55 protein-coding genes and 1 tRNA gene (1 of these 56 running past the window's edge) are annotated in these 57671 nt (G+C 39.0%); 22 read left to right on the top strand and 34 right to left on the bottom strand.

Translation table 11 applies throughout. The annotated features are described in order from the left end of the window. Both ACSQ6I_RS10855 and ACSQ6I_RS10850 read left to right on the top strand, forming a co-directional pair. Positions 1-1190, top strand: the 3' portion of a protein-coding gene (locus ACSQ6I_RS10855; protein WP_438890356.1) for a ComEC/Rec2 family competence protein. 1171 nt of this gene lie to the left of the window's left edge; 1190 of the gene's 2361 nt are visible here — the last part of the coding sequence; its start codon lies beyond the left edge, outside the window; its stop codon occupies positions 1188-1190. Between the two features lie 107 nt (positions 1191-1297). After that, positions 1298-1382: transfer RNA gene (locus ACSQ6I_RS10850), tRNA-Ser, on the top strand. A gap of 9 nt (positions 1383-1391) precedes the next feature. Here the strand turns inward: ACSQ6I_RS10850 and ACSQ6I_RS10845 are convergent. After that, entirely contained in the window at positions 1392-1835 is a 444-nt protein-coding gene (locus ACSQ6I_RS10845; protein WP_438890355.1) for a DUF2267 domain-containing protein, read from the bottom strand. A gap of 350 nt (positions 1836-2185) precedes the next feature. On the opposite strand from ACSQ6I_RS10845, the gene ACSQ6I_RS10840 reads away from it, so the two are divergent. Then, positions 2186-3340, top strand: a complete 1155-nt coding sequence (locus ACSQ6I_RS10840; protein WP_438890354.1) for a CapA family protein — start codon at positions 2186-2188, stop codon at positions 3338-3340. Position 3341: 1 nt separating this feature from the next. Here ACSQ6I_RS10840 and ACSQ6I_RS10835 read toward each other — a convergent pair whose 3' ends face one another. Both ACSQ6I_RS10835 and ACSQ6I_RS10830 read right to left on the bottom strand, forming a co-directional pair. Next, the gene (locus ACSQ6I_RS10835) at positions 3342-5024 is read right to left on the bottom strand and encodes a protein kinase domain-containing protein (RefSeq protein ID WP_438890353.1); all 1683 of its coding nucleotides are present in this window, start codon (positions 5022-5024) and stop codon (positions 3342-3344) included. Between the two features lie 144 nt (positions 5025-5168). Next, complete coding sequence (locus ACSQ6I_RS10830) at positions 5169-6431, bottom strand: FGGY-family carbohydrate kinase (protein ID WP_438890352.1); 1263 nt, start codon at positions 6429-6431, stop codon at positions 5169-5171. 206 nt (positions 6432-6637) lie between these two features. Between ACSQ6I_RS10830 and psaM the strand changes: the two genes are divergently transcribed. Further along, positions 6638-6733, top strand: coding sequence for a photosystem I reaction center subunit XII (gene psaM, locus ACSQ6I_RS10825; RefSeq protein WP_015141228.1), 96 nt, complete (start codon positions 6638-6640; stop codon positions 6731-6733). A 251-nt stretch (positions 6734-6984) separates the two neighbouring features. Continuing rightward, positions 6985-7395 (top strand): hypothetical protein, encoded by a 411-nt coding sequence (locus ACSQ6I_RS10820; protein WP_438890350.1) that lies wholly within the window; start codon positions 6985-6987, stop codon positions 7393-7395. Between the two features lie 348 nt (positions 7396-7743). On the opposite strand, the gene ACSQ6I_RS10815 is transcribed toward ACSQ6I_RS10820, so the two are convergent. Then, positions 7744-8466, bottom strand: a complete 723-nt coding sequence (locus ACSQ6I_RS10815) for a tetratricopeptide repeat protein (RefSeq protein ID WP_438890349.1) — start codon at positions 8464-8466, stop codon at positions 7744-7746. Positions 8467-8818: 352 nt separating this feature from the next. Between ACSQ6I_RS10815 and ACSQ6I_RS10810 the strand changes: the two genes are divergently transcribed. Together ACSQ6I_RS10810 and ACSQ6I_RS10805 are read left to right on the top strand one after the other, a co-directional pair. Beyond that, positions 8819-9283 carry a hypothetical protein gene (locus ACSQ6I_RS10810; protein WP_438890348.1) on the top strand — a complete coding sequence of 155 codons (465 nt, stop codon included), beginning with the start codon at positions 8819-8821 and terminating at the stop codon, positions 9281-9283. A gap of 12 nt (positions 9284-9295) precedes the next feature. Then, complete coding sequence (locus tag ACSQ6I_RS10805) at positions 9296-9856, top strand: glutathione S-transferase family protein (protein ID WP_438890347.1); 561 nt, start codon at positions 9296-9298, stop codon at positions 9854-9856. 90 nt (positions 9857-9946) lie between these two features. Here ACSQ6I_RS10805 and ACSQ6I_RS10800 read toward each other — a convergent pair whose 3' ends face one another. From ACSQ6I_RS10800 to ebsA, 5 genes are all read right to left on the bottom strand, one after another. Next, a complete protein-coding gene (locus ACSQ6I_RS10800; protein WP_438890346.1) occupies positions 9947-10438 on the bottom strand; it encodes a YajQ family cyclic di-GMP-binding protein in 492 nt (163 codons plus the stop codon). A 121-nt stretch (positions 10439-10559) separates the two neighbouring features. Continuing rightward, entirely contained in the window at positions 10560-10979 is a 420-nt protein-coding gene (locus tag ACSQ6I_RS10795; RefSeq protein WP_438890345.1) for an MAPEG family protein, read from the bottom strand. 136 nt (positions 10980-11115) lie between these two features. After that, the gene (locus tag ACSQ6I_RS10790) at positions 11116-11619 is read right to left on the bottom strand and encodes a hypothetical protein (RefSeq protein ID WP_015215562.1); all 504 of its coding nucleotides are present in this window, start codon (positions 11617-11619) and stop codon (positions 11116-11118) included. Positions 11620-11980: 361 nt separating this feature from the next. After that, on the bottom strand, positions 11981-13075 hold the full coding sequence (locus ACSQ6I_RS10785) for a phosphotransacetylase family protein (RefSeq protein WP_438890344.1): 1095 nt from the start codon (positions 13073-13075) through the stop codon (positions 11981-11983). 175 nt (positions 13076-13250) lie between these two features. Further along, entirely contained in the window at positions 13251-13625 is a 375-nt protein-coding gene (gene ebsA / locus ACSQ6I_RS10780) for a type IV pilus biogenesis protein EbsA (RefSeq protein ID WP_438890343.1), read from the bottom strand. A 748-nt stretch (positions 13626-14373) separates the two neighbouring features. Here ebsA and ACSQ6I_RS10775 point away from each other — a divergent pair. Next, positions 14374-15795, top strand: coding sequence for a glycosyltransferase (locus tag ACSQ6I_RS10775; RefSeq protein ID WP_438890342.1), 1422 nt, complete (start codon positions 14374-14376; stop codon positions 15793-15795). Between the two features lie 219 nt (positions 15796-16014). After that, the gene (locus ACSQ6I_RS10770) at positions 16015-16899 is read left to right on the top strand and encodes a hypothetical protein (RefSeq protein WP_438890341.1); all 885 of its coding nucleotides are present in this window, start codon (positions 16015-16017) and stop codon (positions 16897-16899) included. 75 nt (positions 16900-16974) lie between these two features. On the opposite strand, the gene ACSQ6I_RS10765 is transcribed toward ACSQ6I_RS10770, so the two are convergent. Together ACSQ6I_RS10765 and ACSQ6I_RS10760 are read right to left on the bottom strand one after the other, a co-directional pair. After that, positions 16975-17880 (bottom strand): Rpn family recombination-promoting nuclease/putative transposase, encoded by a 906-nt coding sequence (locus ACSQ6I_RS10765; RefSeq protein WP_438890340.1) that lies wholly within the window; start codon positions 17878-17880, stop codon positions 16975-16977. A 91-nt stretch (positions 17881-17971) separates the two neighbouring features. Continuing rightward, entirely contained in the window at positions 17972-18193 is a 222-nt protein-coding gene (locus tag ACSQ6I_RS10760) for a hypothetical protein (protein WP_438890339.1), read from the bottom strand. A 164-nt stretch (positions 18194-18357) separates the two neighbouring features. Between ACSQ6I_RS10760 and ACSQ6I_RS10755 the strand changes: the two genes are divergently transcribed. Both ACSQ6I_RS10755 and ACSQ6I_RS10750 read left to right on the top strand, forming a co-directional pair. Then, the gene (locus tag ACSQ6I_RS10755) at positions 18358-18819 is read left to right on the top strand and encodes a hypothetical protein (RefSeq protein ID WP_438890338.1); all 462 of its coding nucleotides are present in this window, start codon (positions 18358-18360) and stop codon (positions 18817-18819) included. A 38-nt stretch (positions 18820-18857) separates the two neighbouring features. Further along, entirely contained in the window at positions 18858-19097 is a 240-nt protein-coding gene (locus ACSQ6I_RS10750) for a hypothetical protein (protein WP_438890337.1), read from the top strand. Positions 19098-19185: 88 nt separating this feature from the next. Here the strand turns inward: ACSQ6I_RS10750 and ACSQ6I_RS10745 are convergent, their stop codons facing one another. From ACSQ6I_RS10745 to ACSQ6I_RS10735, 3 genes are read right to left on the bottom strand one after another with little or no spacing between them, the layout of a single operon-like run. Then, the gene (locus ACSQ6I_RS10745) at positions 19186-19443 is read right to left on the bottom strand and encodes a hypothetical protein (protein ID WP_438890336.1); all 258 of its coding nucleotides are present in this window, start codon (positions 19441-19443) and stop codon (positions 19186-19188) included. Positions 19444-19452: 9 nt separating this feature from the next. Next, complete coding sequence (locus ACSQ6I_RS10740) at positions 19453-22704, bottom strand: tetratricopeptide repeat protein (RefSeq protein ID WP_438890335.1); 3252 nt, start codon at positions 22702-22704, stop codon at positions 19453-19455. 1 nt (position 22705) lies between these two features. After that, positions 22706-23032 carry a hypothetical protein gene (locus tag ACSQ6I_RS10735; RefSeq protein ID WP_438890334.1) on the bottom strand — a complete coding sequence of 109 codons (327 nt, stop codon included), beginning with the start codon at positions 23030-23032 and terminating at the stop codon, positions 22706-22708. A gap of 34 nt (positions 23033-23066) precedes the next feature. On the opposite strand from ACSQ6I_RS10735, the gene ACSQ6I_RS10730 reads away from it, so the two are divergent. The 3 genes from ACSQ6I_RS10730 (at position 23067) to ACSQ6I_RS10720 (ending at position 25633) form a co-directional block, all read left to right on the top strand. Beyond that, positions 23067-23621: a nucleotidyltransferase family protein gene (locus tag ACSQ6I_RS10730; RefSeq protein ID WP_438890333.1), complete on the top strand. Its 555-nt coding sequence runs from the start codon at positions 23067-23069 to the stop codon at positions 23619-23621. Between the two features lie 158 nt (positions 23622-23779). After that, entirely contained in the window at positions 23780-24139 is a 360-nt protein-coding gene (locus ACSQ6I_RS10725) for a VOC family protein (protein WP_438890332.1), read from the top strand. Positions 24140-24322: 183 nt separating this feature from the next. After that, positions 24323-25633, top strand: coding sequence for a recombinase family protein (locus tag ACSQ6I_RS10720; RefSeq protein WP_438890331.1), 1311 nt, complete (start codon positions 24323-24325; stop codon positions 25631-25633). An 86-nt stretch (positions 25634-25719) separates the two neighbouring features. Here ACSQ6I_RS10720 and ACSQ6I_RS10715 read toward each other — a convergent pair whose 3' ends face one another. Further along, the gene (locus ACSQ6I_RS10715; RefSeq protein ID WP_438890330.1) at positions 25720-27228 is read right to left on the bottom strand and encodes a hypothetical protein; all 1509 of its coding nucleotides are present in this window, start codon (positions 27226-27228) and stop codon (positions 25720-25722) included. Positions 27229-27486: 258 nt separating this feature from the next. Here ACSQ6I_RS10715 and ACSQ6I_RS10710 point away from each other — a divergent pair, with 258 nt between their 5' ends. Next, positions 27487-29103 carry an ArnT family glycosyltransferase gene (locus ACSQ6I_RS10710; protein WP_438890329.1) on the top strand — a complete coding sequence of 539 codons (1617 nt, stop codon included), beginning with the start codon at positions 27487-27489 and terminating at the stop codon, positions 29101-29103. A 105-nt stretch (positions 29104-29208) separates the two neighbouring features. Here the strand turns inward: ACSQ6I_RS10710 and ACSQ6I_RS10705 are convergent, their stop codons facing one another. Beyond that, the gene (locus tag ACSQ6I_RS10705) at positions 29209-29580 is read right to left on the bottom strand and encodes a hypothetical protein (protein ID WP_438890328.1); all 372 of its coding nucleotides are present in this window, start codon (positions 29578-29580) and stop codon (positions 29209-29211) included. A gap of 272 nt (positions 29581-29852) precedes the next feature. Here ACSQ6I_RS10705 and ACSQ6I_RS10700 point away from each other — a divergent pair, with 272 nt between their 5' ends. Next, positions 29853-31757 carry a chloride channel protein gene (locus ACSQ6I_RS10700; protein WP_438890327.1) on the top strand — a complete coding sequence of 635 codons (1905 nt, stop codon included), beginning with the start codon at positions 29853-29855 and terminating at the stop codon, positions 31755-31757. A gap of 68 nt (positions 31758-31825) precedes the next feature. Here the strand turns inward: ACSQ6I_RS10700 and ACSQ6I_RS10695 are convergent, their stop codons facing one another. Continuing rightward, on the bottom strand, positions 31826-32239 hold the full coding sequence (locus ACSQ6I_RS10695) for an AbrB family transcriptional regulator (RefSeq protein ID WP_438890326.1): 414 nt from the start codon (positions 32237-32239) through the stop codon (positions 31826-31828). A 573-nt stretch (positions 32240-32812) separates the two neighbouring features. Between ACSQ6I_RS10695 and ACSQ6I_RS10690 the strand changes: the two genes are divergently transcribed. The 3 genes from ACSQ6I_RS10690 (at position 32813) to pyrR (ending at position 34975) form a co-directional block, all read left to right on the top strand. Continuing rightward, positions 32813-33256: an Rrf2 family transcriptional regulator gene (locus ACSQ6I_RS10690; protein ID WP_438890325.1), complete on the top strand. Its 444-nt coding sequence runs from the start codon at positions 32813-32815 to the stop codon at positions 33254-33256. 87 nt (positions 33257-33343) lie between these two features. Continuing rightward, positions 33344-34306, top strand: a complete 963-nt coding sequence (cbiB, locus tag ACSQ6I_RS10685; protein WP_438890324.1) for an adenosylcobinamide-phosphate synthase CbiB — start codon at positions 33344-33346, stop codon at positions 34304-34306. 129 nt (positions 34307-34435) lie between these two features. Next, a complete protein-coding gene (gene pyrR, locus ACSQ6I_RS10680; protein ID WP_438890323.1) occupies positions 34436-34975 on the top strand; it encodes a bifunctional pyr operon transcriptional regulator/uracil phosphoribosyltransferase PyrR in 540 nt (179 codons plus the stop codon). Positions 34976-35178: 203 nt separating this feature from the next. On the opposite strand, the gene ACSQ6I_RS10675 is transcribed toward pyrR, so the two are convergent. The 4 genes from ACSQ6I_RS10675 to ACSQ6I_RS10660 form a co-directional block, all read right to left on the bottom strand. Beyond that, entirely contained in the window at positions 35179-37071 is a 1893-nt protein-coding gene (locus ACSQ6I_RS10675) for a response regulator (RefSeq protein ID WP_438890322.1), read from the bottom strand. Beyond that, positions 37064-37534 (bottom strand): response regulator, encoded by a 471-nt coding sequence (locus ACSQ6I_RS10670; RefSeq protein WP_438890321.1) that lies wholly within the window; start codon positions 37532-37534, stop codon positions 37064-37066. Before ACSQ6I_RS10670 ends, ACSQ6I_RS10675 begins: the two co-directional genes overlap by 8 nt. A 130-nt stretch (positions 37535-37664) precedes the next feature. Next, positions 37665-39722 carry a PAS domain-containing sensor histidine kinase gene (locus ACSQ6I_RS10665; protein ID WP_438890320.1) on the bottom strand — a complete coding sequence of 686 codons (2058 nt, stop codon included), beginning with the start codon at positions 39720-39722 and terminating at the stop codon, positions 37665-37667. An 18-nt stretch (positions 39723-39740) separates the two neighbouring features. After that, positions 39741-42578, bottom strand: a complete 2838-nt coding sequence (locus tag ACSQ6I_RS10660) for a hybrid sensor histidine kinase/response regulator (protein WP_438890319.1) — start codon at positions 42576-42578, stop codon at positions 39741-39743. Between the two features lie 687 nt (positions 42579-43265). Between ACSQ6I_RS10660 and ACSQ6I_RS10655 the strand changes: the two genes are divergently transcribed. Then, a complete protein-coding gene (locus ACSQ6I_RS10655) occupies positions 43266-43736 on the top strand; it encodes a molybdenum cofactor biosynthesis protein MoaE (RefSeq protein WP_438890318.1) in 471 nt (156 codons plus the stop codon). Positions 43737-43950: 214 nt separating this feature from the next. Next, a complete protein-coding gene (locus tag ACSQ6I_RS10650) occupies positions 43951-44280 on the top strand; it encodes a hypothetical protein (protein ID WP_438890317.1) in 330 nt (109 codons plus the stop codon). Between the two features lie 53 nt (positions 44281-44333). Here the strand turns inward: ACSQ6I_RS10650 and ACSQ6I_RS10645 are convergent, their stop codons facing one another. Beyond that, positions 44334-44630 carry a DUF2103 domain-containing protein gene (locus ACSQ6I_RS10645; protein ID WP_015215584.1) on the bottom strand — a complete coding sequence of 99 codons (297 nt, stop codon included), beginning with the start codon at positions 44628-44630 and terminating at the stop codon, positions 44334-44336. A 5-nt stretch (positions 44631-44635) separates the two neighbouring features. Beyond that, on the bottom strand, positions 44636-44959 hold the full coding sequence (gene clpS, locus ACSQ6I_RS10640) for an ATP-dependent Clp protease adapter ClpS (protein ID WP_015215585.1): 324 nt from the start codon (positions 44957-44959) through the stop codon (positions 44636-44638). Positions 44960-45103: 144 nt separating this feature from the next. On the opposite strand from clpS, the gene ACSQ6I_RS10635 reads away from it, so the two are divergent. Further along, a complete protein-coding gene (locus tag ACSQ6I_RS10635) occupies positions 45104-45253 on the top strand; it encodes a hypothetical protein (RefSeq protein ID WP_438890316.1) in 150 nt (49 codons plus the stop codon). A 290-nt stretch (positions 45254-45543) separates the two neighbouring features. Here the strand turns inward: ACSQ6I_RS10635 and ACSQ6I_RS10630 are convergent, their stop codons facing one another. The 11 genes from ACSQ6I_RS10630 to ACSQ6I_RS10580 all read right to left on the bottom strand — a co-directional run. Next, positions 45544-46311: a sucrase ferredoxin gene (locus tag ACSQ6I_RS10630; protein ID WP_438890474.1), complete on the bottom strand. Its 768-nt coding sequence runs from the start codon at positions 46309-46311 to the stop codon at positions 45544-45546. A 27-nt stretch (positions 46312-46338) separates the two neighbouring features. Then, complete coding sequence (locus ACSQ6I_RS10625) at positions 46339-46539, bottom strand: hypothetical protein (RefSeq protein WP_438890315.1); 201 nt, start codon at positions 46537-46539, stop codon at positions 46339-46341. 107 nt (positions 46540-46646) lie between these two features. Further along, positions 46647-48476 carry an ATP-binding cassette domain-containing protein gene (locus ACSQ6I_RS10620; RefSeq protein WP_438890314.1) on the bottom strand — a complete coding sequence of 610 codons (1830 nt, stop codon included), beginning with the start codon at positions 48474-48476 and terminating at the stop codon, positions 46647-46649. Between the two features lie 185 nt (positions 48477-48661). Beyond that, the gene (locus ACSQ6I_RS10615) at positions 48662-50416 is read right to left on the bottom strand and encodes an ABC transporter ATP-binding protein (protein WP_438890313.1); all 1755 of its coding nucleotides are present in this window, start codon (positions 50414-50416) and stop codon (positions 48662-48664) included. Then, positions 50413-50814, bottom strand: a complete 402-nt coding sequence (locus tag ACSQ6I_RS10610; RefSeq protein ID WP_438890312.1) for a DUF1636 family protein — start codon at positions 50812-50814, stop codon at positions 50413-50415. The genes ACSQ6I_RS10615 and ACSQ6I_RS10610 overlap by 4 nt, the downstream gene beginning before the upstream one ends. Before the next feature lie 11 nt (positions 50815-50825). Beyond that, positions 50826-50987 (bottom strand): hypothetical protein, encoded by a 162-nt coding sequence (locus ACSQ6I_RS10605; protein WP_438890311.1) that lies wholly within the window; start codon positions 50985-50987, stop codon positions 50826-50828. Between the two features lie 7 nt (positions 50988-50994). Next, complete coding sequence (locus ACSQ6I_RS10600; RefSeq protein ID WP_438890310.1) at positions 50995-51996, bottom strand: iron-siderophore ABC transporter substrate-binding protein; 1002 nt, start codon at positions 51994-51996, stop codon at positions 50995-50997. 38 nt (positions 51997-52034) lie between these two features. Continuing rightward, positions 52035-54620, bottom strand: coding sequence for a TonB-dependent siderophore receptor (locus ACSQ6I_RS10595; RefSeq protein ID WP_438890309.1), 2586 nt, complete (start codon positions 54618-54620; stop codon positions 52035-52037). Between the two features lie 148 nt (positions 54621-54768). Further along, the gene (locus tag ACSQ6I_RS10590) at positions 54769-55749 is read right to left on the bottom strand and encodes a helix-turn-helix transcriptional regulator (protein ID WP_438890308.1); all 981 of its coding nucleotides are present in this window, start codon (positions 55747-55749) and stop codon (positions 54769-54771) included. A 91-nt stretch (positions 55750-55840) separates the two neighbouring features. Further along, on the bottom strand, positions 55841-56638 hold the full coding sequence (locus tag ACSQ6I_RS10585) for an ABC transporter ATP-binding protein (RefSeq protein WP_438890307.1): 798 nt from the start codon (positions 56636-56638) through the stop codon (positions 55841-55843). Positions 56639-56743: 105 nt separating this feature from the next. Beyond that, positions 56744-57671: FecCD family ABC transporter permease (locus ACSQ6I_RS10580; protein WP_438890306.1), on the bottom strand; the 928-nt coding region annotated here is incomplete at its 5' end.

Here is a 57671-nt window from a genome sequence, read left to right as displayed (position 1 = left end):
CTGCAACACCGATAACTAAACGTTTGGATTGGCTCCCACCTGCGATCGCATCTTTAATTTCTGTTCCCCTAGCTGCCACGATTTGGACTTTACCATTACTATTGCAAGTTTTTAGTGTTGTAGCGGTTTACAGTGTGCCATTAAATATCATCACTACACCATTAATCTCTGTTATTAGTATTGGGGGAATGGTTAGTAGTTTGACAAGCTTAATTTTGCCAGATGTGGGCAGTACTTTAGCAAGTTTTTTGTACTATCCAACTCATTGGTTAATTCAATTAGCAGAATTTTTCGTGAACCTGCCAGGAAGCTCAGTTGCAGTTGGGAGTATATCAACTTGGCAAATGCTGGTAATTTATGGATTAATTATATCTACTTGGTTGCTGCGTTGGTGGCAGCGGCGTTGGTGGTTTGCTGGATTAATTACTATTATTTTAATAATAATTCCTGTTTGGCATTCTACTAGTAATTTATTGCGAATTACTTTATTAGCAACTGATACGGAACCAGTTTTAGTGATTCAAGATAGAGGAAAAGTCACTCTGATTAATAGTGGAGATGAAGGTACAGGACGCTTCACAATTTTACCATTTCTACAACAGCAGGGTGTTAATAAAATTGATTCGGCAATTGCCAGTAATTTTTTAGGTAATCAAAATGATGCTTGGTTAGAAGTTCTACAAAGTTTACCTATTAAGAATTTTTATGCTTATGCTTCCCAGCCAAATAATAATAATATTGAAACTCAAGCAATTCAACAGAAGCTACAAAAGTATGAGGGAATTTATCAGCCTTTAGGATTAGGGCAAATAGTGAATACTAGTTCTAGTATTTCCCAATTTATGAATGAGAAATTACCAATTTTAAGATTGCAAGTTTTTGGTCAAAATTGGTTATTAGTAGGTAGTGTCAAATCTCAACAAATAGAACAGTTGATGAAAACTGGTGATTTGTCTCGTCCGCAAGTGCTTTGGTGTCCATCGGAATCTTTGCAAGATTTGGTTGTCGCACTGAAACCACAAGTAGCTATCGCTACGGCTAATAATCTTGATAGCAAAACTTTATCTGCTTTAAGTCTAGAAAAAACCAAACTATTCTTCACTGGTAGTGATGGGGCTATTCAATGGACACCCAAAGATGAATTTGAAGCTTTCATTCAAGTCACAGAAAATAAAGCTTCCAGTTTGTAACAAGTTGAGGTATCGGGATAGCTGCCACGGGTAAAGCCATCATTCGATGATATAATGTGATATAATAGTTTCTCTATAGTTCACTAAACTCTGTGAATAAAAAATTTGGAGAGGTGTCCGAGTGGTTGATGGTGACGCACTCGAAATGCGTTTTGGGGTAACTCAACGGGGGTTCGAATCCCCCCCTCTCCGTTTATTTTCTCAACTACGAACTGTTTCTGGCCAAAGTTCTCTCAACGCAGGTGGCATCATATTGATAACATCTTCAATTTCTCCTGGGGAAACTCGTTCAGCAATGATTTTGAAGACAGCACGCACCAAAGACTCAGCATCAATATCAGCCTTAATGTTACGGAAATAATGACGGATATGGTTCAGAAATTCTTCCTTTGTGCGATCCTTGATCATTTTCGCACCTGGTCGCCAATTTTCGTAGTAAAATCCACCTAATAAAATGGGTAACTGCGCTCCTAAATGAGCAGCTTCTTCCACCGTCAAGCGATCGCGCAATGCGTGTAATGTAGCTCGCAACCCCTGAAAAACTTGATGTTTATTTTCCCAACCCAATTCTTTTCCTAACTCATTAATCCAAGGGATTGTCTTCTGCACGGTAGCGTCAAAGGTATCTAATCCTGTCATTGTCATAGTTATTTCTCCTGGTTCTGGTAAGAAGATATACACCAATAAACTCGATTACTACCAAAAATCATGGGTTTAAATCGGCTGTTATCTCTTCAGTACAGCAACGTAAGTTCTGTTTTGAATCTAAAAATCTCGTATCAGATCAGATTATAGAAAGCTCAATATTTATAAACTTCTAGCTAATGGAGCATGATTTTGTATCTCCTGCTCTATCTGGTAGGGGATTAAAAATATCTATCAGTCCAAATACAAAAATTCTACTACTGAGTTTTTTCAGTATTTATATTATTCAAGTATACCTTTACATCACTGTATTTTGGGTTAAACTAATGCCAGTGTTTGAGGAGTGACAAATGGCAAGTCGTAGCCAGACGCAATTATTTGCTTGGAGTTTTCTGAGTGTTTGCTTTTGTCTCGGTATTAGTTTAGGAGTGACAATCAGGTTTGGAAAAATACAACAATCAGATGCTGCTGCGACAGAGATTCCTGTATTCACTCCCGATTCGATTCCTAGCTTAGGTGATGAAGAGCAAACAATCACCATTAAAGCAGTTGGGGATATCATACCTGGTACGAATTTTCCTAATTATAGATTGCCACGCGATCGCAATCAGCTACTACCAATGTCTGTCAGATCCTATTTACAAGGAGCAGATATTTTATTTGGTAACTTTGAAAGCAACTTAACTAACCATCCCTACAGTTCCAAAGATATCAGTCGCGGACAAACTTTTGCTTTTCGTTCACCACCCGCTTATGCCCAATTATTTGCCGAAGTTGGTTTTAATGTATTCAATATTGCTAACAACCACACAATGGACTTTGGTGTAATTGGACAACGAGATACAATTCAAAATTTAGAAGCTCAAGGTATAAAAACATTAGGTCATAAAAATCAAATCCTCTATTTAAAAGTTAATCAAATACCAATTGCAATGATTGGCTTTACAACTTATGACTTATATAATTCTGTTCACAACTTAAAAGCAGCTAAAGCTCTGGTAAAAGAAGCCAAAAACAACGCTAAAATTGTCATTGTGTCCATGCAAGTAGGAGCAGAAGGAACTGGTGCTTTACACGTAAAGGATAAAACAGAATTCTTCTATGGTGAAAACCGAGGTAATTCTTTAAAATTTGCCCGGACAATGATTGATATAGGCGCAGATTTGGTTTTAGGACATGGGCCTCATGTTCCCAGAGCAATGGAAATTTACAAAGAAAAAATCATTGCTTATTCTTTGGGAAACTTTTTAGGATATCGGACTTTATCTACAAATGCCCAAACAGCTTACTCAATGATTTTAGAAGTAAAACTCAACTCAGAGGGAAACTTAGTATCCAGTAAAATTATTCCTATTCATTTAAATCGCCAAGGTATCCCACAAATTGATCAATATTTCCGAACCGTCGGACTGCTGCGTTATTTAAATAATCATGATTTTCCTGGTAATTTGCTCAAAATTAATGAGAAAGGAGAAGTTATTGTTTTGAATCAAAACCAAAATTGAGCTAATTACTCTCACTTTCTGTTTTTTCCAAAGTCTTATCATTTTTTTGAGATTGATGATCAGCAGACGAATTCGACTTTGTTTCCTGTATTGGGACAACTACCGCAGAAGAATCTGAACTCTTCGATTCTGTTGGTGGTGCTGCGGGTATGACTACAGAATTTTTAGGTGGTGGTGCTACGGGTATAACTACAGAATTTTTAGGTGCTGAAGGTTTGGGCGAGTCGTTATTCTCAATAGAAGCAGGTGAGGTATTTTCTAAAGATGGTGTCGAGGTATCTGAAGGAGACGATTGCACTTCCCGTAGCTTTTCAAGTAGGGAAGGTGGAGGAGTAACAACAGGTGTAAAAGCGGGTTGCTGAATTTTGCGGGGTGAGAATTTGCGAGAGTTATCTTGAGGCAATTTTTCTGGAGAAATCTGATCAGAAACACCACCACTATCAGGAGTTGGTTCTGGGGAAACACGCTGGTTGCGCTTGCGTCTTTCACTCACATCACTAAAGACAGATGTTGATTTACGGGGAGAGAAAGTTTGAGTTTCTTGACTCTGAGGTGAGGGTTGAGTTTCAACAACAGCTTTTGGCGTGGTAAATTCTGGAGTAGGTTGTTCAACAAGTGGTTTAGGATCTGACTGCAACTGAGATTTGGGTAATATTCTAGTAATGCTAAACCCTGCTGTAGTAGCAACTAAGATGGCACCAACAGCGATAAATGCCTTAGTACCGATTTTTTGAGATAGTCCTGTTACCTTCCCTGTCAATGATGGTGTAGGAATAGAAGTAGGTGCAACTGTTTTGAGCCAATTTTCTGACTGTTGGGTGGATAAATCTATAGTCGGTGCTGGTTGAGTGGGTATTTGTGGTGTGATCTCTAATCCAATTCCTGGTAGTAATTGCAGCCACTCTGCTACTGTGGGAGGACGAAACCGAGACTCAACCGCCATACCCCGCATTACGGCTTGATTAATATATGCACTCAAGTGAGGTTGTAGTTCACGGGGAGAAGGCATTGGTTCTCTATCTCTCAATAATGCTGGTATGGGAACTTGTCCTGTTAACAGTGCATATAAAGTTGCTGCTAAACCATAAACATCAGTGGCTGGAGTGCGTGGTGCTTGGGTTAAATATTGTTCAATTGGTGCATAACCTTCACTAACTAAACCTGTGTGAGTTTGTCTAACACCACTATTAAATTCCCTGGCAATGCCAAAATCAATCAGCACCACTTCCTGAGTTCCTTGGCGGAGGATGATATTATCAGGTTTAATATCTCGGTGTAGCAAACCATTTTTGTGTACTACCTGTAATGCTGCACCAATTTGCCGGATATAATGAACTGCTGTCTCTTCTGGTAGTGATATTCCTGGTAAAACAAACGCTTCACCTAAATTTTCCCCAGGAATATATTCCATCACCATGTAAGGTAGCCCATCCTCAACAAAGAAATCACTGACCCGAACAATATTGGGATGGATACAAGTGGCTAATCTTCTGGCTTCGTCTTGGAATTGTAGCTCGAATTTGGAAAAATCAGGGTTTTGTCGCAGTCGTTCATTGATAGTTTTCATCACTACCTCTTGACCTAAGTAGTGATGCATGGCTTTAAAGGTAATACCAAATCCGCCCCGGCCTATTTCCTGGATAATACTATATTTTCCACTCTGTAAAGTTGTGCCTGTTAACATAGGGAATCTTCAGTCTTTAGTGAACAGATTAGTTCAGGATTAACTCCTCCCCATTATGGCAAGGGTTTTTCATTTTCACTCTAGCAGCTTATTAGGTTCACCAATTCCTTAAATAATATTTTGACTGTCCTGACTCTGTAAGTCTTAATTTAATTTTCCTCTCTTAATACCCCGCATTGCTAAAAGAGCAGTTCCATAAGCTGCTTCGGTATTCACAGAGGAAAATATAGGAACTTTTAAATACCTTTCTCTAATAACTGTCCAAGTAGAATTTTCTGCACCACCACCAGCAGTATAAACATGAGTTAATTTGTCAGACCCTAGTTGTTGTAATAATTCATATCCCCGCGCCTCAATTTTTGCCATACTTGCTAACAAGCCATGTAAAAATTCTCTAGGATGATCTGGACGGGGTTCTAGTCTTGGAGGTAGGTGGGGATCATTAATGGGAAAGCGATCGCCTTCTTTCAATAATGGATAATAATCTAACTCACTTTCTTTTGATAGATCAATCTCCCGACTCAAGTTGCTTAACTCCTCATTACTAAAAAATTTTTTTAATACCGCACCTCCGGTATTAGAAGCTCCACCAGTTAGCCACAAATCACCTAATTTATGGCTGTAAATTCCATATTGTGAATCTTCTACACGGGTACGACTCAAAAGTTTAAGTACCAAGGTTGAACCTAATGAAGTTACTGCTTCCCCTGGTAATTTTGCCCCACTAGCCAGAAAAGCCGCAATGCTATCTGTTGTGCCTGCACATACTAAACAATTACGCCTAAAACCAAATTTAGCCGCAATTTCTGGACGTAATTCAGCAATGGGAGTACCAGGAGCTAAAACTTGCGGTAAATGAACCTGTATTGGCAATTTTTCTAACCATTCTGGATATTGCAATTTTTCTACGTCATAACCCAGCTTTAAGGCGTTGTGATAATCGCTAATACCTAATTGTCCATGCAATAAAAAAGCTAACCAATCGGCTTGATGTAGTAAATATCTAGCTTGACTAACAATGGGTAGTTGTTGCATCCATAAGAGTTTGGTGAGGCTGGAAGTTGCACTTAAAACCGTGTGATTTGGTGGTGTAATACTGCTCAAATCCTTTAGCATCATTGATCCCCGTGCATCGTTGTACAATAGAGGGGCATCTACAGGTTGACCAGTGGCATCTGTGAGCAAAATTGTGGAAGAAGTACCGTTGATAGCGATCGCACCAATTTCTTGTCGCCATTCCCCTGAAATTCCCTCTAGAAGGCTCCATAAAGTCTTCTCCCAGCAATTTACCCAATCAGTGACCAATGCCCAAGAATGACGCATTTGGGAAACAATCCGAGCTTCTTCATCAATCACTACACCTCGTGCGCCAGATGTACCAAAATCAATACCCAAGTACAAAGTCATAGGTTACAGAGAACAGAGAACGGGGAACATAGAAAGGAGTGAGAAAGAGGGAAAGCATTAATCTTTATCCTGACTCCTGACTCCTGCTTCCAAATCATGTTTTTGTTGCATCTTGTTACAAGATATTCCCCAATTTTGGCAAAACAGGGAAAAGTAGTAAAGGAAGTGTTAATCATCATAGTTTGACGTTTAAGAGGGTTTCCACCATGTCCATATCAGATACTCAAGTGTACATCGCTCTAGCTGTGGCTCTAATTCCAGGCATTTTGGCTTGGCGTTTAGCTACTGAACTTTACAAATAACACCCAGATGTGACACGCTCAGAAGACTAATTTATCCTGGCAATACAGGGTACAGTGTCTAGACTCTTAGGACTTTGAGCCAAAAGTTTCTAGAAAACGTACTTAAGTATGCCAGGTACTTTTTTTAATAATGTAATACTTGTAGAAATTTACAAAAAATGAAGTAATATGGCAGCTAAATCAAGCCGAAATTAGCGCCAGTTTGCTTTTGACGGTGCTGCCCTTCAATCAGCGAGGCTCTTTTTAGCATCATGAACGCCTTTCAACCATCCACCCCCCCGCTACAGCCAGAAAAACAGCGTCCTTCTGTACCTCGACCAAAAAAACATCTTCGCCAGCGTTCTTACCAGATAATGGCACTAGAAACCACTGCCAAAATAACTGTTAACTTGGTTATTCTTACAGCCGCTGTATCTGCCTTAGTACAGCTTTTGCCTTATCACTGGCTACAGCAAGACAAGTTGCGAGAAATCCGCACGGAAGTCAAGCTAATGGAAGGACGTGTTAGTAATTTAAGGGCGGAATTTAGCCGCAACTTTGATCCCCGCCAAGCTAAGAGTATCAGGCAAGAGCAGTCATATCGTTTTGATCCCAGCCAGCGGCAAGTAGTACTGATTAATCCAGATCGCAAAGATGCTGAAAGATCAAATTCCACACCGTAAAGCAAATTTTAGGTTTTTGATAATTCTGAGTTTTTTACAAATATCTACGTCAGATTTATTGAACAGTGAGTCTATAAAGCGGCACTTGTAGGAATTAAAGTTCTTCTGAGTGAGGAATTTTACACCTTAAAAGGCCAGCTTTTCAGATCAAAATCCTATCTCAAACTGTCCAGACAGCTAAAAATAAAGTGCTGAATAAGAGTGAAAAAATTATTTATTCACCAAAAGGGTTGTATTGCTGACATCTGAATATATTTAGCATCAAAGGCTTACGAATTACGTTAGCGTAGCCTGCGGTCAGCACTATTACAAATTATTTTAATTTTAAATTTTGAATTTGTTAAAAATCTACCAGTCTGCCTTTTGGGGAAACAGCAATTCATTTAACCAATTTTCTAGTTGTAACCGGAGGCGATAACTAGAAACATCTTCCTTGGTGTTCACAGAACTTATATGTGTAAGAGCGCGGTAATAATCTGCGATCGCACAATTCCAGTCACCCCACAGATGATAAGTCCTGCCGCGTTCAGCCCAAATATGACCTTGTAGTTGACCAAACAGCAGTGAAATTTCCAAATTATCAATTGCTTCCTTATATTGCCCCAAATCACGCAGGGTAATACCTCGGTTAATCCAAGCGCGAACATGACGGGGATTCAAATCTAAAGCCTGATCATAATCAGCTAGTGCTGCTGTTAACTCTCCACAAGCAGCATAGTAATTAGCTCGGTTATTATAAGCACTAGCTAACTTAGGATTTATTCGCATTGCTGTATTGTAGTCATGCAGTGCTTTTTGCGATTCACCACTTTGAAAATAAATTAGACCCCGGTTGTTGTAATCGACTGCATTGTGAGGATGACTATCAATGAGTTGGCTTAACAAAGCGATCGCTTTAGTGTAATCTCCTTGGTGAGCTAACTTTAAAGCACAAGACCGTAAATAGCTGTCTTCAACCTGAGATTTACTACTATCTTTAACTCCAGTTTTTGTATATACAGTATTTTTCTGCCCATCTCTGTATAGTTGATTTTTCTGACTGCCAGAAGCTAAAAAGGAGTAATGATCCATATATTCCTGCCTGAGCTACTCGCTCTGTGAAATCAAATTATAGTTTTTTGCCTACAAGTGGTTTAGCCACTGTGTCACTTGTTCAGGAGTCTATGCTGAACCGACTAAATTTAAACTACTTAAAAAATTGAGCTATCAGCCCAATAATATATACTTCACCCACAAGTCGAATTCCTGAAAGAATTAGCTCAATATTCAAGAATAGTCAAGTAGTATCAGTGACAAATTGGTAGAATGCCAACAAGCCCGGAAATTTAGGTGACAGCAGAAGCAAAGATCAAGATTCTACCCGTCCTCCATCTGCCTGATCCTTCCCATTTCCCTAGATTTAAATTATTGAGTGAATTTTTCCATGACAACAGCAATTTCTTATCCAGATGCTCCCGACCTCACAGCCGATGATTACATTGTGATCGGTTTGGCAACTTGCTTCTACAAAGATGATGGAGAAGTGCATCAAATTGAAGTTATAGAGCCTATTCCCTCAGCAGCCTTGGAAGCGATATTAAAAGGCATTCCTACATCCTACAAGCTTGCTTATGCAACTACTCTAGGCGCTATCCTAGAAGGTGACACACTGGTTTTACCTCATGGACTTCCAGAGTCAGCGCAGTTTGGAGATGAATTTGTGCTAAGAGCATTTTCCGCTGCTCGTACTTACAAGCGTCGTCAATCAGCCCAATCATTTATACCTGTAGGTGTAACCAAAAGCGATTTCAATTATTCTACAGAACGTAAACGGGTACTAAATGCTGCCAGAGTTGTTAGCAAAGAAGACAACATTAAACAGCATTCCCACACTCATAAAGTTCTTTAATTTTAGGTAATTATGCTAAAACTTTACGGTAGCACTTTTAGCCGTGCATCAATTGTCCAATGGTACTTAGAGGAACTTGAAGTTCCCTATGAATTTGTGCTGCTGGATATGAAAGCAGGTGAACACCTACAACCTGAGTACCTAGCAATTAACCCCATAGGTAAAGTACCAGCAATTGTTGATGGCGATTTTCAACTGTGGGAATCTGGAGCAATTTTGTTGTATCTTGCCGAAAAGTATGGCAATAAGCCATTATCACTAGAGGAACGCGCCATAATTTCTCAGTGGGTATTATTTGGCAATTCCAGTTTGGCTACAGGAATTTTTGTGGAAGCTAATCGGGAGAGGGAAATGCCCCGCTTATTAACTTCCCTAGATGAAATATTAGGGCAACAACCTTTCTTGCTGGGTAATGAATTTACTGCTGCTGATGTGGCTGTGGGATCTATACTCGCCTATATTCCCATCATGTTGAAGCTAGATTTGAGTGCCTACCCAGCGATGTTGAAGTATATTCAGCAAATGAGTGAACGTCCTGCTTTTCAAAAAAGTATCAGTGCAGGACGTAGTTAGACGCAGGGTGCAAGTCAGTACAAAGAGATGAGTAACGAGTAGGAACGAGAGTCAACCACTCGGTACTCGGTACTCTGTACTCAGTAATCCCTAACGATAGTTTGTAAATTGCAAAGCTACAGGAAGGTCTTCTTGCTTGAGTCGCTGGATAACAGTTTGCAGGTCATCTTTGGCTTTCGCTGTAACCCGCACGGCATCACCTTGAATTGAGGCTTGCACTTTTTTAAATTCGTCACGAATCAATTTGGAAATTTGTTTGGCAATTTCTTGACTGATGCCTTTTTGGAGGGTAATTTCTTGACGCACGCGATTACCACTGGCAGATTCAACTTTGCCAAAATCAAAGATTTTTTGCGAGAGGTTGCGTTTAGCTGCTTTTTCACGCAGTATGCCGTGTACAGCATCTAAAGTCATATCGCTGTCGGTACTGATTGTAATAGTTGTTTCGCCTAACTCGACAGTCGTTTTCGTATCTTTGAGATCGTAACGGCTTTTGATGTCTCGCACTACTTGATCAATAGCATTGACTAATTCTTGGCGGTCAAAGTCGCTCACAATGTCAAAAGAAAAAGTAGAAGCCATAACAGATTTTTGGATGTGAGATGTTTAATTTTGGATTTTGGATTTTGGAATTGGTGTTGGCGGTAGCCTGCCGTTAGGCATATGGTGATTGGGTTATTAATCTCACCATTTCCCCAATCTTCTATCCTCTAATTTGCATGATACTCAGGTAGAAGAGGGTTCCAGAGCTAAAAGAGCCGATGCCAAACATGAGCGATCGCAAAAGAGGTATATTCACAATATAGAAGAAAGAGTATAGCAACCGAGCTGGGATAAATGCGATCGCAGCCATTCCTGCCTGGGGAGAATTCACTCCTGTTACATAGGCCATTAATGCAGCGGCTGCAAAAATCATAAACGCCTCAAAGGAGTTTTGGTGCGCCCACGTAGCTCTTTGGGCATAGGGCGGTAATTTATCAAACATGGCACGAGGCGCAGAAAGATCAAACCCAACCCGCACTCGACCGTAGGCTACCAATAAATAAGGTACATAAATTAGCCCAACGGCAGCAGCAATAGAGTACAGAAAAATAGCAGGTATGGGCAGTTGTAATAGTGACATTAACCTAATAAATACTGGTAGTAGCTTTTGGTGAGTAAGTGCGAAGGGGTACTGGGTAATTCAGAAAAAACATTACCCAGTACCCAATGGTAATTTCCCATCTCTATCATTAGCTATGTGGAGACTACGTTTCACTTTAGTCAAAGTAGAACAGTGTCACCACTTTTCTTTGTTCTTCTGCGTCTCCACAAGTTTGCAGCAGGGTGCGACTATCGTGAAAAGCAAAGCAGATCAGTTGTTGACAACGAGAGACAATCTCCTTGTTACACAAATAACTTGCTTCAGCCAAAGATAGATTGTCATTGCTGGGATTTTCAACTAGATGCATGACTTGTTCTAGTTGTTGGCGCGATTCATGGGGCTGGCGTTCCAAACTCTGGGGTAGGATTACCGTCAACAAGTTTGCATCAGCCCGTGTTGCACCCCGAATGGCAGCTGAATTAGTACCTGTAGCACCGGAAGTGATGACACGATTGCCCGATAAGACTAGGGCATAAGTCATCATTTCAATGAGATTTTGATGAGTAATTGGCACATGACGAGAACCCAACAAAGCAATTCGTTTAGAACCTGTTTGCTGGATTGTTGCTAGTTCTTGCGCTAATGTATCAAGGTTGATGATGTCGGTTGACTGGCTCAAAGATGGAGTAATCAGATTAAACAACCCAGATATTCTACCAAACAGCGTGTAGGTGGGAAGCCAACTAGAGTTACAGATTGCTACGTTTTCTCAATTTCTTCGCTAGGTAACAAAGATTTTGTAGCTGGAAACGTTTCAAACAATGGTAAAAATGTATACTTCATTAGCGGAAATGAAGGTACATTGTTGGCTCATTTGTAACCCCAAAGTAGGATTTACCTTGGCGATTAACTAGTAATTGGGGTGCATAATGAAACTCAATGTCTTTTGTAGGGTGCGTCAGATGCCGAAAATATGTTGATTGTTACCAAATTATGAAGTCTGACGCACCATACTGATATAGCAGTTGCGTAAATCCTGACTAAGATATAGTCGCGGCTGGATTTAATCCTAGTTGAGATAACAAACGGTTAATGTCAAAATGTTCGGACATTAACTGGCTAATGCACTCTACCTTTAGAGGTTCGTGGACACGGACTTGACCAAAAGTGCGGTCAACAATTTCCACTGTGGTTAAGGTGTCGAGGTCAACAGACAAAATGGGAATTTCTAATTCTTCGGCGCGATTGAGGATAAAGGTAGGAGGTGGTAATTGTCCTGTGAGGATCAGACATTGGGTAGAAGTTTCTAAAGCTGCTTGCTGAATTTCTACGCGATCGCCCCCTGTAACTACCGCTTTATTACGGCGTTTGCGGAAATACTTGACAGCCGCATTGACATTCATAGCCCCAATGGCCAGACTTTCTACCAATAAATCCAAGCGATCGCTGCGACAGAGAACTTCGGCTTTTAACTGTTTTACCAGTTCTCCCACGCTAACACTGCGAAGCAAGTCGCTTTTAGGCAGCATCGCTAGTACAGGAATCCCTTCTTGTTCCAAAAATGGACGTAACAGCTTATCACATACGTCTAATTGTTCGGCTGGAACTTCATTGATCACCACACCAATCAAGCGATCGCCTACCTGCTTCTTAGCAGACAACAAGGCTTCAACTGAAAGTAGTGACTTATAACGATGTACTAATAACACGGCAGTATCTAAGACTTCAGCAACTTGCAGCATAGACAAGCCAAACAAATTACCTTCTGGTAAATCACCCGGCCCTTCTAACAGCACCAAATCACCTCTTGGTATTTGTAAATAATGCTGTCCTAGTAACTGCTGATAATTAGTGTGATCTTCACCACGTAAGCGTTTTTGGACACTGGCCTCATCTAAAGCTAACAAAGTCGGTGCAACGCGGTTTTCCGGCAATTTTAGGCTCTGAGTAATAAACTGAACATCTTCTTCAACTAAGGTTCCATCTGCGGACTCTGAACAAGTACCCAGTGGTTTACCGTAGGCTATGTCCAGTCCTTTTTGCTTTAGCTGATGAGACAACCCTAAAATTGTTGCGGATTTACCACTGTAAGTCTCTACTGATCCAATCAGCAAATATTTAGCAGATGTTGGCACGCCATGCACTCCTAATTTCAAAAGTCTGTTGAACCCAGCTAGGTGTTTCCTAATTTTAGTTGCTTCTGATGGAAGGCTGACGCTTTGACCAAATCAGTTCGGGAGGAGACTAGGGATTGGGGGAGAGTATTTATATTTATTTATTTTTTCTGCTTGCCCCTGCCCCCTGCTCCTCTTATTCTTCTACACGCAGCAGTTTGCGGTAAAAGGTTATAGAAAAATCACTAATTTTTTGGCGCTTATGGTTTTCCATTAATTCAATTAAGAAATTAATAAACTCAAAACTAGCCATCATCACTTCATAACCTAATTCAGCATTGCCATCAAACTGGATTCGGCAGCGGGTGAGGTCTGATGGTAGGGTAGCAACATTCCAGGTAGCGATAAAGGGAATATTATCACTGCCTTCTATTTTGCGGTGTCCTTCCACAAAGCCTTTTTGATAAAGACTGATGGCATAAGGCAAGAAATTTCGTTTGCTTTGCTGAATATAGGGGAGATAGACACTTGCTTGTTGCTGAGTTACAGGCTGTAGTTGATCTATAGACATTGTTTAAGATTCCTCCACTTAGCTAATAACTGGGTATATTTGGTTTTCATCAATAGTATTCCCATAAAAATGTGTCTTTGCACACACTAAAAAAATAGCCCAAATTAAATAAGGTGGTTTTTTCAAGATTCTCAAAAATCGGGAAACACGCAAATAGTACAGAAGTTTCGTTTGGTAGCCCCGTGTTTTTAAAGCGGGGTGGAAAAAGGACAGGTAGCTTGCTTCTCGAAGAGTGCAGATTTATCTGCATTCAAAAATGGTAGAATATTCGGTAGCAAGTAGGAATAACCATCTACGTGAAGAAGCACTCCTAGTAAGGCGAAATCCCTGCAACGAAGAACCGAACGCTCCCGCGCGAAACGACTAGACGAGCAAGTAACGGCAGGATGTTGAGCGTACCGAACTGGCATTGTGATGGACCTAGGATCGCGGAATAATTTGGTAAAAGTAAGCGCAATTGCAGCATCTTTTTGATAGTTGTTTTGAGCGTCTAGGGGGATATTTGACTATCCCTTTTAAGCCAGTCTTAAAGAATCTGCCTCTCTTTAGAGGGCAGAGTGTCAAATCCCTTGATGTATATTAAGGAGATAACTAACGGTTGTTTACCGTCAACAGGGATAGCTCTGCCCTGTCAACCTACTGAGAGATCAAAACTTAAGTAGGAACTGAACATCAAATTTGTGTAAGTAGATTTGAATAAGTTTCAGAGAGCGGTGTAGACAAATACTGGTTTTTAAATCAAGTAACTATGCCAGCGAATTCCTGGCCCGAAAACGAATCTTATAACGGAAGTTCTGATCCGCTTAACTCACTACTGTCTGACCTATCGGCAGAAGAGGAGTCTGTGGTAGAGCCAAATGCTGTGTCTTTATTACCATCATCCCAGTTCCAACAACGTAGACCCAAAGCCGCCCTAGTCTTGACTATAGTCTGGAGTGGGACGATCGCTCTACATTTAGTTTCCTGGGGTTCTATTTTCATTCTCGGACTCACTACTGTCTTAGGCATTCACGCCTTGGGGATCATTTTTGCTAGACCCCGCCATCACGCTAAAGAAATACAGGGAGATTTGCCTTGTGTCTCTTTGTTGGTGGCTGCAAAAAATGAGGAAGCAGTAATTGGCAGGTTGGTTAAAAGTCTTTGTAGTCTGGAATATGCCAATGGCGAATATGAAGTCTGGATTATTGACGATAACAGTACCGACAGCACGCCGCAGTTATTAGCACAACTAACGCAGGAATACAAGCAACTCAAAGTACTCAGACGTTCACCGGAAGCAACTGGTGGTAAATCAGGTGCTTTGAATCAAGTCTTACCTATGACTAAGGGGGAGATCATTGCTGTATTTGATGCCGATGCTCAAGTTAACCCAGATTTACTATTACAGGTAGTACCCTTATTTCAAAAAGAACAGGTGGGAGCGGTGCAGGTGCGAAAAGCGATCGCTAACGCCAAAGAAAATTTTTGGACTAAGGGACAAATGGCAGAAATGGCCGTTGATACCTGGTTTCAACAACAACGCACTGCTATTGGTGGACTTGGTGAATTGCGGGGGAATGGTCAATTTGTCCGTCGTCAAGCTTTGGATAGCTGCGGTGGCTGGAATGAGGAAACAATTACCGATGATTTAGATTTGACTATTCGGCTAAATCTGGATAAATGGGATATTGAATGTATGTTCTATCCCCCAGTGCAAGAAGAAGGAGTCACAAATGCGATCGCACTTTGGCATCAACGCAACCGTTGGGCTGAAGGTGGTTATCAGCGTTATTTAGATTACTGGAATCTCATCCTCAAAAACCGCATGGGGAGACGAAAAACCTGGGATTTACTGATTTTTCTTCTGATTATGTATATCTTACCGACAGCAGTAATACCAGATTTATTAATGTCAGTAATTCGCCACCGTCCACCTGTGTTAGCCCCTGTCACTGGCTTGTCAGTTACGATGTCTTTTGTGGGAATGTTTGCTGGTTTAAAGCGGACACGCCAAGATCAGAAAACATCTAACTATTTCGTGTTACTTCTCCAAACCATTCGCGGCAGTATTTATATGTTGCACTGGTTAGTAGTTATGAGTAGCACCACTGCCCGGATGTCGGTTCGTCCCAAACGCCTAAAATGGGTAAAAACTGTGCATACAGGTGTGGATAAGGGTTCTGAACATTAATCAAAACAAGATAACTAACCACAAAAAAGAAATTGAAATTTCTTTTAAATTCTGTAGAGATGTTGCAAACAACTTCTCTACAATTTGTTGGTAATTGGTTATATTTACCTGTTATTATAACTTTGAATTAATTCAGATTAACCATACTTTTCATACAATTATAACAGCAATAAAATCTAAATTATTAAATTTACAAATAAATATTTTCTTGAAAATTGCATGACACGACAACCCCATGACCAACTGGCCCAAGAATATCTAGAAGAATTATTAACACCTCTAGGTGATGTCAAAACCAGTAAAGATGTAAAAAGTGAAGTTCAGGAAATTGATGTTTGGTTTGTTCCGACAAAAACATCTGAAAATTCAGAATTAGGATTATTAGGAAAAATGGCAGTTACAAGCTGTCTATTTGAACCTTACCGCAATGCACCTAATGAAGTAGAAATTAGAAGTTGTTTGTTAAAATTGTATAGTGTGCAGGGTGATTTATTACGACAAGCGAAAAGAGAAAAAAGTTCTCTCGCTGAAGAAGAATTACCCTTTCTCTGGATTTTAACACCAACTTGTTCTGAAAAAATCCTTGATGGCTTTGGAGCGCAAGCAAAAGAAGGATGGGAGAAAGGAGTGTATTTTCTGCCAAAATACCAGAAAGCGGCTATTGTGGCTATTAATCAGTTACCCATGACAGAGGATACACTATGGTTAAGGGTATTAGGAAAAGGTAGAACTCAAAATGAAGCTATCAGCGAAGTAGTTGAACTGTCAAAAGAGAATGATAAATGGGATAGATTAATGGAAATTTTCGCATCTTGGCGGAAAAATTTAGAATTGAATAGTAATATCAACGATGAAGAAGTAAGGGAGTTAATTATGAGTTTATCACCAGCATATCTCAAACAACGGGAAGAATGGCAACAAGAAGGACGACAAGACGGACAGCGTTTGATGGTAGAGAGTTTGTTAGCAGTGCGTTTTGGTAATTTAGATGAGGAGTTATCTGCTATTGTGACTCCGATGATGGAACTTTCTATCACAGAAAGAACTCCGTTATTACTTAATCTTTCCCGTGAGGAATTATTAGCTAGATTTAAAGTTGATTAGACATATCCTAAAAAAGGAGGCATTTTAGGATATGCCTATTTAAATAATTTAATCAATTCCCAGATTTTATCTTTTTTAATCAGTATTTTGTTGTAACCAGGTTTCTAAATCAGCCATAGCAGAAAAATCAAAGATACTTTCTCCTAATGTTTCTAATTGAGGACTTGATAACTGGCGAATTTGTAATGCAATTGCTGTATCTAGATTACCAAAACGCTTTGATAATTGACGAATAACTAAATTAGCTTCACCTTTTTGTTCACCTTGCTGTAAACCTTGCTGTAAACCTTGTTGTAAACCTTGTTGTAAACCTTCCTGTAAACCTTGTTTGAGGATTTCGTTATACCAAGGTGATTCTCTTAATACTGTCATATCCCACCTCATGATTTGTTGAACTATTGGTATTTCTAGGACAAAGGATGCAAAAAATGATAATAATGGTTCTAAATCGCTTAACTGTTCATTTTCTCGCAGTTTAATTACTGCTTCTCTGACAATTGCTTCTTCACCACCTCCTTTGAGAATGGGTACAAAGGGTAATAAACTTGATAAATTTTCTGCAAATACTAAACTAGCTTCAATTTCCCAGAGATTAATTACCCGATAGTCTTGATAACTCTTCATTTCCATAAATTCTTGTTGATAGAATTTGGGAATGTTGGGTGTTTTGACATGGGGTAAAATATTGATAAGTACGGGATAAATGGGTAAATTATAACGTTCCCGTGCTAGAGCTATATAAGCCGTCATTCTCAGAGGAACTTTCTCGTTATAACGCAATTGTAGCTCATTGAGAATTAAAAATTCACCTTCTGGGTTTTCGGCTTTAATCAGTACGTCATTATCGCGGCTAATCCATTGAAATTCTGAGGAAATAAACTCTTTCACCCGAATATCTTTTCTTTGTGTTACCCATTGTACCCAATTATCGGGGGCAAGACTGATTAAGCGTTTACTACCAATATCTACTTTTTTGGTCATGGATTGATGATTAGGAAGTTAAAAAATTAGGGGAGAATTATTAATGGAATTAGTATAATTGTTTTGAAAAACATAGTTGGGTTTCGTTACCTCAACCCAACCTACAATTCCATACTTTTTGACGAATGGATTCAGTAGTAATATTTCTAGTTTCCCACATTCCAGCTAAGGTAAAAAAATCTTGTTGATTATCAGCTATATTACTGTTATCTTCTACCACTTCTACCGAGTTGACAAAATCTAAAGCAGAAATTATTGTTAATAGCATCTCGGCTTTTTCTTTATCGGCAACTTGAATGATTAATTGTTGCATATTTTTGTAATTCGTTAATTTAATTATTATACATTATTGTTCTGGGTTATGTCGAGTGGCAGGAAAACGACATATCTGGTGAGCTACTGCTAACCAACTTCAAAATTATACTTAAATAGTGATTACATCTGATAAAATTATCCAGTTATTCCTATGATAAAATAATGATGCTAATTGATTTAATTATTGTTATAATCATCTTTTTTATTTGGGTTTTATGGAGAGTTAGAATAGGCTTTATTTCTAGTTTTACTGGTGGTAAACTGGATGAATATATTAATAGATGGGAGATTTATGCACCGCAATCTTATGAAAAAATCAGAAAAGGTGATGATATTTTAAATATTGCTAAAAACACAGGTTTTTCTGAAAATAAAATTAAAAGAATAAAAGAGCATATATTTTTTCAACAACATCAATTAGATGATAGTATTAGAACATTTGATCCAGATCCTGATATTGCTGATGCTTGGTTTAGATTACAAACAGGAGATTATAAGCATGAGGATATAAAGTTATTAGAACATGAATATTTTGAATCTCGGTTTGAAGGAATATTTAAAACAGATTATCGTACTGCCCATAATGCTACACTTAAATCAGAGAGAACTTGGACTCCTGAATAAAGAAAATCAATATTGGTTGAAAATTATAGGAGAGTTTTATGGCTTTTTATGTGATGTTAGTTAAGGTTAATGAAGATGATCAAGGTGTTACTTATAATTTCGGTACTGATCCCGAACATTTAGGGAAAGTTCATCTTGATAAAGATAATGGAAAAATTCAAGAAATTGAAGCCATTAATATTGAAAATTATCAGCACATTTTTACAAGAGCAGTGATTAAATTACGTCAGCATTGGAAAGCAGGTGATTTTCCCGATCATACTTGTTGGGCTTCTTAAAGGTAATATAGCGGTTCTTGCTTGAGTGAGATACAAGAACCCCACCCCCAACTCCCTCCGCGCAAGCGAGGATGGGGCTATAATATTTTTAATCTTCTTCATCAGAATCTTGTTGTAAAATACGACTGTTCAATCTTTCATATTCATTTTCTAGTAGCCACATTTTAGCGGCTTCATAATTGTCACTGGTAAAGATAATTTTATAGTTTTGTGCAGGGTTATGGTTACAGAATTTTCCTGATTGTTCTTTGACTAACATCAGAATATAAGGAGGAGATATTAGAGTATCTACCCAGATTTCTGCAAACTCCCATTCAGTTTCTTGTTTTGATGTTTGTTGCAGCATTTTCAAAATTTACAAGTTTAAGAAAGTACCGTAACCGTTTGCGATTTGTTGCACATCATTAATAATTTTCCTCACTGTCCCAGCATCGGGAGATTTAATACGCTTTAATATCTCCAAAGACTGCTGTAAATAGTCCAGTGCAGTAACAAAATCCCCTTTTTTGTATGCTAACAAATGTCCCAACATTACCAACGTAAAAGCTTGTTGTTGGGCATCCCTAATGCTTTCAAAGATTTTTAAAGATTTTTCGTACAGTGCAATCGCATAGTCGATTTCTCCCGCGTCTGCGTGGATACTAGCTAAACAGTACAAAGTTACTGCTTGACCTTGGATATCCTCAATGCTTTCAAATATTTTTAAAGATTTTTCGTACAGTAAGATCGCCTCATTGATTTTTCCCTTGTCAGCGTAGATAAAAGCTAAATCGTTCAAAGTCGCGGCTATACCTTGGATATTACCAATGCTTTCAAATATTTTTAAAGACTGCTGATAGAGGGCAATTGCATCGTCAATTTTTCCCTTGTCTACGTAGATACTAGCTAACTGGTGCAATGTTGCGGCTTTACCTTGGACATCCCCAATGCTTTCTTCGAGTTTTAAAGTCTGCTGGTAGAGGACAATAGCTTCTTCGATTTTTCCTATTTTGGCGTAGATACGTCCTAATTCGCAGAATGTTGCGCCTGTAGCTTGGAGATTGCCAATGCTTTTTTGGAGTTGTAAAGACTGGCGGTAGAGGGTGATTGCATCCTCTATTTCTCCCGTATTGGCATAAATACCAGCTAGGTTGTGAATAATAGCAGCTTTTGCTTTTTCGTCTGCTGCTGGACAGATTTCCAGTGCTTTTTGATAATGTTGCTTTGCTTGTTCAATTTCTCCCAGTTGTTCTTCAGACCGTGCTAGTTGATGCAAAATATGATAATTTTCAATAATATTTAAAGTCTCTTTGCAAAGATGTAAAGCTTCACGAAATCGGCTTTTTGCCTTCAAATTACTTGCCAAAATCGCTCCAACTTTTGAGGCAATTTCCCCTTTTTTCCCCAACAATGCTAACCGATGAATTTCTAACTGTTCTTCTTCTGTTCTGGTTTCCCCTTGTTTCCACCACAGACGATACAACACCTCAGCCGCTTGTTGATGCAAAGTTTCTACATGAGTGGATAAAGTCAACGGCAAAATTCTCGGTACTCGCAATGACTCATCAGGACTAACTTCCAACAATCCCAAGGCCACCGCCCGATTGATATAATCTGCCAAATTGGGAATATTTTCACAAACTGCGGTTAATGCTTCCCTGGGGACTGGTAACTCAAACACCAAACCCTGTGACAACATTTCCCTCATCGTTTCATCCATTTGTTGCAGCAAAGCTTCAGCTAAAACCTGTTCTCGCAACTCCACCGCATCAACTTCTAAACGATTGAGAATTGCAACTTGGTCAACTGTGGAATTTTGCAAAATCTTATCCAACCATTCCAGCAACCGGGGATTACCATCAGCTAACCTCCGTGCTTGAGATTTCAACGCCTCATCTACCTGAGATTTTGCCCCAAAAGCAACAAGACGACTACACTTTTTTCTTAAATCTGCCCCCCGCATTCCCTCCAAGGGCTGTTTATAGAAATACTGCAACTGGGTAAATTCAAAGTCATAACGACAGGTGAGAATTAAGCGGTGATTGGTGTATGTTTCCCGAATAGACCAAACCAAAGCTGTTAACACTTCTGCGGCTGCTGTTTTCAGGACAAAGCTATCCTGACGAGGTTCCAAATTCACCTCAAAATCATCCAACACCAACAAAAACGGCTTTTCCCCAGCTTCCGACAACTGCTGAAATACCCGCTTGAATCTAAATCTCAATTCCTCATCAGGATTTTGTAGCTGTTTGCGTTGTTCGTCATCATCCAACTTATCCACCAACCGACTAACTAAACTCGGTTCATCAATTCTCCCCACCAAGACAACACGCTGAAAGTTCGGGAGTCGATCGCACAGTCTGGATGCTAAACTACTTTTACCTAAACCACCCATGCCATAAATTAATACCCCTATTTCTTGAGTTGATTGTGTCAGCGTCTTTAAACAACTTTGCAACTGACGACGACGACCGACAAAACTCTCACGGGTGCAGACTTTTGTTTTTTGAGTTACAGGATCTAAAAATTCGGTGCTAACAGAAGGTGGGGGTGCTGGTTTCCATCCAGGAGTACCTTTAGGTTTCACCAATTCCCCTGGTAAACTATCCGCCGCATATAATCGCAATAAATGCCAATCCCGCGCCTTGTTTTTGATTAAAGTTTGATAAGTAATCGCAACTGCTTCGGTGATTTGCTTTCCGGCTGCTAATTCTTTATATAATGTGGCTGCTGCTTCCGTTGCATCAGATTCTAAAACTTTTTGTCCCCATCCCAAAACGGCTTTAGCACCTGCTTTGAGTAATTCTTCCGCCATTGAAGGCACAGAACCATAACTAGCACCATCACCACCAGCTTGTCCAGTGCGACAACCGGAGAGGAAAATCAATTTGGGGATTCGGAATTGTAGTGCTTGTTTGAAATCTTCCGCACTAGCATAATAAGCTTCTCCGGTTTCGGTTTCGGTAATAAATTCCGGTTGTTCGTTGGTAATTGTGGCATGACCGGTAATATGGAAAATATCAAAATAATCTTTACCGTAATCTTCGACTAAATAACCCAATTCTGATAAACAACCGCTTTCTTCCACTGTCAAAGCTAAAGGTTGTCTTCCTGTGGCTTCTAAAATTCGTGCTTCTTCTGCTTCATAATCTAATACAGGTTCTACTCCTTGGGGGGAAGTAGCCATAAATAAAACTTGCAAAGCGCGGTTTTCTGGGTTTTTCTCCACAGATAATGTTTTTACAGAGTCCGATGATACCCACCGGACAGGAATAATTGACCGTTGAACGAGAAAGCTTTTACCATCGTGCAGAACTTCCCAAGGTAAATGGGCGAGTTTTTCCGCCGTTACAATCGCTAAAATGGTTCCTTGACGCTGATATTGGTTGATGAGTTTTTGTAAAAAGCGATCGCTCCCATCTAACCAGTTATACAGCCGTAACCCTGTGACTGCATAATCTTCCGCATAAGAGGAAACGTAATAATCTCTTTCTGCTAACTCGATTAAATCGGTAATTTCGCTCAGAGGGAGCGATCGCTTTTCGTTTTTGTTGTAATTATCAGTAAAGTAGCGTAACTCTACATAATTACCGGCAACGGCTTTCAGGTCAAGGTGAAGAATCTGCACGTTATGATTCTAAAATTTGGCGAATTTGCTCAATTGTGGCATTTTCTAACAATAGTCGTCTACCGTTGCGGCCGACAATCAGGACTTTAGCAATCCTTTTCCCAGACTGATTTTGTTTATACTCTTGATACCATTTGCGAATTTGTTCAGCAATTGCGATCGCACCACCCACAAGACCAACTATAGTTGCAACAGTGGTAATAACTGGCTCTTTTTTGATATCTTCTGAATCTACGGTATAGTTACCAGTTATACCTTCTATTGCCAAAAGCTCCTCTGTAGCTGCAATTGAATCTTCACCTTCAATAGAAAATTTAATTTCTGTCATAAATTCAACACTAAATATTACTTATATTTAGATTATGAATAATCATACACAACTACAAGTTATTCTCTCTAATTCAATTATTGCCACCGTCTTACCTGCGATCGCCCAACTCGATTTACCTAACTGGTGGTTAGCTGGGGGTGCAGTCAGAAATACAGTTTGGCGTTCCCTTTTTGGCAAAGAATGTGATTTATTTATCAAAGATTTTGATATTGCTTTTTTTGATGATCAGGGAAATCGTGAACAAGAATTATTCGCCAAATCTACTTTAAAAACACAATTCCCAGAACATGAGTTTGATGTCAAAAATCAAGCCAGTTTTGGGCATTGGCGTGCTGGAAGTATGACTTTTGATAGTACAGAAAATGGCATTGAAAATTGGTTACATACTGCAACTGCTGTAGGAGTTCGCATTGATAAACAGGGAGAATGGCAATTTTTCACTCCCTATGGTTTAGATGATTTATTTAATGGTATTGTTCAACCAACACCAACACATATTAATAATCCAGATGCCGAAAAAAAAGCATCGGGATTTTTGCAAAAATGTCCTTGTCTGCGGTTAATAAAAGACGAGTCTCTGACTTAGAGGTTATTTTAGTCTCTTGTCGCTCAAATAGGTAAAAATATAAATAATCAGGTATGTCGTCATAGCCCCCTCCTCGCTTGCGGGGAGGGGGTTGGAGGTGGTGTTCTTGTATCTCACTCAACCAATAAACGCTATATCCCTCTTCCATATTACTCAAAATGCAAATTACCCAAAGTCTCCACACTGCTATACTCGTTACCAACTTAGAACGCTCAGAACAGTTTTATGGCAAAGTATTAGGATTCGCGAAAATAGACCGCATTCTCAAATATCCTGGTGCTTGGTATCAAATCGGTGATTATCAAATTCACCTCATAGTTTCGTCATCTGTCCCCACCGAAAATCAAAACGAAAAATGGGGACGTAACCCGCACGTTGCTTTCTCGGTTATTGACTTAGAAACAGCAAAAGCAGAATTACTTAGTCAAAATTATCCCATTCAAGCTAGTGCTTCTGGTCGTCCTGCTATTTTCACCAAAGACCCAGATGGGAATATTATTGAATTAAGTCAACAATAAATTACCTATTAGTTTAACATAATTAAATATCCCGATTCAATGGATTAAAGCAAGGATATGAATTAATTAATCAGAGTGAATTTTTACCAGAATTAGATTTAGCTGTTTTGGCTAAATATGTAAAAATGCCTAGTCAAACTAAAGCTGTGAAAGCCTTTAGAGAAACTCTAAGTTTATGACTAAATGAAAATTATTGCTTATATTTACAGTGATCCGCTTTTAGAAACTACTCCTGATGAAGCTAGTTGGGGTTGGGAGGTAGATCGAGTTTATCAAGATTTGGGACAGTCCTCTGGACAAGTTAAGCGATCGCAATTACAACTATTACTAAATGACTGTAAAGCAGAACCAGTAAACTATCTACTGATTCGTCGGTTAGAAGAATTAGGGGATACAATCGCACAAGTGAGCAATTCCCTCAACCAACTCGAAGCAATGGGAGTCATCGTCATTGCTACAGAACAAGCATACACTTCCGAATCTGCCAAATTCCGCGTCGAATTGCTGAATTTACTCCAAGAAATCCAACGTCAACAACGTAGTCGCAGTATCCGCCAAGGACACGCCCGAAATCGCCTTGAAGCTTCTCCACCACCAGGTAAAGTCCCCTATGGCTACCGCAGAGGTCAAGGTAAATATATAATTGACCGCAGTACTTCCCCTGTAGTCAAAGAATTTTTTGATAATTTTTTACTCTATGGTTCTCTACGTGGTTCAGTTCGTCACTTAGCGAAAAAATACGGTAAAAAAATTTCTGTCACCACAGGAAGGCGTTGGTTGACAAATCCAGTTTATCGAGGTGACACAGCATATCAAAATAGTGAAATTATTTCTGATACCCATGTGGGGATAATTTCCAGGGAAGAAGCGGCGCAAGTTGACAGACTTTTACGTCGCAATAGCCGTTTACCATCTCGTACTGCTAGTGCGCCCCGTTCTTTAGCTGGGTTAGTTGTTTGTAACCAATGTCAGTCTCAAATGACAGTTACTCGTGTTACTCAGCGATACCAAGATAAGGAGTATTTGTATTTACGCAATACAGACTGTCCCCAAATTCCTAAATGTCGTGCTATTTCTTACTCAGAAGTTTTAGATAAGACAATTGAAATTGTTTGTCGAGACTTACCTTTAGCGGTAGCAGGGATAAATTTTCCTCAACTTGATGCTATTAAAAATAGTTTAAGTGATCACATTGCTCGTCAGCAAAAAATTCTCGAACAGTTACCCACCTTCATAGAAACTGGAGTTTTGGATACAGAAACAGCTAAAATCAGGGCTTACAAACTCCGCACAGAAATTTCTCAACTCCAAGCCAAGTTAGCAACTCTTCCACCTGTCAATTTGCGTTCTGTGGCTCAAGCTGTTTCTATTCCCCAATTTTGGTTAGACTTATCAGAAGTAGAACGACGATTTTATTTACGAGAATTTATCCGGCAAATAAACTTAATTCGTCATGATAAAGAATGGAATTTACAAGTAATTTTCATTTTTTAATCTATGAAGAATCAAGAATAGGAGAGAAAACCGGAAATACTCTAAGTCCTCGATTTACCAATTACTAATGAATTAGTATCTAGCTATCAAGATGATTTGGGAGATTTACCTGCATTTCTTACATTCATGACTTTACTAAGTAAATCAAACCAAAATGGCGCTCCCATTGCAATAGCCAAACCGCTGATCAGCCAACCAAAGATCATCCTTAATACGTTGATAACAGGCCAGCCATTAATCTTGACTGCTTTCCGTTCCAGTTGCTCTTTTAAGTTATCATCTGTCCAACCAATTGGGAAATTAACGTCTTCTAAAATTTGCGTAGTATTTATATTGTCTAAGTTAGCAGAACCAGATTGTTGATCTATTATTTTTTCAGCTTTATAAACAATAGTTTCTCGCAATACCGTATCTTTCGATAAGCGATCAATGATATGAAAGGTATCTGCATTAGCACCGAAAGCTAGGACAATACCAAGTAAAATTGCTACTCCTTTAGCATTTCGTTTGTAAACACCGCCTGCTCGCTGCATGGAACTATCAAAACTATTTTCAATTTCTTTCCTTAAGAGTTGAATGCCTTCTTCTGTGCTTTTAGCTCTGTATTGCGCTCGTTTGGCTATGGTTTCAATATTTCCTCTGATTACAGATGGTAAACTCTCCATCAATTGGTTAATTGTTTGATATGTTTGACTATTATCATCTTGTAAGGCTGTATTCATTTCTTTATACACAGCATTACTTGTATTCATTAATTGCACGATTTCGTTGATACTAGGTTTTAATCCCCCTACCATTATTGCCTCTTCAACATTTGAAAAAATATGTTTACAGAAAGATTGCAATCGCTGCAATGTTTCCGTTAAAACTTTATTTTCTTCATCTATATTCGCTTGAAAATTATCTATATATTTTTCTAAACTCTCTTTCATCCGATTAACGCTCGTATCTATATCATGTTTGTTACTTTTAAAAGCAGTGACAATATGTGTATATTCTGTCTTGAGATTTTCAAAATCATCATTTATGTCTTGGGTAATATGATTTGATAATTCGGTAAGTTCTATTTGTCTTAGGGATCTGGTTAAAATTGTTTCAACTTCCTGCAACCGTTGGTTTTTGAATTTTTCTAGCCTTACTTCTGTTAAACTATGGATAATTTTTGGTAGTTGTAATTCTTCTATAAGAGTTGTAGCAAAAGTATCCCCGCCGATATAGGAAGGACCACTGTGTTCCTGAGCAAAAGTCTTCTCTCCCTGTGGGGATTTAGACAATAATTTTCGCATTGGACGAGTTATATCAGCTATTAACCAAGTTAATCTTCTTGGTAAAACAGAGAAAAATCCTTTTGCTTCTTGATTGATACTTTTAATTAAAGGATTACTATAAATTTTATTGACTAGTTCAATTACATCCTTGGCTTGTGAGTTTTTAACATCTCCAGCCAGGAGAATTTCAATTGATTTTTTTAAATGTATAGCTCGCCACTGTAATACTGTAGCCATTAGTTCTTGAATTTCTGCGGCTAACAAACTTAAAATTAAGTAAATAAAAATTAAACCTAGGGCTACATCTAAAACAAATGGTAGGCGCATTTACAGACTCCTTCAGGGAAATTGACCAGTTGCGGTTTGTATTCTTTATATCATTTAACGGGAAAAATGCTTGTTAACTTCTTTAAAAAATAAATAAGAAAAATTTTGTTCAAAAAATTATCATTATTCAGAGAAAACTGAGTTAATTTGGGATCTAGCCATTGCTAGTGAAAATGGTTTGTGACTGTGTGGCAACATTGGAGATTCACTTTGGTCTCTATGTAATCAAACCAGCGAGTAAAATGATTAGCATAGAATATGCCTGAAGGAAGCTATATTTGGACTCATCTCGAAAAACAACATCGCGCAGTTGACAAATGGATTGATTGGATATGGCTGATGGTATTGCTGTTAGCAGCGGTGTTACTGTTTAGCATCAATCTGGGAGGACTACCGCTACGAGATTGGGATGAAGGGACTGTGGCACAAGTTGCTAGAGAAATTTGGCAGGCCCCAGCAGGTTCCATGCGCTGGCTTTACCCTACCTTGGGAGGTGAACCATACCATAGCAAGCCACCCCTCATGCATTGGCTGATTGCTTGGGTTTACTCTCTGGGTGGTGTGAATGAATGGACAACTCGCTTACCTGGTGCAATTTTGACAGCGATGTCTGTACCTTTACTGTATTGTATGGGTAGAGAGATATTTCGCCAACGTTGGGTAGCTATTTATAGCGCCTTGATTTATCTGACAATGCTACCGGTAGTGCGTCATGGCAGGTTAGCAATGTTGGATGGGGTAGTGGTAAGCCTGTTAATGGTGATGATGTTGTGTGTGTTGCGATCGCGTCGAGACTTACGCTACTGTCTTGGTGTCGGTATCAGTTTTGGGTTAATTTGCCTAACTAAAGGCATGGTGGGCATCTTATTAGGTTCTATTGCTGTGGTCTTTCTCTTTTGGGATACACCCAGACTACTCACTAGTTACTATCTGTGGATAGCAATCTTCATTGGTATTCTACCTGTGATGGGTTGGTATGCTGCCCAACTACTGCACTATGGTTATCCTTTTTCGCAAATTGATGCAGTGAATCAACCATTTCATCAAACGGCTGCTGTTGCAAGTGGTCGCCATGAACCATTTTGGTATTATCTGTTAGAAATTATCAAGTGGACATGGCCTTGGCTGGTATTTTTACCGCAAACTGTGCGCTTTACCTGGGAAAATAGGAATCTTAGCTGGGCAAAACTCATTATTGTCTGGACTGGTGTTTATTTACTGCTTATTTCCCTTGTTAGCATCAAACTACCTTGGTATGTCTTCCCCATTTATCCCAGCTTGGCATTAGCTTTTGGTTTCCAGTTAGCAGAGATAGAGAAATTACGTTTATTTTCATCCTATCCCCGCGCTTGGGTGACTAGTTTTGCAATCTTGGCTGTGGTGGCTTCCGCTGGGAGTATTTATTTTAGTTGGGTCAGCGGTAAAACAGACTTACAGATAATTTTGGCCGCAGTAGCTATGACTATGACTTTAGCGGCTATTTTAGCAGAGCGAGGTGATAGGCAATTTTTGAAAATTTTGGTTTGGGGAAGTTATATTTCCCTGCTGTTGTTGATGAAATCTAATTACTGGGTGTGGGAATTGGGAGAGGCTTATCCAGTCAAACCAGTCGCTACAATGATAGCTAGTGCCAGTCCACAAGCCAAAGAAATCTACACATCTTTTCCCTATTCTCGTTCATCGTTGAATTTTTATAGCGATCGCACCATTACTCCAGCCTCTACTGGTGAACTGCTATATTATTGGCAATACAATAGCCAACCCTATTTCCTCTTGAATGCCTCTGCTTTAGAAACCCTCAAACTCAAATCTATCAAAGTAGTTGATCAAGCCGAAGGTTGGCAATTAATCACAAAAGACAGCAATAAGTTCTGAGTAACGAGTATTGAGTACCGAGTATTGAGTATTGAGTATTGAGTATTGAGTATTGAGTGGTTGACTCGAATTTTCACTCATAACTCAGTACTCATCACTCGTTACTCATCGCTCATTTACCTTCTCAGTTCCTGGAACTAATGAGTTGTTGTCGCTGGTTTTTTCCTGAGTCATCAAAACTGTAGTCAATAAAATAACACCCCCCATAGCCAAAGCGACTAAAGGACGCTTGAGAAGAACTAAATCTCTGATCATCCTAGCTAAAGGTCGGCTTTGACGACGCAATGCTGAAGAAATCATAATTTGTTTCCAAGTAAACGGATCACGGACGTAGTGACCACTTTTACAAACTACAAGCCTTTCCTGACAATATGGACAGGTAAATAAGCCTATGTAAGTCTTGACAGGCTGTGTCCTGTTATTTCTTTGACAAATAGGGCAAGTAACATAATGATTATCAAAAGTGTGTATATTCATCTAGCTCGTCCGCCTAGTCCATTTACTCGCTCTATAACAATAGCTATATTGAACTTTGATCACCAATAAGTAGCCTCAGCAATATTGTCTGAAAAATTAGTAATGCATCACACATACATTTTTCTTGCTACTAATTGGGGCTATATGGTCGTAACACGAGTATAGCCAGATTTAGTAAATCAAGCATACTTGTCTGCTTACTAAATCATGGCTCACAATGAGAATTAACAAATAAAAAATTAAATTTTTTCTTACATTTACCCCGTTTCTCCATGACTCTCTTGCCTCCTACTCAACTGAGGAAGGTAAGGTCACTACCTGCCTTTCCCACACCTTCTGCCCATTTAACTCAGCTAATTAATCGTTTCCAACCATCACCAGAAACAGTAGTGCTGTTTTTAGCCATGCTGATTGGTGGTGGTACTGGTATGGGTGTAGTTACCTTTCACTATCTAATCCAGCTCGTTCACAACCTGATGCTGGAAAATTTCATGGGACTGATTGGAGTCTGGGGTGGTTGGACTTTAGCTTGCGTTCCCACATTAGGCGGACTTATTGTGGGCTTGATGCGCTGGCGCACTCAAGACTTTGGACCTAGCCTTTCATCTCTGATTGCTGTCTCTCAGGGCAGAGAGGTGAAGCGACAACTGCGTCCTGTAACCAAGATGATAGCTGCGGCTGTTTCTTTGGGTAGTGGAGCCTCTTTAGGTCCAGAGGGTCCTAGTGTAGAAATCGGTACTAATTTTGGGGTGTTGCTATCAGATGTGCTGCAAGTTTCTCAAGAGAGACAGCGTTTACTTTTGGGTGCAGGTGCAGCGGCTGGTTTAGCCGCTGGATTTAATGCTCCCATTGCTGGAGTATTTTTTGCTCTAGAGGTGGTCATGGGTACTACATCCTTTGCCACTTCTGCGGTGAGTGTAGTCTTACTAGCAGCAGTAGTAGCAGCCTTAATTGCTCAAATTGGTTTGGGGTCCCAACCTGCTTTTGCCTTACCTGCTTACCAAGTCCGCAGTTCTTTAGAATTACCGCTTTATCTTGGCTTGGGTTTGGGCGCAAGTTTGGTTTCTGTAACTTATACAGAGGCAATACGTTTGGCTAAAGCATTTTTTGCGGGACGGGTTCCGGGGTTTGAATTTTTCTTAAAGATTCCTAAACCAATTCACCCCATTATTGGTGGTGCAATCATTGGTATAGTAGCTTTTTACTACCCGCAAATTCTGGGTATTGGTTATGGCACTGTGCAACCCATGTTGCAAGATCAGGAATTTTCCTTAAATCTGTTACTGATATTGATGGTTTTAAAACTGCTGATGACGGCAGTTTGTTCTGCTAGTGGTTTTGTGGGCGGGTTATTTGCGCCAGCAATGTTTTTAGGTGCGTCTTTTGGGTCAGCTTATGCCAAATTTTTAGCTTTGATAGTGCCGACAATTGTTGAATATATGGCGGCTCCTCCAGCTTATGCAATGGTGGGTATGGCTGCTGTTTTAGCCGGTAGTGTCAGAGCGCCTTTAACAGCTATTTTAATGTTGTTTGAATTAACCCGTGATTACCGCATTGTTTTACCTTTGATGGCGGCGGTGGGTTTAAGTGTATGGTTAGTTGAGCGCATCAAGCCGACTTTTAATTCTAATTCTAATCTTCAACAGATTGGTCTGGCGGAATTGAAAGATGAACAGGTGGAAATCGTACAGCAAATTTCAGTGGCAGATGCAATGAACTCCTCTCCCAAAAAACTGCCTGTAACTCTGGGGATTTTAGAAGCATCTATGGAAATGATCCGCGATCGCACACGCAGTGCTTTAGTAATTGATGCCGCAGAAAAATTAGTCGGTATTCTTTCTCTAGACGATATTAACCGCGCCCTTTCATTTTGGGAAAATTACCAGAATTCACCACCTGAAATACAGGCTAATTTTTCTAGTCAAACACTCATAGATATTTGTACAACTGACATCCTCTATGCTTGGCAGGATGAACCATTATCTGAAGCTTTAGATCGTATGGCGCTGCGTGGTTTGCATCAGTTACCAGTGGTAGCAAGAGACAAACCCGATTGCATTTTAGGTTTACTAGAAAAAGAACAAATTGCTTTAACTTGTAACTTAGCAGCAACACGCAAAGCATTACAGCACTATTTACAAGTCCTACCAACAACAGATATAGTCATTGGTCATTAACTATTGGTCATTGGTCATTGGTCATTGGTTAAAGATAAACAACTGACTAATGACTAATGACTATTTATTTAAGCTGTAGCTTCTACTTCGGCATCTTCTTCCCTATCTTCTGGGTCTACTTGCCGTAGTCGAATGTGTTTTTTCCCTAAAGTGATGATAAATTCATCCCCAGGCTTGAGATTCATCTGTTTTGTATAAGCTGAACCTATCAATAAATTGTTGTTGGACTGCACACTAATTCTATAGCTTGCACTGCGTCCACCACGGCCATTGGCACTAGGTGTACTATCCAACTGAATGCCCTCAGCATCAATTAGAGCATTTAGGAACTTCATCATGTTGACGCGCTCTATACCATTTTTGGTAACGGTATAATAGCCACACTGTTTAGCTTTGTCTTCTTTGCTCTCGTTCTCTAGCTCCTTAACTTTTTTGAGGAGTTCATCACCAACAAGGGGGTCAATTTTTTTCAGTTTAGGCATCAACTTAGGTCGAAAATGAATGTTTGAAGTGGTTGAATCGATTTTATTTTAACTGATACTGAGCTAATAGGAACGGAATCCTTTATTTTTATCTCAGCATAGCCAAGTATATTACACACACAGGCAAAATTGTTGCACAATTACCAATCTTGTCAAGACATTTTCTAAAAAATAATTCTGGCCATGCTGATATCTCTAGCAATCCGATTTGATTTATGAACTTACTCTCTACCAGACGCTACGCGAAAGTGGAGGCGCTTAATAGGGAGTTGGGAATTGAGAACAGGAAAGAGAGGAGGTAGATGATTAGGTCGTTTTTTCAAAAACTCAAATATGATTCCTATATATATAGTTTATGAATTACTGCCAGGCTGTATTTGTTTAAGTTTTTTAAAGCTATGTAAAATAGTCGTCTGCTCACCGAAGATGAACCTGAGCAGACAAAATGATAAGCAAAACTGATCTTTAGTCATCAGTCATGAATCATTAGTCAGTGACAAAACAACTGATAACTGATAACGTAAGCATTCAGCTTATGGCTAACCACAGGCTACGCCAACAGCATTTGAATAAATGAAACTAACGACTAAAGGACACTATAGTGTTAAGGCATTGCTAGATTTGACTTTACAGCCAGAATATGGACCAGTATCTGTAAGAACAATTGCCAAGCGTCAAGATATCCCGGCTCCTTATCTAGAAAAGTTACTCATAGAAATGCGTCGCGCTGGGTTAGTCAAATCAATTCGTGGTAGCATCGGTGGCTATCAATTATCCAGAGAGCCTGCACAAATCTCGATAGGACAAATTTTAGAGGCAGTGGGAGAAAATATAACTCACTTACCTCTGAATAGTCCACCCCCAGCACAAGCAGAAGATTGGGTAACATTTACCTTGTGGCAAAGACTAAACCAAAAGCTGAAAGAAGCTTTGTACAGCATTACTCTGGCAGACCTTTATTATGATGCCCGTAGTTGGCAAGCATCTTTAGGTGAAGAAGCTAGTTTTGTTGTTTAGTCAGTTATCAGGCAAGAGGTAAGAAGAAGATAAATATTTTCCCCAATGACCAATGACCAATGACCAATGACCAATGACCAATGACCAATGACCAATAATATCTATATCTTAATTATTGCTGCCTTGTTAGATTACTTAATTGGTGATCCTTGGGGTTGGCCTCATCCAGTGCGATTAATGGGGTGGATAATTTCTTGGTTGAGTAAATTTTTTCTGCAACATTGTCAGAGTTCTCTAACACAACGTCTAGCTGGAATTGTACTCGCTATTATTCTCATCATCGGAAGTGGTTTATCTAGCTGGTTAATAATTCAAATTGCCAGATGGCTAAATCCATTGTTAGGAATTGTTTTAGAGAGCATTCTTCTAGCCAGTTGTTTTGCTCTTCATAGCTTGCGAACAGCTGCGGTAGATGTGATCCAACCTTTAACTACAGGAAAGTTAGAGGAAGCAAGACAGATTTTAAGTAATTATGTCGGTAGGGATACAACAAACCTCTCAGCAGCAGAAGTTTTGCGAGCAGTCTTGGAAACAGTGACAGAAAATGCTACTGATGGGGTGATGGCTCCATTGTTTTATGCAATTCTGGGTGCGTTTGTGCCATTGGTTGGTGTTGTTCCTTTGGCTTTAGCATATAAAGCTAGTAGTACTCTAGATTCAATGGTGGGTTATCGGGAAGCACCTTATACTTATATTGGCTGGTTTAGCGCGAGGTTAGAAGATGGTTTAACATGGCTTCCTTGTCGGTTAACAGTGATGACTTTAGCGCTTTTATCACTGAAACCCGTAGATGTTTGGCGGATTTGCCGCCGGGATGCTATTCAAGATCCTAGTCCTAATTCTGGTTGGAGCGAGTGTGCCTATGCTGCTATTTTAGGTGTGCAGATGGGAGGAATAAATTGGTATCGTGGAATTGCTAAACATAAGCCACTTTTAGGAGATGCTATTTATCCCATCACCCCAACTTCGATTCACCAAGCTTTGCAATTGACTCGATATTCGTTTTTGTTATGGTTGGGTTTGGCAATATTTTTAATTCGTAATTCGTAATTCGTAATTGGAGATAGGGAACAGGGAACAGGCAAAAGCTAAGAAAAAGAGAAATTTTATCCCAACTTCCCAGTCCCCAGTCCTCAGTCCTCAGTCCCCAGTCCTCAGTCTCCAGTCCCCAGTCCCCATATGTCTACTAAAGTAGTTGAAATTCTCTCATCAGAAGAACTGCGTCGTACTTTGACCCGTTTGGCTTCTCAAATTGTGGAAAGGACACGAGATTTATCACAATTGATACTTCTGGGCATTCATACTAGAGGTGTGCCATTAGCCAACTTATTGGCACGTCAAATAGAGATTCTCGAAGGTGTCAGTATATATGTTGGAGCATTAGATATTACATTCTATCGTGATGATTTAGACCAAATTGGCTTAAGAACTCCAGCCAAAACCGATATCCCTTTTGACTTAACGGGGAAAACAGTTGTTTTGGTGGATGATGTCATTTTCAAAGGACGGACAATTCGTGCTGCTTTAAATGCTGTTAATGAGTATGGTAGACCAGAGGTGATTCGTTTAGCTGTATTAGTAGATAGGGGACATCGGGAGTTACCAATTCACCCAGATTTTGTGGGTAAAAAACTACCGACTGCTCAAGAAGAAATAGTAAAAGTTTATTTACAAGATGCAGATGGACATGATGCGGTGGAGTTAATTAGTAATGGGTAATGGGTCTAAGAGGTTGTTTTACAGGGCCTTTTTCTATCATATTGAAGGTAGCGCAGCGGAGTAAAATATCTCCGTATGCGCCTGAAAATATAGATTCTTTCCTTCAGAATGTTTCACTCAGAATGACAAAATGATACCTTCTTAGATTTTTCAAACATCCTCTAAGAGTAGGAGTCAGTATTCGATACTCAGTACTAAATTGACTAATGACAACTTATAACGGTTTTAATGGTTTGTAATAATTGGTTTGCCGTGAAAGGTTTGTAGAGAAAAGCTTTGACACCCAAATTATAAGCTGCATTTACTTTATCGCTTGAGACTAGTCCGCTGACAGCAATAATTTCGACATCTGGATTAATTTTTTGCAGGGTACGAATGCTAGTTATTCCATCCATACATGGCATGACCATATCTATTAATACTAGGGATATTTCATCCCGATGTTCTACATATAAGGCTATTGCTTCAATACCATCGCGGGCTGTAATTACGTTATAAGTATAACTTTCTAGTGATTTTTTTGTAATGTCACGAATAGCAGCTTCGTCATCTACTACTAATATCAGTTCTCCATTACCTTGAGGAAAAAATATTTGTGGTGCTTCTATAGTTTCGGTTGTATCTTGTGCGGGTAAATAGACTTTAAATTGACTGCCTCTTTTGTCTTCGCTATTAACATTGATAAAACCACCATGACTTTTAACAATTCCTAATACTGTAGAAAGACCTAGTCCAGTTCCTTTACCGAATTCTTTAGTAGTAAAAAATGGTTCAAATATCCGGTCTATTATTGTTGGTTGAATACCAACTCCAGTATCAGTTACAGTGATGACAATATAAGGTTTAGCTTGAGCCTCAATGTGCATTTGGGCGTAATTTTCATCAATTAAGAGATTTTCAGCTGTGATTTTTAAAGTACCACCGTTGGGCATAGCATCACGGGCATTAACACATAAATTCATTAATACCTGGTGTAACTGAGTAGCATCACCAGAGACAGTCCAAAGATTTTGGGGAATTTGGGTGATAATTTCAATTGTTTTTGGAAATGTTTCTTTAATAATTTGCTGAATTTCAATTAGTAAGTGTTTTAATTGTAAAAGGGTGCGATCGCCATCTAACCCACGGGCAAATGACAATACTTGTTTAACTAAATTAGCTCCCCGTTTAGCATTGTTAATTAATATGGGAATTAGTCGTCGATAACGTTCATCTTGGACTTGAGCTTCTAATAGTTGTGCTGTCATGAGAATTGGTGCGAGGACGTTATTTAAGTCATGGGTAATACCACTCGCTAAAGTACCAATACTCTCTAATCTTTGAGCGCGTAAAAATTGCTGTTCTAATTGCTTTTTTTGAGTAATATCGGTGTTGACCACTAAAATAGATTGGGGGTTTTTACCGGATGCAGGTACTAATGTCCAACGGCTCTCAACAATAATTTCTTTACCACATTTTGTAATTTGCGCTAGTTCTCCTTTCCAAGAGCCATTTTTGATGATAGTTGTGAGTGCTTTTGATAATTGCGACAATTTTTTTTCTGGACACAGATGATGTATTTTTTTCTTTAGGGCTTCTTCTGTACTCCAACCATAGAGATGTTTAGCAGCTTGGTTCCAATATAAAATCCGGTCATTTAAATCACCTACAAAAATGGCATCGGTAGCGACATCAAGTAAAGCGGCTTGTTGGCGAATTTTTTGTTCTGTTTGTTTGCGTTCAATAGCGTAGCGAATGGAACGTTCTAATAAAGGTGCAGTTAATTGGCTTTTTTCTAGATAATCTACTGCTCCGGCTTTCATGGCTTCTAGGTCTATTTCCCGGTCGCCTTGACCTGTGAGTAAAATAAAGGGAGAGGTGGAACCATTGTCAATGGCTTCGCGTAACAGTTCTAGACCGTTATGCACTCCTAAACGATAGTCTACTAGATAGATGTCATGTTGGTGTTGAGCGATCGCTTTCCTGGCTACTTGATAACTATTCACCCATTCCAACTCACAGGCAGCTACCTGAAATTCACTGAACCAATCACGAGTTAAAATATAATCATCTTCATCATCATCAATTAATAATACTTTAATTGATCTGTCATTCATATTGTCTCTTAGTGCTTACTAGAGGCAGTTCTACAATTTCAAACCAGTATTTTCCTATAGTTTTCATGACTTCCACTAAGGATGTAAAGGTTTCTGGCTTAATAACAAAGGAATTTGCGCCCAATTCATAAGTATTATATATATCTTCCTCCGCCTTAGAACTTGTCAGAACTATCACCGGAATACGCCGTAATTTCGGGTCAATTTTAATTTCTTTTAGCACTTCAAGTCCGTGTTTTTTAGGCATATTTAAATCTAGTAAAATTAAACCTGGATCAGGTGCTTTGCTAATATCAGTATATATCCCACGGTGAAATAAATAATCCATTAACTCATCCCCATCTCTAACGATATATAGTTGGATGGGCAATCTGCTTTCTACCAAAGCATCATGAACTAATAGACTATCATCATCATCATCATCAGCCATTAAAATGGTGACAGTTGCTTGTCGGTCTTTCACTCTAAAATTTCTCCTTTGTACTAGTTATTAGTATTTAATAAGTATTTGCCATAACTGCCGTCCACATTTTTACAATTAACCCCATTTTTGGGTGTGCTAGTAATCCCTCTCTAGGAAGAAAAATTAAAAATTAAGAATTAATTGGTAATGTGACAATAAATATTGCTCCTGCTCCCGGCTGACTTTGTGCTGTGATAGTACCATGATGTCGTTCAGTAATTTTCCGGCAGATAGCTAAACCGATGCCAGTACCTTCGTATTCACTGCGACTATGCAGACGTTGAAAAACATTAAAAATGCGGTCAAGATATTTTTCTGCAAAACCAATTCCATTATCTTCAACAACAATTTGAAAATATGCAGTACCGAGAGCTAAATCATCAGGATGGTTGTTTAAAAATTGACCATATATTTTAATAATAGGTGGTTGATTTTGACGTTGAAACTTGAGAGCATTACCGATAAGATTTTGTAATAATTGCCGCATCTGTAAGGGATCGGCTTGAATAACAGGTAATTCACCTACCTCTATTTGTCCATCGGTTTGCTGAATGCGTACTTCTAAATCAGATAATACTTCTTGGGTAATTTGTGCTAAATTTACTGCTACAAATGGCTGCGCTCTAGTTGTCACCCGTGAAAGTGTCAATAAGTCTTCAATCAAAGTCTGCATTCTCAAGGCTGCATTTTGCATCCGTTCTAGATAATCACGTCCTTGTTCACTTAAAGAGTCACTACAGGTAATTTTTAAACGCTCACCAAAGGTCTTAATTTTACGTAGTGGTTCTTGTAAATCATGGGAAGCAATAAAGGCAAATTGTTGTAGTTCTTCATTAGAACGGGTGAGTTCTTGTCGCTGCTTAGTTTCTTGTTCTAAAATTAAGCTTTGTGCTAGTGCAATGCCAATTTGATCAGCAAGTTGTCGTAAAAGTCCAATTTCCCAATTAGTCCATTGACGGGTATGTAGACATTGATGGGCTATTAGCAGTCCCCAAAGTTGATTTTGGCGAAAAATGGGGACGACAAGATTAGCTTTAACGGCAAATTGTTGGAGAAATTCAATATGACAAGGTTGAAACTGTGCTTTTTCGATATTGCTAATAGCGCTAATTCGCCCTTGACTGTATTTTTGGATGTATCCTTCATCAAAACAAGGGTCAGTAATATTTTGTCCCAGGACAATGGGTAAACCAGGAACTACAGCTTCTTTAACTGCTAGGAAGGAAGCACTGCCATGTAATTGCAAGATTAATACCCGATCTGCTTGGAGTAATTTCTGCACTTCTGTGACGCTGGTTTGGAGAATTTCATCAATTTGTAAAGATTGACGAATTTTGAGGGTGATATTAGCGAATAATTGCGATCGCAAATTTTGCCTTTGTAATTCGGCTTGAACACGTTTGCGGTCGGTTATATCCATCATTGCCCCAATCATCCGCACTGGCTTACCTGTTTGGTCATGAACTACATAAACACGATCAAAAATGTAGGCATAAGTACCATCCTTACGCAAAAAGCGGTATTCATTCGACCAGAATTGTTTGCCACTATCAATCGCAGTCCGCGTATCAGCAGTAATTCTAGTTCTATCATCTGGATGTATTCGTTCACGCCACCAAATTGCATCCAAATCAATTTGTTCCGCTGTATAACCAAAAAGGGTTTGTACAGATTGATTCCACCACACTTTATTAGTCAGCAAATCCCAATCTCTCAACACATCATTAGTAGCCAGCGCCACTATTTGAAACCGTTCTTCACTTTGACGTAGTTGTTCTACTGCTAATTTACGTTGTGTAATATCTGTATCTACACCACATATTCGTACAGATACTCCCGATGAGTTTTGAGAAACTACCCCTTTACTAGCTAACCAGCGAATACTACCATCAGCTAAAACGACTCTAAATTCAATTTCAAATGCTCCTCCATTTGCAATAGCTTCTTGATAAATGTGTTTAACAAATTCACGATCTTGAATGTGAATACAGTCAAGAATAGCTTCATAACTGTGATTAAAATTGTCTTGATCTAAACCAAAAAGAACTTCCAGATTATCCGATCTAGTAATTTGATTGCTTTGAATATCGAAGTTCCAAATACTCATAGAAGCGGCATCTAGTGCCATTCTAATTTGTGCTTCCCACTGATACTCTTGCTCAGGTTTTTCTGGCGATTTATTAGTCATTTTAAATTTATATAACTGTTACTGACTCTTAAGTTGAGCTAGAGTTTTTAATAGTTCTTGTACTGTGAATGGTTTGGATAAAAAAACTATATTTTGATACGCATTTTCTAACAAAAAGTTTTCATTCATTCCTAGTCCACTAATAATAATTATTTTTAGTTGTGGATTAATATTTTGCAATTTGTAAATAGTGGTAGCTCCATCCATATTTGGCATCATCATATCAATAATTACAGTATTAATTTTATCTTTATTTTGCTTATATAAAGTTAAGGCTTTCTCTCCATCACCAGCAGTAATTACCTTGTAATTATAGTTTTCTAATGAAGTTTTGGTAATCTCCTGAATAGAAACTTCGTCATCTACCAGTAAAATCCATTCTCCATTGCCGATAGGCATTTCTATTTCTATTAAAGACTCGACAACTTCTGTATAAACCGCTGGCAAATATAATTTAAAGGCTGTACCTTTGCCAACAGAACTAGACACAGTAATGAAACCACCATGACCTTTAATAATGCCTATAACTGTTGATAAACCCAGTCCTGTACCTTTGCCAAATTCTTTAGTTGTGAAAAAAGGTTCAAATATTCTATCTAATATGCTACTGGAAATACCAGTTCCTGTATCACTAATCTTGATGACAATATAAGAACCAACTTTCGCGTCTAAATGCATTTGCACATAGGTTTTATCAATCCAAATATTCTCAGCAGTTATTGTTAACGTACCACCATTGGGCATGGCATCGCGAGCATTTAAGCATAAATTAATCAATACTTGGTCTAGTTGGGTAATATCACCACAAATTGGCGATAAATTTGGCTGAATTTCCGCATTAATTATGATTGATTTAGGAAATGTTTGTTCAACAATCTGCTGCATTTCTGAAATCAAATATTTAACTTGAATTACTGCACGTTGGTTGATGCCACCATAGGTATTACCTTGAATTCCCCTGGCGAAGGAAAGGACTTGTTTAACTAAATTAGCACCCCGTTTGGCATTATTTTCTATAATTGATAATATCTGCTGAGTTTCTTGATCATGATATTTATTTTTTAATAAATGTGCTGACATTAAAATGGGTGATAGTACATTGTTTAAATCATGAGCAATTCCACTAGCTAAAGTACCAATACTTTCCATTCGTTGAGCGCGTAAAAATTGGTGTTCTAACTGTTTTTTCTGAGTAATATCAGTGTCAATAACCAGGATGGAATTAGCTTGACTATATTCATCATGTACTAAAGTCCAGCAACTTTCGACTATGATTTCTGTACCAAATTTTGTCTTTTTATTTAACTCTCCTTGCCATAAACCATGCGCTAGGACGGTTTGATAAATTTTCTGTTGTTCTTCCACAGATTCATCAACCCAGATTTCATCAGTATTCTTGTCTATAACTTCTTCAGCTTTCCAAGCATATAATTTCTCAGCACTTTTATTCCATAGCAATATCTTATTTTCTAAATCTCTCACGACAATGGCATCGGTGGTAATATCGAGTAATGCAGCTTGTTCGCGGAGTTTTTGTTCTACTTGTTTACGGGCTGTAATATCTTCAAAGATGTACAAACGACCAAAATATTTAGCAGATGTATTCCGAATTTGAGTAGAAAAACGCCGGATAATGCGCCCATCATTAAAGCTAATTTCATCTTCAATTACAGAACGATTCGTTTCATCTTGTAGAGCTTGACATGATGCTGTGAAGCCAGCAATATCTGCTATTAATTGGAAACAATCAGGAAGAATATCTTGATTTTTTAATTTTTGCGCTTCCATGTGCTTTTTGAGATGTTCAATTTTCCAAATTTCACAGAAGCGATCATTAAAATAAAGGATGTCATCAGTACGATTGTCAACAACATAAAGTGCCAATGGTGAAACACTATTCATTGATCGCAAAAGTGCTTCTTGCCAACGCAATTCATTTTCTGCCTGCTTGCGTTCAGTAATATCTTCTACTATATAGGCGAATTGCTGACTACTACCATGATTTTTAGCGATCGCAGAAACTGTCGCTGATAACCAAGTTTGTCCTTGGGGAGTTTCGTAAGAATATTCAAACCTAACTGGTAACTGGGTAAGTTCTGCTTGACGATAGTAATTGATCCACTGGTTTAAATCCCTCTTCTCTGCACCCATTTCCCGCGCTAGACGATTTTGCATTGCTTCTGGGGTAAGTCCCAAAAATTTTGCCGTATTGGGATTATCAGAAATATGTAGAATGTCGTTATCAACTAATTCCACAATTCCCATCATCATTGGCGCACTCTCGAAAAAGCTGTGTAAGGTAGATTCACTTTGACGCAGTGCTAATTGTGCATCTTTATACTCTTCATTTATATGGGACAGTTCGGCTAAATTGCGCCTAATTTCTAATTGTCTAACTACAAGGCGACTAATAGATTCTAATCCTGCTAACTGTTGAGGAGTAATTTGACGTGGTATTTTATCCACTACGCACAAAGTTCCTATTACCTCACCTCCTGGGACAATTAAAGGTATGCCTGCATAAAACCTGACATATGGTTCTGAGGTAACAATATCTGCTGTGGCAAAATGTTCATCTGCCAATGTGTTAGGAATAACCAAAACCTTACCTTCTAGCACGCAAATTGGACAAAAACCTGCATCTCTAGGCATTTCCTGAATATCTAACCCTACCTTAGCCTTGAACCACTGACGATGGGCATCAATCAGATTAATCACAGCAATAGGTGTGTTGCAAATCTGCGCGGCTAACAATGCTAAATCGTCGAAAGGTTCTTCTGGTGAACTATCCAGAATTTTATACTGGTGAAGAGTCTTAAGTCTTGCTGCTTCATTGTTAGACACTGGGAATTTCATCAAATTTTTCCTACTATATTTTTAGAAAATGACTACGTAACCTCGTATGAATCTCTGTTTTAAACTCTTCATAAACAGGGAATCGGCAAATACGCCCTGCTTAAATTTTGGATTAAAGTATGATATGCCTCTCCTAATTGGTAGCCTTAATAGTAAATTTTCTCCTTTGTCAATTAAATTATTACTGTACTTCATCGGTTCATAAAGTTACTATTGAGGGATGTCTAATGTTCAGTAAACACATAAATTCATTGTTTGCCAATTATATATTAATCTTTCTAAGGGAGGATGACAGGAAAATAGAGTTTTTGTAGTAATTATTTGTAGTAATTAAATTGAAATTCAGGATATTTACTAATAGATTGGGAATATTTTTATGCAATTAAATCACTCCTTCAATAATAAAATCATGTAAAAATTTAATGAGCGGTGATATTAATTTACTCTTTTTGTTTAATGAAAATTCGCATTGGTAAGAGGTATAGCTTCTCTAAAACCCTGCCTATTCCTAAAACTCAGAGATATACAAGTTAAATATATATTCGCCATATATCCGCCTAGCAGACATTATATAATGTATGTAACAAAAGAAATACACTGTATTATATATTTATTGTGTGGAGTTCTCTTACAGGACTCAAGACTCAGCACTTACTATCAAGCTATCCACTGTTTCAGAACTTAGCCATGAAAACGAAACTTCCCATAAAACCTAAAGTCGAAGATAGCTTTGGTATTTCCTTTGCTCCATTATCTCTTGAGGAAATATACGATCAAGCTAACAACCCGGCTAATGGTGCAGTGGTGCTGATGAGTGGTATGGTTCGTAATCAAACCGATGGGAAACCTGTGGTGGCTTTAGAGTATCAAGCTTACGAACCGATGGCTTTGCAAGTATTTTATCAAATTGCAGCTGATATTCGTTGCCAATGGCCTGATGTAAATCGCGTTGTGATATGTCATCGCATTGGGCGGTTAAAAATCGGCGAAATCAGTGTTTTAGTAGCTGTGGGGTGTCCGCATCGAGGTGAGGCGTTTGCAGCTTGTCAGTATGCAATTGATACCCTTAAACATAATGCACCAATTTGGAAGAAAGAACATTGGCAAGATGGTTCTAGTTCCTGGGTAAGTATTGGTGCTTGTGAACAAGAATCTTGAAGTTTTTTTCTATATACAGCAGAATACAGTATTTTTCAGGTTCTAGATGATTCTGACTCCTGACTTCTGACTCCTGAATTCTGCTGTATATGTTGCAATTGTTTACAGATATTGCTATTAACTATTGCAGTTTGTAACTATTTTGAATAATCTCTGGGACTATGCCTTTAGACTAATTGACAATAGAAAAATCAAAATAGTGGGATAAAGGCAAATGCATTCGGTAAATCTATTTTGTCATGAATTTGTAGTTGCTGTTTCTTGTGTAGCTTGTATTCTTGGTCTATTGATGCTGTGGGATAATAATAAACAAAAAAAACAAAAAGATGAAGCCCAAGAAACAGAGGAAATCCTGTTAAGGATGAGCTTTGCTTACTGGCTAGTTTACTGTGTTGCTTTTGGAATTGAGAAAATAGTTTTACCGAATTGGGAAGGTTTAACAATGACCTTGAGAATCACTATAGCTTTGTCATATTTGTTAACTTTTTCTTGTATTCTTAGTTTGCCATTACATAAGTTTGCGGTACATCGTGTTGAGGAGTAGTCAAAAGTCGTAAAAGGAGCGTTTTTAGCTCCTCCGTTGATTAATCGTCGGATTCATGTAATTCTCATAGCGATCGCGATCGCACTTTCCAGTTGTTCCTGAAGCAAAGTTGTGAGGATAAATACCTCTTGAACCGTCTTACCCTGCCGTGCAATGACTTTATAACCCCCGCGAATGGGTACAGACACACGCAACTGCATTTTGGGACAATGACCTCTCACCCGTCCAATCACCGCAGGTGTGACTGTGTGAATGCCATCATGCCGACACAAACGTTCTAAAATTGGGATTAGTCCAGAAATGTGAGTAGAGTGATTCCAAACTAGTCTGCCATCCGTGGGTTTGTTCATGATGATTAAGCTGCTTCCAGGGGGGCCATAGTCAACCCAGCCCGTCGTAGCTGTTGGTGGTAAAGTTCCGCAGGTTCTTGAGGTCCTACCCAAACAATCGCCTGTCCTTCGTGATGTATCTGATTGGTAAGATCCCAAGCGCGATCGCTCGACATTCCCGGAATATACTTTAGCAAACACTCAGCCACGTGTTGAAAAGTATTAAAATCGTCATTCAACACAATCACTTTGTAATTCGGATAAGTTTTGCGAGTAACTTGATTAACCCGGTCAGGTGTTACAGTTGGTGCTGTAGCCATCCCATAAATCGCTGCAAGTCTTGTAACCATAGAAAAATGAGTCAAAAACGAGGTTTTACAAACTTCCACTCCAAATAACCAGTTTAATCCATTGTTGGGTTTGATCAGATATTCAACAATAATCTGCAAGACTGGTTATTGGTGAGTATTATCGAAACCTGGGAAAATAGACGTGTGTTCTCGTCGTACTTCTCCATTAAGCAAACGGTATCTTTACTCAATCAGATTGTTCAGAAACCGTTATATAGTCATCAATCAGAAGGCAGATTACTGCTTGCCAAGAAACGCCTTGATGAACAATTATATGCGATCGCCCAAAGGTAAAGAACGACTATCAACGATTTGCAACACCTTTCCTGTGTTTAGGTGTCAAAGTAATAGCGTGAATAACCGGAACAGACTGATCATAAAAATTCCAGCAAAAACCAGTGAAACTGACAATTAGCGGGTGCTGTTGGTTATGCAAACAAAAGTCGTTTTGCAGATGCTTTTCGTAAGCAATTTGGTATAAACTCTAAATCTTATGATTTTGATTTGTTAATAAAAACTTAATTTCTTCAGCAAGAGACAGCTATTTGCTATCAGTTCTCCCTAAAAATCCGATCCAATTTTTATTATGCCAATTTCACTAGACTACTGACGTGATACTGCTTTACTTCCTCTAAAGTTGGGTTTTCTCCTGATTTCCAAGCTGTCATAACTGAACCTTTCATCTCCACCTTGGCTTGATATGCACTTCTAATATTTCCATCGGCTGTGGTGTAATCAATGCGAACATCAGCCCATTCTTGATTAATTTCATCACTTGCTAAAACTTGACCGGCTTTGTGATATTCCAGCCATTTCCAATCTTCCTGCATCCAAATTTCTCGTTCGGCAATTTGTTCAAAGAAGGATAAGCCACCCCAGCCTCGATAGTATGGATACAGTTCTTTAACTGAACCATTACGTCGGACTAATAAATCTAAAATTTCGGGTTTTAAATGACCCCAATATTGTCCTTGGGGTAAGTCAACTAAGGTAGGTGCAAATTCGTGTCCACCAAAATGACTACATCGCCAAAAACGTAAGTTACTGTCAGTTGCAGCAGCGTATTCAGAACGTAATTTTTTATAAATCGGATAACCAAATCTACTACAAGCCACATCCACATTCCCGTGGTTGCAAACGAGTATTTCTCGAATGTGATTTGTTTGTTGGCGATATTGGCTAAAGTTTGGTAATTCTTCTGGATTTTTGACTAAAGCTAATGCCAAAGAACCCACTAAACCATGAGGTACGATAAACTCATGTTTCTCAAATTGGGCAAAAAACTTTGCTGGTCGGCGATAGTAGAATACACGAGTATAATCGGGATGGGAGTATTCTTTGTCTGGTGCGATCGCAAGTTGTCGAATTGCCCCACCACTTTACCAAGCAAATTTTAATGCGTCTAATACACCTTGTGGCATGGGGTCAGGTTCAATCCAAATATTAATTGGCCAAGGTTGTGCAGCTTCGATAATTAAGTATTGTTCTAATGTTACAGCTGAACCAATGGGGTCTTCACCGTTAGCTTGGGAAATCTCGGAACAAAAACGACAATTATTGTGAGTTTTGTTGGTTGACATATTGATGATTACTTCACTAAATATTTATACAAGTCATCAATTGAGATTACAGTATTTTGGAGGCGATCGCCCTTTGGGAAAAAGTTTGTGATTTACTAAAATTGGTACTAAAAAATCCAATCGGCTTGCTCATCAGCTAAAATCTCCTTAAACTTGCCTTGCGCGACAACTCTCCCTGCTTTCATGACAATAATCTGGTCAGCGCGACGCAACACAGAAGGACGATGAGAAACAACAAGACAGGTTGGTATCCAACTATTTTCTTCCTGTTCTGTGCTATTAACAAATATCCGCGACCATAAAGCCAATTCTGTCTCCACATCCAAGGCGCTGGAAAGGTCATCAAACACCATTAATTCCGGTTGACGAACAAACATCCGAGCGGCTGCTACTCGTTGCATTTGTCCACCAGAAAGCCGCACACCTTTAGAACCAACTAAAGTTTCTAAACTTTCATTCATCGTTGCTAAATCTTGCTCAAATACAGCCATGTTTAAAGCTGTGGCGATATCTTGATCATCTTTAGATAATCCTAATAAAATATTTTCCCGCAGGGTATAACTAAAAAGTTGGGGAATTTGAGGAGTATAAGCACTGCGAGGGGGAACAAAGAAAGTAGCGGGGTTTTCCACAATATTTCCATTCCAGTAAATTTCCCCGCTTTGTATAGGTAATAATCCTAATAACAAACGCAGTAATGTAGTTTTACCAGAACCAATTTGACCAGTAATTACAGTCAAACTACCGCGCTGAATTTCAAAGCTAATATCTGTAATTCCTTGGTTTGTACCAGGATAAATATAAGTGAGATGAGAAACTTTCAAAGATTGAAAATGATCTTTTTTATTCCGCAAAGGTTGTTCTATTGTGGGTAAATCTTTTTGAGAACAATTCAAGTCATTTAGATAAAGTTGATTGGGCGCTACTAATGTATCAGCCGATGCACCAGATAGTAAACTAGCCATCCGATCAAAAGACACTTCTGTGTGTTTAGACAATGCCATAAAACTACCGAAAGAAGTAAAAAAGCCAGTCACAAATGAGATGTTATAAACAAATAAAGCAAAGTCACCTACTGTTAACTGATTAACCCCACTCTGCATTAGTTGAGAAGCGAGGAGCAAAATTATTCCTGTTCCCAAATTCACCATATTTTGAAAGGAAGATTTGAGAATAGCGTTAAACAGACTATCCTTAATAATGGTTTGGCGACGTTGGTCATTTAAAGTGCGAAAATAATCTAATACATTTTTTTCTGCACCAGCTACCTTAATCGCTTGAACTGAACCAAATATTTCGCCTAAAATTCCTGTAACTTTTTCGGTGGCTTGGCGGCTGGCTTTTCTATACTTTTTAATCAGAGTTTCGGCTCGTTGAATAATTACTACCATTGCTGCTAAAGGCAGAAATACAAACAACGTCATCTGTACGTTGATACTTAATAAAGTCACTAAACAAAGAATGGCAAATATTCCTTCTCCTGAGAGTTCTGATATCCATGCCACGTTGTCTTCTATTTGTTGGGCATCATCACGAAAATAGCTAATAATTTCTCCCTGAGATACAGTTGTTTCTGACTCTTTAGTAACAACCATTGGCTGTGCTGTAGGATTTTTAAATAGGCGGTCTAATAAATTATGTCGCAGTAATGACCGCATGAGAAAACGGTGCTGGGTTTTGGTAACTCTCCCCGCAAATATAATTACAATATGTCCTAAGTTCAGGGCTAGTAATAATGCAATTAAAGCTAGAGGTGATAATCCTAATTGTTCCTTATTTGTTAAACTATTGAAAAATTCCCGGATGATTAATCCTGGTAGGGCGGGTAAACCTGTAATTAAAATCCAGTAGATGCTATCAAGGATATATAGTTTTGGTTTGTAGCAAATCAGTTGCCATATTAATTCCCAGTGTTTGCGCTTTTTTGTTGTTACCATGATAATTAATAGTTTGAAATTTGTAGAACTTCACCCAAGCCCTCTTTTTAGTAAAGAGAGGGAGCAGGAATCTTTGACTTTAATAATAAATTGTCTTAGGTTAATATAGCGGTTATCGGTTGAGTGAGGTACAGCAAGAAAGAATTAAACGCAGATAATTTTGTGTTTCTGTAGAGTAAGAAAGGCTATAAATCAGTTAAACCAGTTTTTAATAATTGGGTAAAACGTGAGTGAGGATTTTTAATTAATTCTTCACGTTGACCATATTCACTAATTCGACCTTGTTCTAAAATTAAGATTTGATTTGCTTTTTGTAGGGTGGCTAAACGATGGGCAATAATTATGCCTGTACGTCCAGTTAGTAATTTATCAACGGCTTTTTCAATCAGTTTTTCGGTAATAGGGTCAAGGCGTGAGGAGGCTTCATCTAATATCACTAAACCTGGATTTTTGAGAAATACGCGAGTAAAGGCTAGTAACTGCGCTTGTCCTGCTGATAAGCCGCTACTATCTGGCCCCAAATTTGTGTCTAAGCCTTGGGGTAATGAATGCAACCATTGCGATAGTCCTAATATTTCTAAGGTTTCATAGATGCGTTCGTCGCTAATTTCTTGGTTAAAAAAGGTGAGATTATTTCGTACTGTGGTTTGAAAGAGTTGTACATCTTGGGTGACTAAGCCGATTTTTTGGGGTAAATCTGTTGAGTAAGTTTGGTTAATTGGTACGCCGCCTAAGTGAATTGAGCCTGATTTGGGGTCATATAATCTCAGTAATAAACGCGCTAGGGAAGATTTACCGCTACCTGTCCGCCCTAATAAACCTAATACTTGTCCAGCAGGTAAATTAAAGGATATGTCTTCCAGTACCAAATCCCCTTCTCCTGTTTTCCGGTCATTGTAGCTAAAGGAAAGATGATCAAAGGTTACGGAAAGTGCGCCTTGAGGAAGTCTTTGTTCGCCTCCTGGACTGAGTTGGGATTTTACTTGTAGTAAGTCTTGAATGCGGTAAATGCTGGCTTCTGCTTGTTGGAGTTCTTCAAATTGGTTGCGAATTTGCTCGATGGGTTCGCTGAGTAAGTTGGTGTAGTAATATAGTAAATATACTGTGCCGATGGTAATAATATTTTGATTCCAAAGGTAAGCACCGACGCTTAAAGCGATCGCAGTTCCTAATGTAAAAATACCGTTGGTTGTACCCCAAAGAATTGTACTGGCAAAGCGGGCTTTGTGATAGATGGGTAGCCAGCTTTGCAAAATTTTGTGGAAGCGTTGCATGACATAGCTTTTAGCACCATTAGCCCGCACGTCTTCCATGCCGGCGAGTTGTTCACCTACGAAACCAAAAAAATCAGCACTAATTTGGCGATAAGTTCTCCAATAGGGAACGGCTATGGAACGCAGACGGATTAGTGTTCCTAATGCTGTGAGGCTAAAAAATGCGATCGCTATCCCAGCACGCCAATCTTCGGCAAATAGCACTACAATCACACCCAACATGAGTAGCAAATTGCCTAAGATGTAAATGGTGAATTTGGAGAAAAATTGCGAAAGTGTGTGAACATCACCGTCTACTCTCTCTAGTAATTCACCGGGTGTGGAGAATTTATGAAAGGATAAATCTAGTTGCAAACAATGTTCAACTAAGTCAGCACGTAAGGCGTTGGTGGCTCTCCAGGCGACGTTTTCACCGTAGTAGGTAGCAGCAATTGTGATTAGTTGAGTAACTAAAGCTACACCAATAAAGAGGAGGGCGGATATGAGTAAGTTTTGTCCTGAACCGCCAGCTACGGCTGTATCAATGAAATAGCGAAGAATTTGGGGATTGACTAATTGTAGTCCGATGCTGGCGAGGAGTGCGATCGCAAATTTGAAAACCCTTCCTTTTTGGGGTTTGAGATATTCTACAAGTAAATTCCAGTATTGCTGTAGTCCGATTTTCATAAAGCTTTAGCCACGATCTCCTCAGGTGTAGGAGGGATTCGTACCAGCAGATGCGATCGCAAAGTTCCAGGTAATTTGGGTGGTAAAACATATCCATCTTTGCTTTCTTGGTAAAGCTGGCTGAATTGGAACAAATCAGGTATGCTGTCCTGTGTCAAATCAACAAAATGGTATGTATATTTTTGCGGACAAACAAAGCTGACAGCACAAGAATATTTTTTAACGCAACTCCACAAACATCCTACAGGCTCTATATTGAGAGTGCTGTCAGCGTAATTATTTTTTTGCACTTCCAGCAATTTCAATAATAGTTGATTTCCTTCGGCGCGTTCGTCTGCTTCTTCGTGAGATAGAACAGCACTACAAGATGTACAAACAAATAAGGTATGAACTGTCATAATCTGGTAGGTTATAATAAAGTATTTAAACCATCAATTGGCAGAGTTTTGGGCGAATATAATTCACTTCTACGCAAACCAAATCCAGATGGTGCGTGGACTAATGAAAAGCTAGGGATTCCAAACCCACGCAGGTGGGTTTTGTCTGTGTAGCCGCGATTTCCAATCGCCATCTGTTTCTCAAGGTGTGTTAATTAGGTACTTAAATAAGTCATCAATAATCGCATTTGCCGCTAACATACCACTTCCAATCCAGTAACTTGGAACTAAATAAACTTTATTTTCTCGCACAGCTTTTAAATTTTTCCACAGAGGACTTAATTTAAGTTGCTCTAATTTTTTTTGGGCTGTTTGAGTTCCTTTGGTGTTATTTTCATAAGTCCAAATAAATATCACATCACCATCAGCTTGTTCGATTAATTCATTACCAATGGACATTTGAATCGGATTATTAAATAACTTCTTAGCTGCTGATGCTGTGAAATTTTGAGATTCTGGACGAGATAATCCGGCATCTTGCAAAATAGTTCCGCAGAAAGAATCAAGTAGATAAAGGTTGATTTTATTAGGATAAACTCGCACTACAGAAACTTTGAGTTTTGACAACTTATTGCCCATTTTCTGCTTAAATTCTGCGAGACGACGATAATAATTTTCCATTACCTTTTGACCAACTTCTTTCTTACCTAACGCCACACTAGTATTTGTAAATACCTCTTTCCATTGACCACTGTGTCCAAATTTCAACAAAACTGTGGGAGCAATTTTTGAAGTAATAGGATAAATATCTTTTTGATATTCAGAACCCACAATCAAATCTGGTTTGAGTGCGAGAATACTTTCTAAGCTAGGTTCACCAATTGTCCCGATGTTTTTTACTCCTGTCAGCTTATCTTGCCAATGTGATGAAAAATCGGAGATCACAGCACCAAGAGGTTTAATTCCTAGTGCGATCGCATTTTCAGCATCATCTAAAGTCACAAGTCGCTCAAACTTTTCTGGAATACAGGTAATTCCCGCAGCGTGTTCCATCTGACGACAATCTGCATTTGTACTTTGATAATTAACAGGTAGAGAACCATCACGGTGACAAGCTACAGCTAGGAGTAGAGTACAAAATAGTACGATCCCAAATCGCCACCAGCGAGTCAAGCTTTTGCTTTTTATATAACTGTCATTCATGATGGAATCTCATACTTAAAACCTGATTTTCGTTAAAATTAGAATGTCACGGAAAAACTACCAATCACCGTTAATGGTGCGCCTGGTTCTATGGTGACTCTACCAAAATTTGCTCCTTGAAAATATTTTTCATTCAACAGATTTTGGATGTTAATTCCAGCCCGCCAATTATCCCGTTGATAGTAGATGGCTGCATCTGTTCTCAAATAGCTAGGGATGATATAGGTATTATCGGTATCACCTTGGCGATCGCCTACATAAAATAACCCTAGACCAAAACCTAAACCTTGCAAACTACCGCGCTGCAATTGGTAAGTTGTCCACAAACTAGCTGTATTAAATGGGACGTTAGGTGGTTGATTACCAGCTAAACCATCATTACTTTCGGTAATTTCAGCATCAATGTAAGAATAAGATGCGATGACATTCCAACCAGGTTGAATTTGTCCCGCAACGTTGAATTCAAGACCTTGGTTGCGTTGTTTCCCTATCGGAATACTGAAGTCTGGATTAGCAGGATCAGTTGTAGCAATATTTAATTTTGTAATGTTATAAGCTGCCAAAGTAGCAGCTAATCTGCCATCCAAAAATTCACTTTTTACACCAACTTCATATTGAGTTCCCCGTTCAGGTTCTAGAACTGAACCATCAACTCTTGTACCAAAGTTCGGTTGAAAGGATTGGCTGTAACTAGCATAAAGAGAAATAGGTTGAATGGGTTGATAAACAATACCCAGTCTTGGAGTGATAGCTGTATCATACTGACTAGATTCACTGTCATTCAAGAAATTTCTGCTTTTTTGGTCTACAATATCCAACCTTCCACCCACAAGGAATTTTAAGTTATCTGCCAAGGCTATTTGGTCTTGCAAGAAAATGCCTAAACTATCGCTTGTATTTTGGTTATTACGAACCACGTTGGTTAATGCTTCTAAACCAGGTCTGGGTATGGCATTATAAACGGGATTGAATACATCAATACTTGGTGTAAGTCCTCCTGGTAATCGCTTTTGAGTCCCGCCTGATGTGTCTCTAGCTAAGTCAACACCAAATAAGAGAGTATGATTAATTGAACCTGTAGTAAACTTACCAACTACATCAGTTTGTAAGGTATAAGTTTCTCCATAGTCATCATTGGATCTAAAGTTCCGTGACAGAATACCTGTCGTTTCATTGAAGCTCACAGGTTCAGCACGATAATCAAAATCATCTGAACTCTGATATCGGAAAGCATTGCGGATTTTCCAGTTATCGTTAAAATTATGCTCTAAGCGATAGCTAAAACCTATTTCTTCAACTTTCCTCACATCATCTGGTTCGCCTAAAATCCGCTTTAAAGGAATGTCAAGAATACCATTACCAAAAGCTAAAAATCCCCGGTCAAATGGACGCTCATCGTTGAGATAGTCGAATTGAAACGTTACGTTAGTTGCTTGTCCAATTTCCCATTTTAAAGTGGGTGAAATAAAGAATCGTTGAATATTTTGATTAAAATCACGGAATCCTTCTGAAGATTCATAAACAGAATTTAGCCTATATAACAGAGTTTTATCAGAGTTTATTGGCCCGGAAATATCAATACTAGGGCGAAATGTGGAGAAACTACCCACCGAAAATTCAGCATTATAGTAGGGATCTCTTAGAGGCTGCTTTGTAACTAAGTTAATTACACCTCCAGGCTCAACACCACCATATAAAACTGAAGCTGGCCCTTTGAGAACTTCTATCCGTTCAACGTTTGCAGTTTCTCTAATACCACCTCGTCCATCTTTGAACCCATCAACCAAAATACCGCCACCAAAAAATCCCCGAATCCCCAGTTGGTCTATTCCTCCACCAAATCCACCATCTTGAATTACACCCCCAACATTCAGCAGCGCATCTCTTAAACGAGTAACTCTTTGATCTCTAATCACTTCTTCTGGAACTACTTGAATAGTCTGAGGAATATCTCGGATGAGAGTATCAGTTCTAGTTCCAGTGGAAGCATTGGGTACACGATATCTATTTTGCTCACCTGTGACTACCAGTTCAATAGGTTCATCACTCTGTGCAGATGGTTCTTCTGGTTGGGTTTCACTGCTGGGTTGTGGTTCTGGTGGAGTTGGTTCTGTTTGTGGTGTTGGAGTATTTGTCACACTTGGTACAACTCCAAAAACCAAACCCGCATCATCATCAAACAATTCAACTTGTGGCGCACCCGTTTCACCTGTTACCGTTATACGAATAGTATTTGCATCTAAATTGGTAACTGTAATTTCACTAATTCCTACATTCGGTTTTTCTTGACGGAATGTATTACCACTAGGTAAGCGTAATTGACTATTGGGAATGTCAATAATATAGCTATTACCCTCACTCTTATTTGTGAGTTGCAGTTGATCTGATTGATTAGTTTCTAAAATTACCTCTATCCCTTTGTCCGTTGTTTGGGATTTGACACCTGTGATTTGAATGAGGGACTGAGCCAGCCATTGCTTAATATTGGTAGCAGGTTTTTCTATATCACTTAATTGAGAAATTTTAGAGATTGGTTTTTGGCTATCTTCAGCGAAAACAGGTAAATTTACGCACACTAAAGCCAAACCTGTCATCCAAGCTAGTTTTTGCAATTGATTTAACATCACTCTACACACCACAGAAGTAAGGAACTGGGAGACTGGCAACTGTGATAATAAATCTCAGTACCAATCTAAACTCATGTATTTAATTAATAATTACTAGCAATAAGATTACAGGAAAGTTCTGGAGTACGGGTGAATACTATGATCACTAGCCGGAGTTTTTTAATTTTTGTCGTTTTTCGTTGAGATAAATTCCCGGATTTACGCCAAATTTGCGGCGGAAGGAGGCGGCGAAATAGCCTCTATTGGCGAATCCTACAGCTTTCGCTGTTTCAGTTACAGTTAGTTTACCCGCTGCTAACATTTGGCGCGATCGCTCCATGCGACAATCATGAAGGTAGCCAAACACTGTTGTCTCAAAGACCTGCTTAAATCCAACTTTCAGCTTATTGTCATTAATTCCCACCATCCGCGCCAACTCCATCAACGAAGGTGGCTGATCCAACCGCGTCAATAAAATTTCACTGGCGTAATGGATGCGCTCAATGTCCTCTGCATTTAAAATTTTGCTAGTTGTCTCTATTGTTTGAGTTTCCAGGAATTGTTCGACCTGAAGCGCCATCAATTCCCAAACTTTGCTTTCCAGATACACCCGCTTTGTGTTTCCCTGATACGGACAGCCTAACAGTTGTTGTAGTGCCATTTGCATTGCAGAAGTAGTCTTTCCGTGATGCTCATAATATTTTTGATCTGATTTACGAATTAATGGTTGCAAATTTGTCGGTAGTTCTCCCTTATGGCCAAACCACTGACAAAATAACTCAGGTTCTATATGAACACTCACCCAAGCAGTCGGTTGAACTGGTGAATGTTCTAAACTTCCCCCTGGTGCTAAACCGCTACCAAAAAAGCCATAAGTTCCAGTCTTTAAACCGGAAAGCTCAAAAGTGTACTCAATCAGATGTTCTCTATCAGAGGATCTTGTAATTATCTCATCATGCAATTGATAATTGGCGATATTTAAATCTAATCCTGTTCGTAAATCAATATACCGACTGTAACCGTTTCCCAATCTCACAGGATATTGATAAGTTACATCAAATTCATCAGCAGAATTAGGTGTGAGTTGATTCTCCTCACTTTCATAGACGAGTTCCCAGTAAGCAGATTGAGAGAGGGTGAGAGTCATAGGATGATTGGGTGCTGGCAATATTGCAATAGCTTGTGGTTAATTGTCAGTAATTGGTGACTTTACCCAAATAATGAACAGAGTTATTTTATTAGTTAATTCCTTTACCTTTACGTCCTATGGGTACACACATGGGTGTTCCCACAACCGGGTCAGCAACAACACGACAATCTAATCCAAAAACCTCTTTTACCATTTCCTCAGTCATGACTTCTTGTGGTTCTCCAGCAGTAAAAATCCTGCCTTCTTTGACAGCAACTAAATAATCAGCATAACGACAAGCTTGATTTAAATCATGCAACACCATCACAATAGTTCTACCCTGAAATTGATTTAATTCATACAACAAATCTAAAACTTCTATTTGGTGTGCTAAATCTAAAAAAGTAGTCGGTTCATCTAATAGTAAAATATCCGTATCTTGAGCTAATGCCATAGCAATCCAAGCACGTTGTTTTTGTCCACCAGATAAAGTGTCTAATGCGCGTTCAGATAAGTTGAGTAAATCTGTAATTTCTAATGCCTGTTGAACAATTTTTTCATCTTTCTGGGACCATTGCTGCAACCAATTTTGATAAGGATAACGTCCTTGGGCTACTAAATCTCTGACTGTTAAACCTTCTGGTGCAACTGGACTTTGGGGTAAAATTCCCAATTGCTGGGCTACTTCTTTTGTGGAAAGTTGAAAAATAGATTCTCCATCAAGATATACAGCACCACCACGAGGTTTAAGCAATCTAGCCAAACCTCTTAATAAAGTAGATTTTCCGCAACCATTAGCACCAACTAAAGCAGTAATTTTCCCCGCAGGAATCGCTAAATTTAGATCCCAGATAATGGTTGCACCATCATAAGCCAAAGATAAACTTTTCGTTGATAAACCTTTCATAACAATTTTAGATTTTAGATTTTAGATTTTAGATTTGTAATTAATAATTATTTTTCTCCCCCTCTCCTCCTGCTCTCTTCACTGTCACCTGTCACCTGTTCCCTGTCACCTATTTTTCCGATTACGAATTAACAAATACAGAAAATAAGGAGCGCCCACGGCAGCAGTAACGACTCCACAGGGAATTTCAATAGGTGCAAATAGAGTTCTTCCTAATAAGTCCGCAACCACAACAATCATTCCTCCTAACAGTGCGGAAGTGGGAATCAAACCTTGATGATTTGTACCTACTAACTGTCTTCCTAAATGGGGCGCAATTAAACCGACAAAACCAATCATTCCCGCAGTGGCTACTGATGCACCAGCTAAGGCTACTGCTACTAATAGTAGTAAACTACGCTGCCATTCCACACGACTACCTAAACTTCTAGCAACATCATCTCCTAAATTTAAGGCGTTCAAATGTCTGGCTAATGTCAACGCCATTGGTACAAAAATAATTAACCAAGGTAAAAATGAAAAGACTTGTTCCCAAGTGCGACCGTAAACACTACCAGCTAACCACACCAAAGCATCACTAACGCTGTAAATGTCACCGAAGGTAATCATTAAACTGGTGAAGGCACTAGCGATCGCAGATAAACCCACACCCATTAAAATTAATAAAATCGGTGAACTCCCATTATTCCAAGCCAGCCAGTAAATTAAAGTAGCCATTAACAAAGCACCAACAAAGGCTGATAAAGGCAAAATATAAACTGGTGCAGAGGGAAATAAGACAATAACTGTAACTGCGGCTAAACTTGCCCCAGAATTGATGCCAATAATACCAGGATCAGCTAAGGGATTGCGTGTTAAACCTTGGAAGATAGTTCCAGAAATAGCCAGCGCCACTCCCACCATAAAAGCGACAAGGGTACGAGGTAGACGCAGGGAATTAATCACGAAGAGATGGTCAGGATTTCCCGTATCGACACCCAATATAGTTTTAATAATATCTAGGGGAGAGATAGGATATTCACCCCTGCCCACA

This window comes from Anabaena sp. WFMT (assembly GCF_051781005.1).
Classification (GTDB): Bacteria; Cyanobacteriota; Cyanobacteriia; order Cyanobacteriales; family Nostocaceae; genus Anabaena.
This window is presented reverse-complemented; position numbering and strand designations above follow the sequence as displayed.

Coding starts and splice junctions, on each gene's coding strand:
- ACSQ6I_RS10845 (WP_438890355.1), bottom strand. CDS start 1,835: ATGACAATGACAGGATTAGATACCTTTGACGCTACCGTGCAGAAGACA.
- ACSQ6I_RS10840 (WP_438890354.1), top strand. CDS start 2,186: ATGGCAAGTCGTAGCCAGACGCAATTATTTGCTTGGAGTTTTCTGAGT.
- ACSQ6I_RS10835 (WP_438890353.1), bottom strand. CDS start 5,024: ATGTTAACAGGCACAACTTTACAGAGTGGAAAATATAGTATTATCCAG.
- ACSQ6I_RS10830 (WP_438890352.1), bottom strand. CDS start 6,431: ATGACTTTGTACTTGGGTATTGATTTTGGTACATCTGGCGCACGAGGT.
- psaM (WP_015141228.1), top strand. CDS start 6,638: ATGTCCATATCAGATACTCAAGTGTACATCGCTCTAGCTGTGGCTCTA.
- ACSQ6I_RS10820 (WP_438890350.1), top strand. CDS start 6,985: ATGAACGCCTTTCAACCATCCACCCCCCCGCTACAGCCAGAAAAACAG.
- ACSQ6I_RS10815 (WP_438890349.1), bottom strand. CDS start 8,466: ATGGATCATTACTCCTTTTTAGCTTCTGGCAGTCAGAAAAATCAACTA.
- ACSQ6I_RS10810 (WP_438890348.1), top strand. CDS start 8,819: ATGACAACAGCAATTTCTTATCCAGATGCTCCCGACCTCACAGCCGAT.
- ACSQ6I_RS10805 (WP_438890347.1), top strand. CDS start 9,296: ATGCTAAAACTTTACGGTAGCACTTTTAGCCGTGCATCAATTGTCCAA.
- ACSQ6I_RS10800 (WP_438890346.1), bottom strand. CDS start 10,438: ATGGCTTCTACTTTTTCTTTTGACATTGTGAGCGACTTTGACCGCCAA.
- ACSQ6I_RS10795 (WP_438890345.1), bottom strand. CDS start 10,979: ATGTCACTATTACAACTGCCCATACCTGCTATTTTTCTGTACTCTATT.
- ebsA (WP_438890343.1), bottom strand. CDS start 13,625: ATGTCTATAGATCAACTACAGCCTGTAACTCAGCAACAAGCAAGTGTC.
- ACSQ6I_RS10775 (WP_438890342.1), top strand. CDS start 14,374: ATGCCAGCGAATTCCTGGCCCGAAAACGAATCTTATAACGGAAGTTCT.
- ACSQ6I_RS10770 (WP_438890341.1), top strand. CDS start 16,015: ATGACACGACAACCCCATGACCAACTGGCCCAAGAATATCTAGAAGAA.
- ACSQ6I_RS10765 (WP_438890340.1), bottom strand. CDS start 17,880: ATGACCAAAAAAGTAGATATTGGTAGTAAACGCTTAATCAGTCTTGCC.
- ACSQ6I_RS10760 (WP_438890339.1), bottom strand. CDS start 18,193: ATGCAACAATTAATCATTCAAGTTGCCGATAAAGAAAAAGCCGAGATG.
- ACSQ6I_RS10755 (WP_438890338.1), top strand. CDS start 18,358: ATGATGCTAATTGATTTAATTATTGTTATAATCATCTTTTTTATTTGG.
- ACSQ6I_RS10750 (WP_438890337.1), top strand. CDS start 18,858: ATGGCTTTTTATGTGATGTTAGTTAAGGTTAATGAAGATGATCAAGGT.
- ACSQ6I_RS10745 (WP_438890336.1), bottom strand. CDS start 19,443: ATGCTGCAACAAACATCAAAACAAGAAACTGAATGGGAGTTTGCAGAA.
- ACSQ6I_RS10735 (WP_438890334.1), bottom strand. CDS start 23,032: ATGACAGAAATTAAATTTTCTATTGAAGGTGAAGATTCAATTGCAGCT.
- ACSQ6I_RS10730 (WP_438890333.1), top strand. CDS start 23,067: ATGAATAATCATACACAACTACAAGTTATTCTCTCTAATTCAATTATT.
- ACSQ6I_RS10725 (WP_438890332.1), top strand. CDS start 23,780: ATGCAAATTACCCAAAGTCTCCACACTGCTATACTCGTTACCAACTTA.
- ACSQ6I_RS10720 (WP_438890331.1), top strand. CDS start 24,323: ATGAAAATTATTGCTTATATTTACAGTGATCCGCTTTTAGAAACTACT.
- ACSQ6I_RS10715 (WP_438890330.1), bottom strand. CDS start 27,228: ATGCGCCTACCATTTGTTTTAGATGTAGCCCTAGGTTTAATTTTTATT.
- ACSQ6I_RS10710 (WP_438890329.1), top strand. CDS start 27,487: ATGCCTGAAGGAAGCTATATTTGGACTCATCTCGAAAAACAACATCGC.
- ACSQ6I_RS10705 (WP_438890328.1), bottom strand. CDS start 29,580: ATGAATATACACACTTTTGATAATCATTATGTTACTTGCCCTATTTGT.
- ACSQ6I_RS10700 (WP_438890327.1), top strand. CDS start 29,853: ATGACTCTCTTGCCTCCTACTCAACTGAGGAAGGTAAGGTCACTACCT.
- ACSQ6I_RS10695 (WP_438890326.1), bottom strand. CDS start 32,239: ATGCCTAAACTGAAAAAAATTGACCCCCTTGTTGGTGATGAACTCCTC.
- ACSQ6I_RS10690 (WP_438890325.1), top strand. CDS start 32,813: ATGAAACTAACGACTAAAGGACACTATAGTGTTAAGGCATTGCTAGAT.
- cbiB (WP_438890324.1), top strand. CDS start 33,344: ATGACCAATAATATCTATATCTTAATTATTGCTGCCTTGTTAGATTAC.
- pyrR (WP_438890323.1), top strand. CDS start 34,436: ATGTCTACTAAAGTAGTTGAAATTCTCTCATCAGAAGAACTGCGTCGT.
- ACSQ6I_RS10675 (WP_438890322.1), bottom strand. CDS start 37,071: ATGAATGACAGATCAATTAAAGTATTATTAATTGATGATGATGAAGAT.
- ACSQ6I_RS10665 (WP_438890320.1), bottom strand. CDS start 39,722: ATGACTAATAAATCGCCAGAAAAACCTGAGCAAGAGTATCAGTGGGAA.
- ACSQ6I_RS10660 (WP_438890319.1), bottom strand. CDS start 42,578: ATGAAATTCCCAGTGTCTAACAATGAAGCAGCAAGACTTAAGACTCTT.
- ACSQ6I_RS10655 (WP_438890318.1), top strand. CDS start 43,266: ATGAAAACGAAACTTCCCATAAAACCTAAAGTCGAAGATAGCTTTGGT.
- ACSQ6I_RS10650 (WP_438890317.1), top strand. CDS start 43,951: ATGCATTCGGTAAATCTATTTTGTCATGAATTTGTAGTTGCTGTTTCT.
- ACSQ6I_RS10645 (WP_015215584.1), bottom strand. CDS start 44,630: ATGAACAAACCCACGGATGGCAGACTAGTTTGGAATCACTCTACTCAC.
- clpS (WP_015215585.1), bottom strand. CDS start 44,959: ATGGTTACAAGACTTGCAGCGATTTATGGGATGGCTACAGCACCAACT.
- ACSQ6I_RS10625 (WP_438890315.1), bottom strand. CDS start 46,539: ATGTCAACCAACAAAACTCACAATAATTGTCGTTTTTGTTCCGAGATT.
- ACSQ6I_RS10620 (WP_438890314.1), bottom strand. CDS start 48,476: ATGGTAACAACAAAAAAGCGCAAACACTGGGAATTAATATGGCAACTG.
- ACSQ6I_RS10615 (WP_438890313.1), bottom strand. CDS start 50,416: ATGAAAATCGGACTACAGCAATACTGGAATTTACTTGTAGAATATCTC.
- ACSQ6I_RS10610 (WP_438890312.1), bottom strand. CDS start 50,814: ATGACAGTTCATACCTTATTTGTTTGTACATCTTGTAGTGCTGTTCTA.
- ACSQ6I_RS10605 (WP_438890311.1), bottom strand. CDS start 50,987: ATGGCGATTGGAAATCGCGGCTACACAGACAAAACCCACCTGCGTGGG.
- ACSQ6I_RS10600 (WP_438890310.1), bottom strand. CDS start 51,996: ATGAATGACAGTTATATAAAAAGCAAAAGCTTGACTCGCTGGTGGCGA.
- ACSQ6I_RS10595 (WP_438890309.1), bottom strand. CDS start 54,620: ATGTTAAATCAATTGCAAAAACTAGCTTGGATGACAGGTTTGGCTTTA.
- ACSQ6I_RS10590 (WP_438890308.1), bottom strand. CDS start 55,749: ATGACTCTCACCCTCTCTCAATCTGCTTACTGGGAACTCGTCTATGAA.
- ACSQ6I_RS10585 (WP_438890307.1), bottom strand. CDS start 56,638: ATGAAAGGTTTATCAACGAAAAGTTTATCTTTGGCTTATGATGGTGCA.